Source organism: Marilutibacter chinensis (genome assembly GCF_021725675.1).
Classification (GTDB): Bacteria; Pseudomonadota; Gammaproteobacteria; order Xanthomonadales; family Xanthomonadaceae; genus Marilutibacter; species Marilutibacter chinensis.
Genome location: NZ_JAKJPO010000004.1, coordinates 108605 through 164528, shown reverse-complemented (window position 1 = coordinate 164528; position 55924 = coordinate 108605). Strand labels below are relative to the sequence as shown.

Annotated in this window: 53 protein-coding genes and 2 pseudogenes (1 of these 55 only partly in view); 37 read left to right on the top strand and 18 right to left on the bottom strand. The window is 69.8% G+C overall.

Annotation, left to right across the window (positions count from 1 at the left end; genetic code table 11):
- The 5 genes in view from mrcB to tsaB are tightly spaced (at most 16 nt apart) and all read left to right on the top strand, a layout consistent with a single transcriptional unit that may run on beyond the window.
- Positions 1–838, top strand: the final stretch of a protein-coding gene (gene mrcB, locus L3V18_RS09255; RefSeq protein WP_255783895.1) for a penicillin-binding protein 1B. 1589 nt of this gene lie to the left of the window's left edge; the window shows 838 of its 2427 coding nt (coding positions 1590–2427); its start codon lies beyond the left edge, outside the window; the stop codon is at positions 836–838.
- The gene (locus L3V18_RS09250) at positions 835–1392 is read left to right on the top strand and encodes a tetratricopeptide repeat protein (RefSeq protein ID WP_237054394.1); all 558 of its coding nucleotides are present in this window, start codon (positions 835–837) and stop codon (positions 1390–1392) included. The genes mrcB and L3V18_RS09250 overlap by 4 nt, the downstream gene beginning before the upstream one ends.
- 16 nt (positions 1393–1408) lie before the next feature.
- Positions 1409–3454: a DNA repair helicase YoaA gene (gene yoaA, locus L3V18_RS09245; protein ID WP_237054393.1), complete on the top strand. Its 2046-nt coding sequence runs from the start codon at positions 1409–1411 to the stop codon at positions 3452–3454.
- Positions 3455–3464: 10 nt separating this feature from the next.
- Positions 3465–3899, top strand: coding sequence for a VOC family protein (locus tag L3V18_RS09240; RefSeq protein ID WP_237054392.1), 435 nt, complete (start codon positions 3465–3467; stop codon positions 3897–3899).
- Complete coding sequence (tsaB, locus tag L3V18_RS09235) at positions 3896–4624, top strand: tRNA (adenosine(37)-N6)-threonylcarbamoyltransferase complex dimerization subunit type 1 TsaB (RefSeq protein WP_237054391.1); 729 nt, start codon at positions 3896–3898, stop codon at positions 4622–4624. Before L3V18_RS09240 ends, tsaB begins: the two co-directional genes overlap by 4 nt.
- Positions 4625–4873: 249 nt before the next feature.
- Here tsaB and L3V18_RS09230 read toward each other — a convergent pair whose 3' ends face one another.
- The gene (locus L3V18_RS09230; protein WP_237054390.1) at positions 4874–5743 is read right to left on the bottom strand and encodes an energy transducer TonB; all 870 of its coding nucleotides are present in this window, start codon (positions 5741–5743) and stop codon (positions 4874–4876) included.
- Between the two features lie 67 nt (positions 5744–5810).
- The gene (gene gshB / locus L3V18_RS09225; protein WP_237054389.1) at positions 5811–6782 is read right to left on the bottom strand and encodes a glutathione synthase; all 972 of its coding nucleotides are present in this window, start codon (positions 6780–6782) and stop codon (positions 5811–5813) included.
- A 268-nt stretch (positions 6783–7050) separates the two neighbouring features.
- On the opposite strand from gshB, the gene L3V18_RS09220 reads away from it, so the two are divergent.
- From L3V18_RS09220 to L3V18_RS19430, 5 genes and pseudogenes are all read left to right on the top strand, one after another.
- Positions 7051–7464 (top strand): response regulator, encoded by a 414-nt coding sequence (locus tag L3V18_RS09220; RefSeq protein ID WP_111267216.1) that lies wholly within the window; start codon positions 7051–7053, stop codon positions 7462–7464.
- 18 nt (positions 7465–7482) lie between these two features.
- Positions 7483–7848 (top strand): response regulator, encoded by a 366-nt coding sequence (locus tag L3V18_RS09215; RefSeq protein WP_237054388.1) that lies wholly within the window; start codon positions 7483–7485, stop codon positions 7846–7848.
- A gap of 19 nt (positions 7849–7867) precedes the next feature.
- Positions 7868–8419 (top strand): annotated as a pseudogene (locus L3V18_RS09210) (chemotaxis protein CheW); the annotation flags it as partial.
- A 74-nt stretch (positions 8420–8493) separates the two neighbouring features.
- On the top strand, positions 8494–10503 hold the full coding sequence (locus L3V18_RS09205; RefSeq protein ID WP_237054387.1) for a methyl-accepting chemotaxis protein: 2010 nt from the start codon (positions 8494–8496) through the stop codon (positions 10501–10503).
- A 100-nt stretch (positions 10504–10603) separates the two neighbouring features.
- Positions 10604–12823: pseudogene (locus L3V18_RS19430) on the top strand (Hpt domain-containing protein); the annotation flags it as partial.
- A 958-nt stretch (positions 12824–13781) separates the two neighbouring features.
- Here L3V18_RS19430 and L3V18_RS19425 read toward each other — a convergent pair.
- Positions 13782–14156, bottom strand: coding sequence for a pentapeptide repeat-containing protein (locus L3V18_RS19425; protein ID WP_425493507.1), 375 nt, complete (start codon positions 14154–14156; stop codon positions 13782–13784).
- Positions 14157–14275: 119 nt separating this feature from the next.
- Between L3V18_RS19425 and L3V18_RS19420 the strand changes: the two genes are divergently transcribed.
- Genes L3V18_RS19420 through L3V18_RS09185 form a run of 4 tightly spaced genes read left to right on the top strand, consistent with a single transcriptional unit; the run spans position 14276 to position 19981 of the window.
- Positions 14276–16675 (top strand): response regulator, encoded by a 2400-nt coding sequence (locus L3V18_RS19420; protein ID WP_425493506.1) that lies wholly within the window; start codon positions 14276–14278, stop codon positions 16673–16675.
- Complete coding sequence (locus L3V18_RS09195; RefSeq protein WP_237054385.1) at positions 16668–18299, top strand: chemotaxis protein CheB; 1632 nt, start codon at positions 16668–16670, stop codon at positions 18297–18299. Before L3V18_RS19420 ends, L3V18_RS09195 begins: the two co-directional genes overlap by 8 nt.
- Positions 18300–18349: 50 nt before the next feature.
- Complete coding sequence (locus L3V18_RS09190; RefSeq protein WP_237054384.1) at positions 18350–18850, top strand: chemotaxis protein CheW; 501 nt, start codon at positions 18350–18352, stop codon at positions 18848–18850.
- 27 nt (positions 18851–18877) lie between these two features.
- The gene (locus L3V18_RS09185; RefSeq protein WP_255783894.1) at positions 18878–19981 is read left to right on the top strand and encodes an acyltransferase family protein; all 1104 of its coding nucleotides are present in this window, start codon (positions 18878–18880) and stop codon (positions 19979–19981) included.
- A gap of 78 nt (positions 19982–20059) precedes the next feature.
- Here the strand turns inward: L3V18_RS09185 and L3V18_RS09180 are convergent, their stop codons facing one another.
- Positions 20060–20677: a LysE/ArgO family amino acid transporter gene (locus L3V18_RS09180; RefSeq protein ID WP_237054383.1), complete on the bottom strand. Its 618-nt coding sequence runs from the start codon at positions 20675–20677 to the stop codon at positions 20060–20062.
- Positions 20678–20779: 102 nt separating this feature from the next.
- On the opposite strand from L3V18_RS09180, the gene L3V18_RS09175 reads away from it, so the two are divergent.
- Positions 20780–21676, top strand: a complete 897-nt coding sequence (locus L3V18_RS09175) for a LysR family transcriptional regulator ArgP (RefSeq protein ID WP_237054382.1) — start codon at positions 20780–20782, stop codon at positions 21674–21676.
- Between the two features lie 66 nt (positions 21677–21742).
- Here the strand turns inward: L3V18_RS09175 and L3V18_RS09170 are convergent, their stop codons facing one another.
- Together L3V18_RS09170 and bioA are read right to left on the bottom strand one after the other, a co-directional pair.
- Positions 21743–22480, bottom strand: a complete 738-nt coding sequence (locus tag L3V18_RS09170) for a 16S rRNA (uracil(1498)-N(3))-methyltransferase (protein ID WP_237054381.1) — start codon at positions 22478–22480, stop codon at positions 21743–21745.
- Entirely contained in the window at positions 22477–23988 is a 1512-nt protein-coding gene (gene bioA / locus L3V18_RS09165; protein WP_237054380.1) for an adenosylmethionine--8-amino-7-oxononanoate transaminase, read from the bottom strand. Before bioA ends, L3V18_RS09170 begins: the two co-directional genes overlap by 4 nt.
- 77 nt (positions 23989–24065) lie before the next feature.
- Here bioA and nudE point away from each other — a divergent pair, with 77 nt between their 5' ends.
- From nudE to L3V18_RS09065, 20 genes are all read left to right on the top strand, one after another.
- Positions 24066–24617 (top strand): ADP compounds hydrolase NudE, encoded by a 552-nt coding sequence (nudE, locus tag L3V18_RS09160; RefSeq protein ID WP_237054379.1) that lies wholly within the window; start codon positions 24066–24068, stop codon positions 24615–24617.
- 149 nt (positions 24618–24766) lie between these two features.
- Entirely contained in the window at positions 24767–25588 is an 822-nt protein-coding gene (cysQ, locus tag L3V18_RS09155) for a 3'(2'),5'-bisphosphate nucleotidase CysQ (protein WP_237054378.1), read from the top strand.
- Positions 25589–25776: 188 nt separating this feature from the next.
- Positions 25777–26595 (top strand): nucleoside triphosphate pyrophosphohydrolase, encoded by an 819-nt coding sequence (mazG, locus tag L3V18_RS09150; protein ID WP_237054377.1) that lies wholly within the window; start codon positions 25777–25779, stop codon positions 26593–26595.
- Positions 26596–26651: 56 nt separating this feature from the next.
- Complete coding sequence (locus tag L3V18_RS09145; RefSeq protein ID WP_237054376.1) at positions 26652–26999, top strand: hypothetical protein; 348 nt, start codon at positions 26652–26654, stop codon at positions 26997–26999.
- Positions 26999–27304: an Mpo1-like protein gene (locus tag L3V18_RS09140; RefSeq protein WP_237054375.1), complete on the top strand. Its 306-nt coding sequence runs from the start codon at positions 26999–27001 to the stop codon at positions 27302–27304. Before L3V18_RS09145 ends, L3V18_RS09140 begins: the two co-directional genes overlap by 1 nt.
- Positions 27305–27463: 159 nt before the next feature.
- Positions 27464–28174 (top strand): response regulator transcription factor, encoded by a 711-nt coding sequence (locus L3V18_RS09135; protein WP_237054374.1) that lies wholly within the window; start codon positions 27464–27466, stop codon positions 28172–28174.
- A gap of 23 nt (positions 28175–28197) precedes the next feature.
- Positions 28198–29478: a sensor histidine kinase gene (locus tag L3V18_RS09130; protein ID WP_237054373.1), complete on the top strand. Its 1281-nt coding sequence runs from the start codon at positions 28198–28200 to the stop codon at positions 29476–29478.
- A 503-nt stretch (positions 29479–29981) separates the two neighbouring features.
- Complete coding sequence (locus L3V18_RS09125) at positions 29982–31499, top strand: efflux RND transporter periplasmic adaptor subunit (protein ID WP_237054372.1); 1518 nt, start codon at positions 29982–29984, stop codon at positions 31497–31499.
- Complete coding sequence (locus L3V18_RS09120) at positions 31496–32230, top strand: ABC transporter ATP-binding protein (RefSeq protein ID WP_237054371.1); 735 nt, start codon at positions 31496–31498, stop codon at positions 32228–32230. Before L3V18_RS09125 ends, L3V18_RS09120 begins: the two co-directional genes overlap by 4 nt.
- Entirely contained in the window at positions 32227–33462 is a 1236-nt protein-coding gene (locus L3V18_RS09115; RefSeq protein WP_237054370.1) for an ABC transporter permease, read from the top strand. Before L3V18_RS09120 ends, L3V18_RS09115 begins: the two co-directional genes overlap by 4 nt.
- 650 nt (positions 33463–34112) lie before the next feature.
- The gene (locus tag L3V18_RS09110; RefSeq protein ID WP_237054369.1) at positions 34113–35165 is read left to right on the top strand and encodes an isoaspartyl peptidase/L-asparaginase family protein; all 1053 of its coding nucleotides are present in this window, start codon (positions 34113–34115) and stop codon (positions 35163–35165) included.
- 306 nt (positions 35166–35471) lie between these two features.
- Positions 35472–35852 carry a diacylglycerol kinase gene (locus L3V18_RS09105; protein WP_237054368.1) on the top strand — a complete coding sequence of 127 codons (381 nt, stop codon included), beginning with the start codon at positions 35472–35474 and terminating at the stop codon, positions 35850–35852.
- Positions 35853–35933: 81 nt separating this feature from the next.
- On the top strand, positions 35934–36668 hold the full coding sequence (locus L3V18_RS09100; RefSeq protein WP_237054367.1) for a TerC family protein: 735 nt from the start codon (positions 35934–35936) through the stop codon (positions 36666–36668).
- Between the two features lie 116 nt (positions 36669–36784).
- Positions 36785–37432: a LemA family protein gene (locus tag L3V18_RS09095; protein ID WP_425493497.1), complete on the top strand. Its 648-nt coding sequence runs from the start codon at positions 36785–36787 to the stop codon at positions 37430–37432.
- A 9-nt stretch (positions 37433–37441) separates the two neighbouring features.
- Entirely contained in the window at positions 37442–38389 is a 948-nt protein-coding gene (locus L3V18_RS09090) for a TPM domain-containing protein (protein ID WP_237054366.1), read from the top strand.
- Positions 38390–38392: 3 nt separating this feature from the next.
- Entirely contained in the window at positions 38393–38893 is a 501-nt protein-coding gene (locus tag L3V18_RS09085) for a TPM domain-containing protein (protein WP_237054365.1), read from the top strand.
- Between the two features lie 157 nt (positions 38894–39050).
- Complete coding sequence (gene lgt / locus L3V18_RS09080; RefSeq protein ID WP_237054364.1) at positions 39051–39932, top strand: prolipoprotein diacylglyceryl transferase; 882 nt, start codon at positions 39051–39053, stop codon at positions 39930–39932.
- Between the two features lie 6 nt (positions 39933–39938).
- Positions 39939–40733, top strand: a complete 795-nt coding sequence (locus L3V18_RS09075) for a thymidylate synthase (RefSeq protein WP_237054363.1) — start codon at positions 39939–39941, stop codon at positions 40731–40733.
- A 68-nt stretch (positions 40734–40801) separates the two neighbouring features.
- Entirely contained in the window at positions 40802–41122 is a 321-nt protein-coding gene (locus tag L3V18_RS09070; protein WP_237054362.1) for a hypothetical protein, read from the top strand.
- On the top strand, positions 41094–41645 hold the full coding sequence (locus L3V18_RS09065) for a dihydrofolate reductase (RefSeq protein WP_237054361.1): 552 nt from the start codon (positions 41094–41096) through the stop codon (positions 41643–41645). Before L3V18_RS09070 ends, L3V18_RS09065 begins: the two co-directional genes overlap by 29 nt.
- Here L3V18_RS09065 and L3V18_RS09060 read toward each other — a convergent pair.
- From L3V18_RS09060 to L3V18_RS09010, 11 genes are all read right to left on the bottom strand, one after another.
- Positions 41624–42190, bottom strand: coding sequence for a DUF1287 domain-containing protein (locus L3V18_RS09060; protein WP_425493505.1), 567 nt, complete (start codon positions 42188–42190; stop codon positions 41624–41626). The genes L3V18_RS09065 and L3V18_RS09060 overlap by 22 nt on opposite strands.
- A 184-nt stretch (positions 42191–42374) precedes the next feature.
- Positions 42375–43253 (bottom strand): symmetrical bis(5'-nucleosyl)-tetraphosphatase, encoded by an 879-nt coding sequence (locus L3V18_RS09055; protein ID WP_237054360.1) that lies wholly within the window; start codon positions 43251–43253, stop codon positions 42375–42377.
- A 16-nt stretch (positions 43254–43269) separates the two neighbouring features.
- Positions 43270–43653, bottom strand: coding sequence for a Co2+/Mg2+ efflux protein ApaG (apaG, locus tag L3V18_RS09050; RefSeq protein ID WP_237054359.1), 384 nt, complete (start codon positions 43651–43653; stop codon positions 43270–43272).
- A gap of 56 nt (positions 43654–43709) precedes the next feature.
- Positions 43710–44504 (bottom strand): 16S rRNA (adenine(1518)-N(6)/adenine(1519)-N(6))-dimethyltransferase RsmA, encoded by a 795-nt coding sequence (gene rsmA, locus L3V18_RS09045; protein ID WP_237054358.1) that lies wholly within the window; start codon positions 44502–44504, stop codon positions 43710–43712.
- Positions 44505–44573: 69 nt separating this feature from the next.
- The gene (pdxA, locus tag L3V18_RS09040) at positions 44574–45566 is read right to left on the bottom strand and encodes a 4-hydroxythreonine-4-phosphate dehydrogenase PdxA (protein WP_237054528.1); all 993 of its coding nucleotides are present in this window, start codon (positions 45564–45566) and stop codon (positions 44574–44576) included.
- 173 nt (positions 45567–45739) lie between these two features.
- Complete coding sequence (locus L3V18_RS09035) at positions 45740–47080, bottom strand: peptidylprolyl isomerase (RefSeq protein WP_237054357.1); 1341 nt, start codon at positions 47078–47080, stop codon at positions 45740–45742.
- Positions 47077–49470: an LPS assembly protein LptD gene (gene lptD / locus L3V18_RS09030; RefSeq protein ID WP_425493496.1), complete on the bottom strand. Its 2394-nt coding sequence runs from the start codon at positions 49468–49470 to the stop codon at positions 47077–47079. Before lptD ends, L3V18_RS09035 begins: the two co-directional genes overlap by 4 nt.
- A 134-nt stretch (positions 49471–49604) precedes the next feature.
- Positions 49605–50525: a histone deacetylase family protein gene (locus L3V18_RS09025; protein ID WP_237054356.1), complete on the bottom strand. Its 921-nt coding sequence runs from the start codon at positions 50523–50525 to the stop codon at positions 49605–49607.
- 4 nt (positions 50526–50529) lie between these two features.
- A complete protein-coding gene (locus tag L3V18_RS09020) occupies positions 50530–50781 on the bottom strand; it encodes a YdeI/OmpD-associated family protein (RefSeq protein ID WP_237054355.1) in 252 nt (83 codons plus the stop codon).
- 10 nt (positions 50782–50791) lie between these two features.
- Positions 50792–51376 (bottom strand): cob(I)yrinic acid a,c-diamide adenosyltransferase, encoded by a 585-nt coding sequence (locus L3V18_RS09015; RefSeq protein WP_237054354.1) that lies wholly within the window; start codon positions 51374–51376, stop codon positions 50792–50794.
- A gap of 53 nt (positions 51377–51429) precedes the next feature.
- Positions 51430–52074 (bottom strand): DUF6580 family putative transport protein, encoded by a 645-nt coding sequence (locus L3V18_RS09010; protein ID WP_237054353.1) that lies wholly within the window; start codon positions 52072–52074, stop codon positions 51430–51432.
- A 90-nt stretch (positions 52075–52164) separates the two neighbouring features.
- Here L3V18_RS09010 and ubiH point away from each other — a divergent pair, with 90 nt between their 5' ends.
- A complete protein-coding gene (gene ubiH / locus L3V18_RS09005; protein WP_237054352.1) occupies positions 52165–53463 on the top strand; it encodes a 2-octaprenyl-6-methoxyphenyl hydroxylase in 1299 nt (432 codons plus the stop codon).
- Entirely contained in the window at positions 53460–54656 is a 1197-nt protein-coding gene (locus tag L3V18_RS09000) for an FAD-dependent oxidoreductase (protein ID WP_237054351.1), read from the top strand. Before ubiH ends, L3V18_RS09000 begins: the two co-directional genes overlap by 4 nt.
- A gap of 144 nt (positions 54657–54800) precedes the next feature.
- Here the strand turns inward: L3V18_RS09000 and rlmM are convergent, their stop codons facing one another.
- On the bottom strand, positions 54801–55883 hold the full coding sequence (gene rlmM, locus L3V18_RS08995; RefSeq protein ID WP_237054350.1) for a 23S rRNA (cytidine(2498)-2'-O)-methyltransferase RlmM: 1083 nt from the start codon (positions 55881–55883) through the stop codon (positions 54801–54803).
- Between the last annotated feature and the right edge of the window lie 41 nt (positions 55884–55924).

Genomic DNA, 55924 nt, shown 5'->3' with positions numbered 1-55924 from the left:
CAGCCACGGCATGGTGCGGCTGATCGACGCGCTGGCCCGCTCCTACAACCAGGCTACGGTGCGGATCGGTATGGAGATCGCGCCCGAGCGCCTCGCCGGCCTGCTCAAGACCCTGGCCGGAATCGAGGCCGAGCCGAACCCGGCGCTGATCCTCGGCTCGACCGACCAGAGCCCGTACGCAATGGCGCAGCTGTACCAGTTCCTGGCCTCCGGCGGCGAGATCCAGCCGCTGCACGCGGTGCGCGGCGTGCTCGATGCCGGCGGCAAGGCGCTCAACCGCTACGACAAGGTGCCGGCGCCGGCGCAGGAAGGCGATGCGGTCGCCGCGCGGCTGATCACCCTCGCGCTGCAACAGGCGGTCAGCAGCGGCACCGGGCGGCAGTTGATCTCCGACGGCCTCGGCCATCTGTCCCCGGCCGGCAAGACCGGCACCAGCAACGACGACCGCGACAGCTGGTTCGCCGGCTGGACCGGCGACCACCTGGCGGTGGTCTGGGTCGGCAACGACCAGAACAAGGCGACCGGTCTGCAGGGCGCGACCGGCGCGATGCGGGTCTGGTCGAACATCTTCCGCCACCTGCCCAGCGCCACGCTGACGGTCGGCGATGACGGCCTGGACTGGCAGTGGGTGGTCGGCTCCAACAGCACCGATGCCGGCTGTCCGGAGGCCCGCCGCTTCGCCTTCGTCGCCGGTTTCGCGCCCGAGTACGCGCCATGCACATTGCCCGAGCCGGAACCGGAGGTCGACGAAGGACGCCGCAGCTGGCGCGACTGGTTCGGCTTCGGCCGCGACCGTGACGAGCCGGAACAGACGCCGCGGGAGGCGCCCGCGCCATGAGCCGCTTCCGCAGATACGGCGCGCGCGCCCTGCCGTCGACGGCATCGTTGCTGTTGCTGGCCGCCTGCGCGAGCGCGCCGCCCGAGCTCCCGCCGTCGCCGGACTTCGACGCCGCGGCCGCCGTCGCCGGGATCCGGGCGGCCGGCACCGCCAGCGGCGGCGAACTCGACGTGCAGCCGTTGCGCGACCCGCAGGTCAGCGATCTGAGCGAAGAGGCCACCCGGCTGGAGGCTGGCCGGCTTTACCAGGCCGCCGCCGAGCGCCTCGACCAGGCCCTGGAGATATCGCCGCAGGATCCGAACCTGCTGCAGCAACGCGCCGAGATCGCCCTGCTGCTCGGCGAGCCCGACCAGGCCGAGCGGTTGGCGCTGCGCGCGCGCGCAGCGGGTACCGAGGTCGGTCCGCTGTGCCGCCGCAACTGGGAAACCGTCGTGCGTGCCCGCGAGGGCGGTTCGCGTCCACCCGATGACGCGACGGCCCTGCCGCGGGTGTCGGTGGAGGAGGCCGCGCGTCGCCGCGACGCCTGCACGGTCGCGCCGCCGCCGCGCTACTGAACGGGCGGTACGGTCGATGGCAGGACAGGATTCCCGGCTCGTCCGGGCTGTGCGGGAAGCGCTGGAGGAGGGCGGCGCGCTCGCCCGCAACCTCGATGCATTCGCCCCGCGCCCGGCCCAGCAGGCGCTGTCGGCCGCGGTCGCCGCCGCGTTCGAGTCCCGTGGGACGCTGATCGCCGAGGCCGGCACCGGCACCGGCAAGACCTTCGCCTACCTGGTGCCGGCGCTGCTGTCGGGGGTCAAGACCATCGTCTCAACCGGCACCCGTGCGCTGCAGGACCAGCTCTACCACCGCGACCTGCCACGCGTGCGCGACGCGCTCGGGGTCGGTCTGAAGACCGCGCTGTTGAAAGGGCGCGCCAACTACCTGTGCCATTACCGGTTGAACCAGGCGAAGGGTGAGCCGCGCTTCGCCAGCCGCGAGATGGTCGCGCAGTTCCAGCGTATCGTCGCCTGGGCCGGGCGCACGAAGATGGGCGACCTGGCCGAAGTCGAAGGGCTCGGCGAGGACTCGCCGCTGATTCCGGTGGTCACCTCGACCGTCGACAACTGCCTGGGCAGCGAATGCCCGTTCTTTTCCGACTGTTTCGTCGTCCAGGCCCGGCAGCGGGCGCAATCGGCCGATCTGGTCGTGGTCAACCACCATCTGCTGCTGGCCGACCTCGCGCTCAAGCAGGAAGGCTTCGGCGAGATACTCCCCGGCGCCCAGGCCTTCGTCGTCGACGAAGCCCATCAGCTGCCCGACCTGGCGTCGCAGTTCTTCGGCGAGGCGCTGAGTGCTCGGCCGCTGGTCGAGCTGGCGCGCGACACGGTCGCCGAGTGCAAGGAGGTGCCGGGCGCGCTGGCGGCGGTCCAGGATCCGGCGCGCGCGCTGGAACAGGCGGCCCGGGCGCTGCGCGCGGCGATGGACGACCTGCCGGTGCGCGGTACCCGCGCGCGCGCGCGGGAACTGGCCGTCGCCGAAGACGCGCTCGAGTCGCTGGCGCAGGCGCTGGCGGGGTTGTCGGCGGTGCTGGAGCCGCTGCGTGGTGCATCGCCGGGCTTCGAGGCCTGCACGTTCCGCGCCGGTGACTACCTGGCACGGCTGCAACGCTGGCGGGATATCGAGGGCGACGACCGGACGGCCCCGCCACCGCCCGATCCCGACGACCGGATGCCGCCCGGGGTTCCGGACGACGCCGACAGCGTGCGCTGGTACGAGCTGACCGCGCGCGGCTTCCGTCTCAGCCGTACCCCGCTCGACGTCGCCGGTCCGCTGGCCGAGCATCGCGAGCGTTCGAAGGCGGCATGGGTGTTCACATCGGCAACGCTCGCGATCGGCGGCGGGTTCGGGCACTACGCCGACAAGCTCGGCCTGGTCGAACCGCAGACCCTGCTCGCGCCCAGTCCGTTCGACTGGGAAACCCAGGCGCTGTGCTACCTGCCGCGCCGGATGCCGGACCCTGCATCGCGCGATTACGGCGAAGCGCTCATCGCCGCGGTGCGTCCGGTGCTGGAGGCCTCGAACGGGCGGGCATTCCTGCTGTTCGCATCGCATCGCGCGCTGCGCGAAGTCGCCGCTCTGCTGCGTGGCGGCGACTGTCCCTGGCCGCTGTTCGTCCAGGGCGAGGCGCCACGCGGCCTGCTGCTGGAGCGTTTCCGCGCGTCCGGCAACGGCGTGCTGCTCGGCGCGGCGAGCTTCCGCGAAGGCGTCGATGTCGCCGGGGACGCGTTGAGCGTGGTGGTGATCGACAAATTGCCGTTCGCCGCGCCCGACGACCCGGTGTTCGAGGCGCGGCTGGACGCGATCCGTCGCGGCGGCGGCAATCCGTTCCGCGACGAGCAGTTGCCGCAGGCGGTGATCGCGCTCAAGCAGGGCGCTGGCCGGCTGATCCGCAGCGAGCGCGACCGCGGGGTGCTGGTGCTGTGCGACCCGCGCCTGCTCGGGCGCAGCTACGGCAAGGTGTTCCTCGATTCGCTGCCGCCGTTGCCGCGCAGCCGCGATGCCGACGACGTCCGTGCGTTCTTTGGGCGAGAATGCGGAACCGACGCGCCCGCGCCGCGTGGTGCCGACCTGTTCTGAGGAGTCCGTGATGGCCGACGACAACGCCCGCGACAAGCCCCGCGTCCATGGCCTGGGAGGCGTGTTCTTCAAGGTCGGCGACCCCGCGGCGCTCGCCGCCTGGTATGCCGAGCACCTCGGCATCGGCATGCAGGACTGGGGCGGTGCGGTGTTCCCGTGGCGCCGTGACGACACCGGCGAGCGCGCGTACACGGTGTGGTCGCCGTTCAAGGCCGGCACCACGTATTTCCAGCCCAGCGACAAGCCATTCATGTTCAACTTCCGCGTCGACGACCTCGACGCGACCCTGGCCGCGCTGCGGGCGGAGGGCTGCAACGTGCTCGATCGCCGTGAGGACGGCGAGCAGGGCAGCTTCGGCTACGTGATGGATCCGGAAGGGCATCTGGTCGAGTTGTGGCAATCCGCAGCGGAGCCGGCCCCGGACCAGGATGGGGGCGGCGAATGAAGCTGCTGGCGCTGGAGACCGCCACCGAGGCCTGCTCGGTCGCGTTGTGGCTCGATGGCGAAGTGGTCGAGCGGTTCCAGATCGCGCCGCGCCGGCATGCCGAGCTGACCCTGCCATGGGCCGGCCAGTTGCTGGCCGAGGCCGGGATCGCGCGCACCCAGCTCGACGCGATCGCGCTCGGCCGCGGCCCGGGTGCATTCACCGGAGTGCGCCTGGCGATCGCCCTGGCGCAGGGGATGGCGCTGGCGCTGGACCGGCCGTTGCTCCCGGTGTCGACGCTGGCGGCACTGGCGATGCGTTCGGCCGGCAGGCACGTGCTTGCCGCGATCGACGCGCGGATGGGCGAGGTCTATGTCGCCGCGTACGAGCGGCATGACGGCGGCGCATCCGCGCCGCTGCCGTTCCGCTACGGCGAGGAGCGGGTCTTGTCTCCGGACGGGTTCGTGCTGCCGGCGGGCGCGCCCGCCGACGTGACCGACTGGCATGGCGTCGGCACCGGCTTCGCCGCGGTCGACGGTGCGCTGCGCCGGGTGCTGGATGGGCGTCTGGCCACGGTCGCCGAGCGGGAGCTGCCGCATGCCGCCGATGTCGTGCGTCTTGGCGCCGCCGCGTTCGAGCGCGGCGAGGCGCTGGCGCCCGAGCGTGTCGAGCCGGCCTACCTGCGCGACAACGTCGCCCTGACGCTGGCCGAGCAGCGGGCCCTGCGGGAGTCGCGGAGCGGGTAGTGCCCGTCCCGCCAGGCTCCGCGCAGGAGCGGCGCACGCCGCGATTCCCTGGCCGCGTCCGGGATCCCCCAGGGGTGCTGCGCAGACCCTGGGCCCCGACCTTGCGCTTCCACATCCCCTTTCGCGCCTGTGGCCAGAATTCCGTCCTGGCTCGGGGGCTGGGCTCCACGATCCAGGAGCGGCGTAAGCCGCGATCAGGCTTCCGTGAAGGCGACGATCGCAGCTGCGTCGTTGTCGGGGTGGGCTGCCCTAATCGTCGATCAGCTGCCCGCCCGGCATGAAGTTCCAGGTCCGGGTCACGTGGAGGACGTCCGGGTTTTCCTCGGTCTTCGGCAGCGGCGGGTAAGGCTCGGCGAGGCGGGCGATGCGCAGCGCGGAGGAGTCCAGCAGCGGGGTGCCGCTGCTCCTGACGATGTCGGCGCGCTCGACCGAACCGTCGCGCCGGATCGCCACGCTGATCACGACCTGGCCGCCGAGCCGGCGCCGGCGCGCCTCGTCCGGATAGTTCAGGTTGCCGATCCGCTCGACCCGGTCCACCCATTCGCGCAGGTAGGTCGCCCACGCGTATTCCTGGGTGCTGGCGGAGACGAACTTGCGCTTCGGCCGCTTGGCGTAGCGTTCCGAGCGCAGGTGTATCTCGGCTGCAAGCCGGGCCATCGCCATGTCGCGCTCGATCTTCTCTTCGCCATGCGGCAGCGGCAGGACGTCAGGATCGGGAGTGTCGCGTTCGCGCTCCACCGTCGATTCGCCGCGCGCGCTGCTGACCACCCGGGCGACGGGCTCGGGCTGCGCCTGCGGCGACTGCGCCCGCAACGGGCGCGGGGCCACGCCGGGCTGGTCCTGCGGCGCCGGGCCGGTCTGGTTGTCGCGCGGTCGGGTGCTCTTGTCGTGCTCGCCGCCGCCCTGGTTGCTGGCCTGGGCCAGGAAGTCGGCCTGTGCCTGGGTCAACGGGCTGCGGGTCTGGGTCAGGATCACGTCCAGCGTCGGTACCACCGGTGCGGCGCTCTCCAGCGCGAACCCCACACCGAGCAGCAGCATGCCGTGGACCAGCAGCGACAGCACCAGGGTGGCGGTCAGGCGGCCGTCTTCGGAAGCGGGCGGGGCGGCGAGGGTGGACACTGGCTTTGAAGATGGACGGGGTTGCTGGGGTATGGGCTGCTGGGTTGCGGGCAGGGGCGGTACAGCCTCAGCCCTCGGCTCTCGGCCCTTGCTCGCCGGCCCTTGCCTCGATGGCATCGAACAGCATGCCGGCGATGTTGATGCCGTAGGCGGCGTCGATCTCGCGGATGCAGGTCGGGCTGGTCACGTTGACCTCGGTCAGGTAATCGCCGATCACGTCCAGGCCGACGAACAGCATCCCGCGCCGCTTCATTTCCGGGCCGACCTGGGCGGCGATCCAGCGGTCGCGCTCGCTCAGTGGCCGCGCCTCGCCGCGGCCGCCGGCGGCGAGGTTGCCGCGGAACTCGTCGCCCTGCGGGATACGCGCCAGGCAGTAGTCGACCGGTTCTCCGTCGACCAGCAGGATGCGCTTGTCGCCGTCGGCGATCTCCGGCAGGTAGCGCTGCGCCATCGCCAGGCGGCGGCCGCCCTCGGTCAGGGTCTCCAGGATCACGTTGAGGTTGGGCTCGCCGGCGCGGGCCCGGAAGATCGAGCGCCCGCCCATGCCGTCGAGCGGTTTGAGCACCGCCTCGCCGTGTCCGGTGACGAAGGCCTTCAGCGAGGCCGCGTCGCGGGTGACCAGGGTCGGCGGGCAGCATTCGGGGAAAAGCAGCGCGGCCAGTTTCTCGTTGTAGTCGCGCAGACCCTGCGGGTCGTTCACCACCATCGCCCCGGCGAGCTGGGCGATGCCGAGGATCTGGGTGTCGTGGATGTACTCGGCGTCGACCGGCGGGTCCTTGCGCATCAGCACGATCTGTCCGCGCCCCAGCTCGAAATGTGACGGTTCTCCCATTTCGAACCATCCAGCCGGGTCCTCTCGCACCGTCAGCGGGGCCGCGAGCGCGGTCGGGCGGCCGTCGCGCAGCGACAGCCCGCCGGGCAGCACGTAGTGCAGGCGATGCCCGCGGCGCTGCGCTTCCAGCAACATGGCGAAGGTAGAGTCCTTGGCGATCTTGATGGATCCGATCGGGTCCATCACGACGACGATGTCGAGCGGCATGGCGGGCGCTGTGGCGGAGAGACGGCGATGGTAGCAGGGGTGCGGGCCGGGATTGACGACCGCGACCGTCGCCGGACGATACCGCGGCGCATGCATGGCGGTCGGCCGCGTTGCGGTTTCCGTGAAACCGGCCTGTTTAGCATGTTTGCCGTGAACTTTGTGCTTGACAGTGGCTGTCAGGCTTGGAATAAAGGCGGGTATCGCGAGGCGTCGCGATGTTCGACATAACTATGGCGCCCGCATTTGGGGAAATCCCGGGGAAGCAGGAATGTTTGACGAGGGCCGTACAGGCAGTCTCGATGGGTTGCGGGTCATGGTGATCGATGACTCCAAGACCATCAGACGCACCGCAGAGACGTTGCTGAAACGTGAGGGCTGTGACGTGGTCACCGCCATCGATGGATTCGAAGCACTGGCGAAGATCGCCGACCAGCAGCCGCACATCATCTTCGTGGACATCATGATGCCGCGCCTGGATGGGTATCAGACCTGCGCGCTGATCAAGAGCAACCAGCTGTTCAAGGGCACCCCCGTGATCATGCTGTCGTCCAAGGACGGGTTGTTCGACAAGGCACGTGGCAGGATCGTCGGTTCCGAGCAGTACCTGACCAAGCCTTTCACGCGCGAGGAACTGCTCGGCGCGATCCGCACGCACGTCCACACCGAAGCACACAACGCCTGACCGGGGGGTAGGGCAACGATGGCACGCATTCTTCTGATCGAGGATTCGCCGACCGATACGGCGGTCCTGACCCAGTTGCTCGAACGCAACGGCCACCAGGTACTGGCGTCCGGGAACGCCGAGGACGGCATCGACGTCTGTCGCCGCGAGCTTCCGGACCTGGTGCTGATGGACGTGGTGCTGCCCGGCATGAACGGGTTCCAGGCGACGCGCGCCCTGTCCCGCGACGCCGATACCAAGCACATTCCGGTGCTGATCGTCAGCACCAAGGGCATGGACACCGACAAGGCCTGGGGTCTGCGCCAGGGGGCGAAGGACTACATCGTCAAGCCGCCCCGCGAGGACGAGCTGGTCGCGCGCATCAACGACCTGCTGGGCGATTGAGGCAGGCGTGGCCACGCAGATGACTCCGTTCGAGGTATTGGCCGACTACGAGCGGCGCAGCCTTTCGCATGTGGTGGGCCTGCCTGAGCAGATCGACGCGCCGGGCATGTGGCGCGGCGTCGGCTACCGCATCGGCGGCCACCGGCTCGCCTCGGGCTTCGACGAGGTGATCGAGATCCTCACGCTGCCCCAGGTCACCCCGGTGCCGGGTGCGCAGCCGTGGCTGTTAGGGCTGGCCAACGTGCGCGGCAACCTGCTGCCGGTCGTCGACCTGAAGCAGTTCCTCGAAGGCGAGCGCACCGTCCTGCACGAGGGGCAGCGGATCCTGCTGGTGCGCCAGTCCGGCGGCAACGTCGCGGTGCTGATCGACGAACTGTACGGCCAGCGCAGCTTCATCGAGGAGCACATGATCGATGCGCAGCCGCCCTCCGACGGGGCGGGCGAGAACCCGACGATCGCCGGCCGCTATCAGCACTTCATCGATCGCGCCTACCGGCTCGACGACGCCACCTGGGGCATATTCAGCCTCGACAGACTCACCCGTACACCCGAATTCAGGCAGGCTGCCTCGGACATGCCGCGTGCCGAACACCTTGCCGGACCAGGCAATCGCAACGCACTTGAGGTCGAATCATGAGCAGTGACATGAATAACGCTGTGGGCAAGGTCCGCCAGTACGGCGTCAATACCTGGCTGACGGTGCTGGGCATCGCCCTGCTGGTGTTCGGCCTCAATACCGGCTACTCGATCTACAAGGCGTCCCGCCTCGGCGGCGCCAGCTCCGCGGCCTCGGACTTGCGCGTGCTGTCGCAGCAGCTCGCGGTGCAGGGCCGAGCGGCGGTCGGTGGTGACCAGGCGGCGTTCACCGCGTTCAAGACGACCAAGGCCGAGATCGACGAGCACGTCTCCAGCCTGAACGCGAACTTCGGCAGCACCGCCGGCGTCGCGGGACCGATCAAGAGCGTGTCCGACACCTGGGCGCCCCTGGGCAAGGGCGCCGACCAGCTGATCGCGAGCGAGCAGGCGGTGCTGGGCTTCGCCGGCAACGCCAACAACTTCAGCGCCAAGGTGCCGCAGCTGCAGGCCAACCTCGACGAGCTGGTCCGCGCGATGTCGTCCAGCGGCTCGTCGTCATCGCAGGTCTACTACGCACTGCGCCAGGTCGTGCTGTCCGGTACGATCGCCCGCCGCATCACCGAGATCCAGGCCGGCGGCAGCGGCGCGACGATGGCTAGCGACGCGCTCGCCCGCGACGTGCTGGTGTTCGACAACGTCCTTACGGGCCTGCGCAACGGCGCCGAGAACCCGAGCATCACCGCGCTGACCAACTCCGGGGCGGTCGCCGCGCTCGGCCAGGTCGAGGCGCTGTGGGCGGAGATGAAGAAGGACGCCGACGCGATCCTCGCCGCTTCGCCCGATCTGTCGCAGGCGCAGACTTCGGTCGCCACGATCACCGAGGGCGCCGACACCCTGCTGAGCGAAAGCGACGCGCTGTTCAACGCGTTCACCGCCTTCGGCTCGCTGAAGGACACCAGCCTGCTCGGCAACATCTGGATCAGCATCGTGTCCGGTGCGATCGCGCTGCTCGCCATCGTGCTGCTGGTGGTGTCGCTGAACACCGCGCAGAGGCAGCGCTACCTGACCACCAAGGAACTCAACGACCGCAACCAGGAGGCGATCATGCGCCTGCTGGACGAGATGGGCTCGCTCGCGGAAGGCGACCTGACCGTGAAGGCGACCGTGACCGAGGACATGACCGGCGCGATCGCGGACTCGATCAACTTCGCCGTCGAACAGCTGCGAAGCCTGGTGCAGACGATCACCGACACGTCGGTGCAGGTCGCCTCCAGCGCCCAGGAGACGCAGGCGACCGCGATGCACCTGGCCGAGGCCGCCGAGCACCAGGCGCAGGAGATCAACTCCGCCTCCAGCCGCATCAGCGAAATCGCGCAGAGCATCAACCAGGTTTCGCGCAACTCCGCCGAGTCCGCGGACGTGGCGCAGCGCTCCGTGCAGATCGCGACCAAGGGCGCGGGCGTCGTGCGCCAGACGATCGCCGGCATGGACAACATCCGCGACCAGATCCAGGAGACGTCCAAGCGAATCAAGCGCCTGGGCGAAAGCTCGCAGGAAATCGGCTCGATCGTCGAACTGATCAACGACATCTCCGAGCAGACGAACATCCTCGCGCTGAACGCCGCGATCCAGGCGGCGTCGGCGGGCGAGGCGGGCCGCGGCTTCGCGGTGGTGGCGGACGAAGTGCAGCGACTCGCGGAGCGCGCGTCCAACGCGACCAAGCGAATCGAGACGCTGGTCCAGACAATTCAGTCCGATACCAACGAAGCTGTGAGCTCGATGGAACAGACGACATCCGAGGTGGTCGCCGGTGCGCGCCTGGCCGAGGACGCGGGTACCGCGCTGGGTGAGATCGAAAAGGTGTCGTCCGATCTGTCCGGGTTGATCCAGGGCATCTCCAACGCCGCGCAGCAGCAGACCAGCGCTGCGTCGAACATCACCGAGACCATGAACACCATCCAGTCGATCACCGCACAGACCTCGCAGGGCGCCAGCCAGACGGCGCAGTCGATCGGAAACCTGGCCCAGCTCGCCGCCGACCTGCGCCGTTCGGTCGCCGACTTCAAGCTCCCGGCCTGACGCGCGGGGCCGGCAGTACGATGAGCGAGCCGAGCATGTTCGATTCCCGGACGCACACATTGCACAGGTCGCGCCGCCGCGCAGGAGCGGAGGGGCGCGCATGACCGTGATGAGCGACGCGATCGACACCACCACGCTTGGCTGGATCAAGCCCGAGCTGGACCAGACTCTGCGACAGGCGCGCGAGGAGATCGAGGCGTTCGCCGAGAACCAGGGCGACACCTCGCGGATGCGCAGCTGCGCCGCCCACCTGCACCAGGTGCACGGCACGCTGAGGATGGTCGAGCTGTACGCCCCGGCGATGGTCGCCGAGGAAATGGAGCGGCTGTCGCTGGCGTTGCTGCATGGCGAGATCGACAACCGCGAAGAGGCCTGCGCGGTGCTGATGCGCGGCGCGGTGCAGCTGCCGGACTATCTGGAACGCCTGCAGGGCGGTCACCGCGACATCCCGATCGTGCTGCTGCCGCTGCTCAACGAACTGCGTGCCACACGAGGCGAGGTCGGCCTCAACGAGAGCGTGCTGTTCGCGCCGAATCTCGACCGGCCGCTGCCGGACACTTTGCCGATGCCATCGTCCGGCGCCGTCAGCGAAGCGGCCTCGGCATCGCATCTGGGTGCATTCCGCCAGGCCCTCGCCGACTGGCCCGAGAACGGCGGTCCGGCCGATCCGGCGGGACTGGTCGCGGCGATCGAAGGCCTGCTCTCCGACGTCACCATCGAACGCCTGCGCCGCATGCTGTGGGTCGCGCATTCGGTGGCCTGTGCGATCCGCGACCAGGCGCAGCAGCCGACCCGCGCGCTGCGCCAGGCCTTCGGCGGCGTCGAACGCGAGGCGCGGCAGATGCTGGAGGGCGACGATTTCAGCGGTCCGCGCAGCACGCCTGCGGCAGAGCCGACCCGCCAACTGCTCTACCACGTCGCCCACAGCTCGGCCAGCCACCCGGGCCTGGACGGCCTGCGCAAGACTTTCGACCTCGACGCCCAGGTGCCGAGCGAATCCGAACTGGAGCACGCGCGCGGCAGTCTCAGTGGACGCAACCGCGAGCTGCTGGACACCGTCTCCGCGGCGATCAAGGAAGACCTGTTGCGGGTCAAGGACGCGCTCGACCTGTATCTGCGCACGAACCAGAGCGATGTCGACGCGCTGAGCCCGCAGGTGGACGTGCTGACCAGCGTTGCCGACACCCTGGGCATGATGGGGCTGGGCATGGCGCGCAATGTCGTCGTCCAGCACCGCGACACGCTGCGCCAGGTCGTCACCGGCCAGCGGCCGGCCGACGAGAACGTGCTGCTCGATGTCGCCGGCGCGCTGCTGTACGTCGATGCGACCCTCGACGACCAGGTCTCGCGGCTCGGCCATGTCGACGAGAAGACCGAGGACAGCCTGCTTGCCAGCGAATCGCGACGGGTGCTCGACGTGGTCGTGCGCGAGGCGATCGCGAACTTCAGCGATGCGCGGCAGTCGTTCGTCGCCTTCGTCGAGACCAACTGGAGCCACGACGAGCTGGCCGAGGTGCCGCGCCTGCTGGAGGAGGTCAGCGGTGCGATGCGCATGCTCGAGCTGCCGTTGCCGGGCGAGTACCTGACCGGGCTGCGACGCTATACCGAGGCCGAGCTGCTGGAGAAGCGGCGGGTCCCCAGCGGTCCGCAACTCGACACGATGGCCGACACCCTGGCCAGCCTGGAGTACTACCTCGAAGCGGTGCGCGAACAGCGGCCGAACCGCGACCGCATCCTCGACATCGCCCGGCAGAGCCTGGAGGCCCTCGGCTACTGGCCGATCCCGGACAGCGCCGCGCACGTCGCCGCCGGCGAGGTGCCCGGAGCGGTCGGCATCGACGAGGAAACCCGGCAGGCGGTTTCCCAGGCCCTGGCCGGCGTCATGTCGCAGGATGCGCCTGCGACGGCGCCCATCGGCGTGCCTGTCGCGCCGGCAGCCGGGGCCGGCGTGCCCGCGGCCCCGGCCGAGGCGGCCGCTCCGGCGGCGTCCGCACCGGCAGCGATCAGCGGCGCCGAGGGCGGCTTCGAGCAGAACGAGGACATCGACGACGACATCCGCGAGGTCTTCCTCGAAGAACTGACCGAAGAGATGGCGCACCTCGGTGCGCTGCTGCCGGTGTGGCAGGAGGAACCCGACAACCCCGAGCGCCTGCGCCCGATCCGTCGCGTGTTCCATACCCTCAAGGGCAGCGGCCGCCTGGTCGGCGCGCGCGCGCTGGGCGAGTTCAGCTGGAAGGTCGAGAACATGCTCAACCGCGTGCTGGAAGGCACGCGCCCGGCCAGTCCGGCGGTCATCGCGATCGTCGGGCAGGCCTTCGACGTACTGCCGCAACTGCACGCGGCGCTGGCGGGCACCGCGCCGGTCAGCGCCGACCTGGCCGGCATCGAGGCCGTTGCTGATCGCGTCGCCGCCGGCGAGGAGGTGTTCTACACCGCGCCGGCGCCTGTATCCGAAGACGCGGCTGCGGAAGCGCCGGTCGAGGCTGCTCCGGCGGTGGAAGAACCGGAGACCACCGCGCAGGCAGGCGGGGAGCCGGCGGCGGACGAACCGGTGGCGGCCGGGGTCGCCGCCGACTTCGCGGTGGAGGATGCCCGGGCCGATGGCGTGCCGGCCTCGGTCGATGCGGTGCTGCTCGAAATCCTCGATGCCGAGGTCACCGGGCACCTGTCGACGATCGAGACCTGGATCGACCGCGCGCAGGCCGCGCCGCAGCCGGTCAACGATGGCCTGCAGCGCGCGATCCACACGCTCAACGGTGCATTCGCGATGACCGAGGTGCCGGTGATCACCGAGATCACCGGTCCGACCGAGGGCTATGTCAAACGCCTGCTCGTGCAGGGAGAAGCGGTCGGCGCTGAGGGCGTGGCCGCCCTGGCCCTGGTCGCGGATGCGATCCGCCGGACGCTGGCCGCGCTGAAGACACCGGAGCCGCGGGTACCGGTATTCGAAGGCCTGGCCACGCGTGTCGCGGCGCTGCGCGATGCATTGCCGAACGTGCAGCCGGCACCGCCCGAGCTGGTGGAGCCGGCCGAAGCGGCCGATTCCATGGACGCGATCGAGCTGGACTCGCTGGATCTCAGCGGCTTCGCCGACCGCGCCGACGAGGCGGTGCCGGAGAATCTGCTGCGTCCTACCGCGGCTGTCGAGGAGGAGCTGGCCGAGGCCGCACGGATCGAGGCGGAGCGCCTGGAAACCGAGCGGTTGGCGGCCGAGCGCCTGGAAACCGAACGGCTGCAGGCCGAACGCGCCACGATCGAGCAGGCCGAGGCCGAGCGCATCAGGGCCGAGCGTGCGGAAGCCGAGCGTCTCGAAGCCGAGCGTCTCGAAGCCGAGCGTCTCGAAGCCGAACGTCTCGAAGCCGAACGTCTCGAAGCCGAGCGCCTCGAAGCCGAGCGCCTCGAAGCCGAACGTCTCGAAGCCGAACGTGCCGAAGCCGAACGTCTCGAAGCCGAGCGCCTCGAAGCCGAACGTCTCGAAGCCGAACGTGCCGAAGCCGAACGTCTCGAAGCCGAACGTCTCGAAGCCGAACGTCTCGAAGCCGAACGTCTCGAAGCCGAACGTCTCGAAGCCGAACGTCTCGAAGCCGAACGTCTCGAAGCCGAACGTCTCGAAGCCGAACGTGCGAAGGCCGAGGAAGAGGCGGAGTACGCACGCCTGGAAGCCGAGTACGCCGAGCAGGCGCGGCAGGCGGCGGTCGACGCCGAAGCCGCGGCAGAGCCGGGATCCGGTGGCGAAGCCGCCACGGCGATCGAGCCCACTGCCGCCCATGCGATGCTGGCGGCGCTGGCGGTCGAGGCCGATCCGGAGCAGCCGCTCGACGTCGGCGGACTCGACATGGAACTGGTCGACATCTTCGTCGAGGAAGGTGGCGACCTGCTCGACCACTCCGATGGCCTGCTCGCGCGCCTGCGCGAGGTACCGGAAGACCGCGATGCGCTGACCGGCCTGCAACGCGACCTGCATACGCTGAAGGGCGGTGCGCGCATGGCCGGGATCATGGCCGTGGGCGAGCTCGGCCACGTGATGGAGTCGCTGCTGGAGGCCGTGGCCGAGCAGCGGCAGGTGCTTGGCCGCGACGGCGTGCCGCTGCTGGAGCAGGGATTCGACCGTCTGCACGCGATGATCACCCGGGTCGGCGAACACCAGGCGATCGCGATGCCGGACGCCCTGATCGCCGAGTTCGAGGCCCGCGCCCGTGGCGTCACCACGCTGGGCGCGACGGATTCGACGGATGCGCAGCAGCCTGCGGCGGTCGAGCCGCAGCGGCAGGCCGAGCCGGCGCCGGCGTTGCGTCCGCTATCGGAGCCGATCGGCGACGAAGTGCTCGGCGACGACGACGAGATCACCGTCCGCGTGCCGCAGGAGCAGGTCCGCATCCGCGCCGACCTGCTCGATCGCCTGGTCAACTACGCCGGCGAGGTCGCGATCTATCGCGCACGCCTGGAGCAGCAGCTGGGTGCGTTCCGCGCCGCCATCAGCGAGATGGCGCAGACCAATACCCGCATGCGCGACCAGCTGCGCCGCCTGGAGATCGAGACCGAGGCCCAGATCGTCGCGCGCTATCAGCGCGAGACCGACAGTGGTGAGCAGGCGTTCGATCCGCTCGAGCTGGACCGCTTCTCCACGCTGCAGCAGCTGTCGCGTGCGCTTTCGGAGTCGGCGGCCGACCAGGGCAGCCTGCAGCAGACGCTCGACGACCTGACCCGCCAGTACGAAACCCTGCTGTTGCAACAGTCGCGGGTGAGCTCCGAGCTGCAGGAAGGTCTCATGCGCACGCGCATGGTGCCGATCGACGGCATGCTGCCGCGCCTGCGCCGGGTGGTTCGCCAGGCGGCGGGCGAACTCGGCAAGCACGTCCAGCTCAGGCTGGAAGGCTCGCAGGGCGAGCTCGATCGCAACGTGCTCGAACGCATGACCGCGCCGCTGGAGCACATGCTCCGCAACGCGGTCGCGCACGGCCTGGAGACTCCGGCCGAGCGCAGGAAGGCCGGCAAGTCCGAGGAAGGCAGCATCCGCATCGCGGTGCGGCGCGAGGGCTCCGAGGTCGTGCTGGTCGTCGGCGACGACGGCCGCGGCCTGGATCGCGACGCGATCCGCCGGCGCGGCATCGAGCGCGGCCTGATCGGCGAGAGTGCGGCGCTCGCCGATGGCGAGCTCGACATGCTGATCCTCGAGCCGGGCTTCTCGACCGCCAGCGAGGTCAGCCGGCTCGCCGGCCGCGGCGTCGGCATGGACGTGGTCGCCAGCGAGGTCCATCAGCTCGGCGGCAGCCTCGACATCCATTCGGTGCCGGGCAGGGGCGTCACCTTCACCCTGCGCCTGCCGCAGACGCTGGCCGTCACCCAGGCGGTGTTCGTCAAGATCGGCGAGACCTCCTTTGCCGTGCCGATCGCGTCCGTGCAGGGCGTCGGACGCGTCGCGCGCGACGTGCTCGAAAGCGCGTCGCCGACCTACGAGTACGGCGGCGAGGAATACGCGGTGCACGACCTCGGCGAGTTGATCGGCCATGCGCCGGCCAAGGCCGAGGGCCACCTGCAGATGCCGGTGCTGTTGATCCGATCCGGCGAGCTGCGCGCCGCGGTCTGCGTCGACCAGGTGGTCGGCAACCGCGAGATCGTGGTGAAGACGATCGGCCCGCAGGTCGCTTCGGTGCCCGGCATCTTCGGCGCGACCATCATGGGCGATGGTCGCGTGGTCGTGATCCTCGACGTCGCTCCGCTGGTGCGTCGCCGCAACGCGCTGCCGCGCGATGTCGTCATCGAGCCGCCGCAGGTCGTGGAGAGCCGGCGGGTGCCGCTGGTCATGGTGGTCGACGACTCGGTCACGATGCGCAAGGTCACCGGCCGCGTGCTCGAACGCCAGGGCTTCGAGGTCGCCACCGCGAAGGACGGCGTCGACGCACTCGAGCGGATGGCCGAGCTGGTGCCGGACCTGATGCTGCTCGACATCGAGATGCCGCGCATGGACGGTTACGAACTGGCGACGCAGATGAAGGGCGATGCACGCCTGCGCGAGGTGCCGATCGTGATGATCACCTCGCGTACCGGCGAGAAGCACCGCCAGCGCGCGCTGGAGATCGGCGTCAACCGTTACCTCGGCAAGCCATACCAGGAGCCGGAGCTGTTGCGCAACGTCTACGAACTGCTGGGGATCGAGCAGAAGCATGACTGAACCGGTGCGCCGCGTAGCCCTGCTTGTGCGCCACGCCGCCGCCGGAGAGCGGCTGCGGACGCTGCTGGCCGAAGCCGGTATCGAGAGCGTGTTGCAGGGCGACCCGACCGAGATCGCGGTCGAGTCGTTGACCGAGGCCAGCCCCGAGGTGGTCCTGGTCGCGCTGGATCCCGACATCGAGGACGCGCTGGAGCGGTTCGACTCGGTGCTCGGCAATCCGGGCATCGACGTGATCTACGAGGAGGCGGAACTCGCCGCGGCCCGCGAGGGCTGGGAGGCGGCGCGCTGGAAGCGCCACCTGCTGGCCAAATTGCAGGGACACGACCGCGTGCTGCCACCCAGGCCCGACGGTAGCCATGACGAACCGGGACTGCGGTTGCAGAGCGCGCCGGATGTCAGCGACGAGGACTACGCCGCGTTCGACCCGATCGCGGATGCCGCTGGCCCGTTGGACGAGTGGTCCAATGCCACCGAAGCGGCTGCGAACGTCACGCCAGCGGCAATGACATTGGCCGAGCCGGAGGCGTCGTCCGCGGCTTCGGTTTCCGGCGAGGTCGCCGAAGACGCAGCCGCGCTGGAGAGCTTCGAGGTCAGCTACGCATTCGACCCGGTGAACGCGGAAGGCGCCGATGCTGGCGGCGGTGCGGGCGACGGCTTCTCGCCGGGACTGGAGATCAGTTTCGAATCCGACGGCATCGAACTGGACGCGGGCGAGGAAACCGAGTTCGGCGACGGCGGTACCGGCGGCTTCGAGATCGTGTTCGATGAAGGCGGTGATACCGCCAGCACGGCGCGTGGCAGCGACCAGGAGCCGATCCTCGGCCTCGACGAACACCTGCGCAGTCTCTCGCTCGACGAGCCGCAGAACGAGGACGCAGGCGATGATGCACCGGTGGCTTCCGTGATATCGGAACGCGACGCCCCGGCGGCCGACGGGATCTCGATGACGACCACGGGTTTCGGCGAGTTGACGCTCGACGACGGCACCGGGAGCTACGCCACCGCCGAAACCCGGGCTGCCGACGAGCGCTTTGGCCGCGACCTGGCCGACCTGGACCAGCGCATCGCTTCGCTTGAGCTGGTCGAGGACCACGCCGCCGGAGGCGGGCTGCCTGGTGCGGTGCTGGTGCTGGCCGGGATCGGCGGACCGGATGCGGTGCGCCAGCTCCTCGGCGCGCTGCCGGTGGATTTCCCACGTCCGGTGCTGGTGCAGCAGCGTCTCGACGGCGGGCGCTACGACCGCCTCGTCGCGCAGATGCAACGGGCGACCACGTTGCCGGTCCATCTGGCCGAACCGGGTCGCATGGCGATGGCTGGCTTCGTCTATGTGCTGCCGGCCGGGCTCGGTCTCGAATCGGTCGCGGAGGGCCTGCGTTTCCTGGCCGAGGGCGAGGTGCTGTCCGCGCTGCCGTCCGCGGACAGTGCGGTGCTGATGCTCAGCGGCAGCGATCCGGCCGACGTCGATGCCGTGCTCAAGCACCGCATCGGTGGTGCGCTGGTCGCCGGCCAGTCGCCCGAGGGCTGCTACGACCCGGCCGCGCCCGACCAGCTGGCGGTACGCGGAGGTGAACTCGCGCCGCCGGCGGAGCTCGCGCTGCGGTTGGCCGGGCGCTGGCCCGGTTGAGGCCGGGCCACGTGAGTTCAGGCCAAGAAAGTATCGCCGAGGAAGCATCGATGTCCGACTCCCGTTCCAATCCGTCCACGGCTCCGGCCAACGACATCCGTGGCGTGCTGATCCAGGTGGCGCGGGCGCGCGTGCTGCTGCCGAATGCGACCATTGCCGAGGTGCTGTCCTACGCGCCGCCGGAGCCGCTCGCCGAGGGCGGCCCGGGCTGGCTGCTCGGGCGCATCCGCTGGCATGGCTGGCGGGTGCCCCTGGTCGCGTTCTCGGCGCTGGCCGGCATCGCCGACGAACAGCCGGGACTGGGCAGCAAGGTCGTGGTGCTGAAGGCGTTGGGCGGAAATCCGAGGGCGCCGTATTTCGCGATCGTCGCGCAGGGCTTCCCGCGGCTGGTGACCGTCAATCGCGCCGGTCTCGGCGTCGATACCGATCAGGGCGACCTGCCGGATGGCGTGCTGGCGCGGGTGCTGCACAACGACGAGCCGGCGCTGCTGCCGGACCTCGCCTTCGTCGAGGCGCGGATCGCCGAAGCGGTCGCCGGCCAGGCGGCCTGAGTCCGCAAGGGCCGCGGTCCCGCATCGTTGGCGAGCGCCTCGCCCGTCCAGACGCCATCCTCCGCTCCGCCGTCGCGCTTCGCATCGGTCGACGCGCTGCGCGGGATCACCGTGGCAGCGATGCTGCTGGTCAACAATCCGGGTGACTGGGGCCACGTGTACGCGCCGCTGCTGCACGCCGACTGGCATGGATTCACCCCGACCGACCTGATATTTCCGCTGTTCCTGTTCATCGTCGGGGTCTCGCTGAGCCTGGCGCTGGGACGACAGCTCGAAAAGGGTGTCGCTGCCGGAGTCCTGTTGCCGGCGGTGCTCGGGCGAGCCGCGCGGATCGTGGGGCTGGGCCTGTTCCTGCACCTGTGCGCATGGTGGGCATTCGATCTGGAGCACTACCGGGTGATGGGCGTGCTGCAGCGGATCGGTCTGTGCTATCTCGCGGCGGCGGTCGTTGCGCTGTGGTTGCCGGCACGGTTGCAGTGGGTGCTGCTGGCGACGCTGCTGGCCGGCTACGCCACGCTGCTCGCGGCCGGCGGCTCGCTGGAACCGTTCGCCAACATCGCCAGCCGTGTCGACACCCGGGTGCTGGGAGAGCATCTCTATCGATACGACGCCGGCAGCGGGCAGGGGCACGATCCGGAAGGGATCGTCAGCACGCTGGGCGCGCTGGCCTCGACGGTACTCGGCCTGCGTGCCGGCGACTGGCTGCGCCGTGGTCGAGGTCTCAGGGTCGGCTGGGCCGCACCGGTGCTGCTGGTACTGGGCGCGGTCTGGGCGCCGTGGCTGCCGTGGAACAAGAACCTGTGGACACCGTCGTACGTGCTGTGGTGCGGCGGCCTGGCCTGCGCCCTGCTCGCGCTGTGTCACTGGCTGGTCGACCTGCGCGGCTGGCCTCCGCTTGGCCGGGCGTTCGGAGTGAACGCGATCGCGGCCTACGCCGGTTCGGCCTTCATGCTCTATGGCCTGGCCGCGGCCGGTTGGCTGGAACCGGTGTACCGGCATGTTTTCGCCGGCTGGATGACGCCGCGCTTCGGGCCGTACCTGCCTTCGCTGGCCCATGCGCTCGCCTTCGTCGCGGTCTGGTGGGCGGTGGTGCGCTGGCTCGATGCGCGCCGGATCCATTTCAAGGTCTGATGAGCGACTCGTACGCGTCCGTGTCACACGGGCATGGCGCGATCGGAGAAATCGCGAGCGCAGGCGCTGCGGTCGTCGTCATTCGAGCGGACGCAACAGCAAGAGCAGGCACAGGACCAGCATGAACACCGCGATCGATGCATCCAGGACACGCCACGCGGCCGGGTTGCGGAATACCGGCCGCAGCAGGCGTGCGCCGTAGCCGAGGCCCGAGAACCACAACACGCTGGCGGCGCAGGCGCCGGCCGCGAACGCCCAGCGCGCCGCTTCCGGATAGCGCGTCGAGAGGCTTCCCAGCAGCACCATGGTGTCGAGATAGACGTGCGGATTGAGGAAGGTGAACGCAAGGCAGGCCAGCATTACGCGGCGCCAGTCCGTCTCGCCATCGGAGGCCGGCAAGAGCGTCCCCGTGCCACGAAGCGCCCGTTGCGCCGCCATCAGTCCATAGGCGCACAGGAAGACGGCACCGCCGAAGCGCAATGCCTGCAGGAGCCACGGCCAGTGCCGGATCAGCGAACCGATCCCGGCGACGCCCGACAGGATCAGGCCGGCATCGCCCAGCATGCAGATGGCGACCACGAGACCGACGTGGCGGCGTTGCAGACCCTGGCGCAGGACGAAGGCATTCTGCGCACCGATGGCAACGATCAGGCCGGCACTGGCGGCGAAGCCGGCGGCCGCGGCGGCGAGAAACATGGGCATGTCCCGGTGGTGGAGCGGGCAGCCTGTCGCCTGGCGCAGGATCAGGCCAGCTGATTTTTCTGTAGGCTGTTAAGCAGAACTTATCAGGGGCCCGGCATGGATCTGATCCACCCCCAACTCGCCGCCTTCGCCGCCGTGCTGGAGGAGGGCAGTTTCGAGGCCGCCGCACGGCGCCTTTCGGTCACGCCCTCGGCGGTGTCCCAACGGATCAGATCGCTGGAGGACCGGCTGGGACAGGTGCTGGTGGTGCGCCAGGCACCCTGCCGGCCGACGCCGGCCGGCGAACGGCTGCTGAGCCGGGTGCGACCGATGCAGGTCCTGGAAGCCGAGGCACTGGCCGACTTCCTGCCGGAACAGGGCACGGCCGCGTCCATGCGCACGATCGCGATTGCGGTCAACGACGATTCGCTCGAAACCTGGTTCCTGTCCGCGTTGTCGCGGCTGCACCGGCAGCACGGCTATCTGTTCGACGTCCTTGTGGACGACCAGGACCATACGCTCGACCTGCTGCGCAGCGGTTCCGTGCTGGGCGCGGTCACCGCCGAATCGAAGCCGCTGCAGGGATGCAACGTCCATGCGCTCGGGGCGATGCGCTATCGGGCGATCGCCTCGCCGGAGTTCGCGACGCGGTACTTCTCCGCCGGCGTGCACGCGGCGGCGTTGGCTCGTGCGCCGATGATCGTGTTCAACCGCAAGGATGCGCTGCAATGGCGATTCGTTCGCCGAGTCACGCGCGCACGGCTGGCGCCGCCGGTCCACTACCTGCCGACGGCCACCGGTTTCGTCGACGCCGCCGCGCGCGGCCTGGGCTGGTGCATGGCGCCCGAATCGCTGATCGAGCCGGCATTGCAGGCACGGAAGGTCGTGGTCCTGGAGGCGGAGAAATGGCTGGACGTGCCGCTGTTCTGGCAGCATGCGGCGGTCCGGTCGGTGACGCTGCAGCGGATCAGCCAGGCGATGCGCGAAGCCGCCGCCGGCGCATTGCGTGCCTGAAGGCGGCCACGGAGCGATTCAGCGCCGGGACGCCTGCGTGGGCCATCGGACCACGCCGCGCTCCGATCAGCCAAGGTCGCCGAAACGCGCCTGCAGGGCGGCGATCGCGGCAAGACCGGCGGTTTCGGTGCGCAGTATCCGCGGCCCGAGCCGCAGGCCGCCGAAGCCGGCCGCCCGCAGCTGCTCGCGATCGCGTGGCGACCAGCCGCCCTCCGGGCCCACCGCCAGCACCACCGTCGAAGCCGGCCGCACCGCAAGCGTGGACAACGCGGCATCGCCGTCCGGGTCGAGCGTCAGACGCAGCGCACCGTCGGGCAGCGAGGCAGTGGCACGGTCGAGCGCGACCGGCGCGGCGACATCCGGCACCTGAGCTCGTCCGCTCTGCTCGCAGGCCGCAGCCACCACGCTGCGCCAGTGGGCCAGGCGCTTCTCGGCGCGGGCGCCGTCGAGCCGGACCTCGCTGCGCTGCGACCACAGCGGCACGATCGTGGCGACGCCGAGTTCGGTCGCCTTCTGCAGGATCAGGTCCATCTTCTCGCCGCGGGCGACGCCCTGCAGCAACACGACCGACAATGGCGACTCGCGATCGACGGCGGTCGCCGCCCCGACCGCGACCCGCAGCTGGCGCTTGCCGGCCGCGACGATACGCGCGGCATAGTCGTGGCCGTCGCCGTTGAACAGCACGCAGGCGTCGCCGACCCCGAGCCGCAGCACCCGCGCCAGATGCGCGGCCGCTCCCTCCGGCAGATCGATTTCCCGTCCCGGGACAAGTGCGGCGTCGATGTGGATGCGGGTCAGCCTCATGCGCCGGCCCCGGCCGTGGCGGCATCGATCGCGGCGACCGTGGTGGTGGCGAGCAGGTCCAGCGCCTCCTCGTCGATGCAGTACGGAGGCATCCAGTACAGCACGTCGCCGAGAGGGCGCAGCAGGACGCCGTCGCCGCGACCGCCGTTCGCCATCGCGGCGCGGTAGGCGTGCAGTCCGACCCGCATCGACGGGTCGAACGGCGTGGCCTTGTTGCCGTCGCGGGTCAGTTCGAAGGCGATCACCATGCCGGCCTGGCGGACATCGGCGACGTGCCGGTGTTCACGCAGCGGCTCCGCCAGCGCGGCCATGCGCGCTGCGGTGACGCGGTTGCGGGCGATCACGTCGTCCTGCTCGAAGATGCGGAGCGTCGCCAGCGCGGCGGCACAGGCCAGCGGGTTGCCGGTGTAGCTGTGCGAATGCAGGAAGGCCTTCTCGCGCGACTCGTCGAGGAAGCCCTCGTAGACGGTATCGGTGGTCAGCACCGCCGCCAGCGGCAGTGAACCTCCGGTCAAGCCCTTGGACAGGCACAGGAAGTCGGGGACCACCCCGGCCTGTTCGCAGGCGAACATCGTGCCGGTGCGGCCGAAGCCGACCGCGATCTCGTCGGCGACCAGGAACACGCCGTGCCGGTCGCACAGCTCGCGTGCCAGCTTCAGGTACAGCGGGTCGTGCATGCGCATGCCGCCCGCGCACTGAAGGCGTGGCTCCAGGATCAGCGCACAGACCTCGCCGGCATGGCGCTCGAGCAGCCCGCGCAGCGCGTCGGCCGCGCGTCGGGCACGGTCGGCGGCGGATTCCCCGGGCTCGCACAGGTAGGCGTCGGGGGAGGGGGCGAACAGCGCCTCGGCCAGCAACGGCGCATATACGCGGCGGTACAGCGGGATGTCGCCGACCGCCAGCGCACCCAGGGTCTCGCCGTGGTAGCCCCCCTCCAGCGCGATGAACTTGTGACGCCCCTCGATGCCGCGGTTGCGGAACCAGTGGAACGCCATCTTCAGCGCGACCTCTACGCCGGCCGAGCCGTTGTCGGCGTAGAACACCTTGCCGAGGGCTGTCTTGCCGGGAGCCACCCCGGTCGGCGACGCGCGCTCCCCGCTTGCGGGAGAATCTCCGCACGGAGCGATCGCCAGCAGCCGCTCGGCCAGTTCGACCGCCGGCGCGTGCGAGCAGCCGGCCAGGATCACGTGTTCCAGGGTCAGCGCCTGTTCGGCGATCGCCGCGGCGATGCGCGGCTCGGCATGCCCGAACAGGTTGGTCCACCAGCTGCTGACCGCATCCAGGTAGCGGCGGCCGTCGCGGCCGACCAGCCAGGGGCCGTCGCCGCGCGCGACCGGCAGCAGCGGCAGCAGGCCGTCTCCGTCCTGCGCGCCGGTGCCGCCGTGCAGGTGTTCGCGCATCTGCGTGCATGGATGCCAGAGCACCGCGAGGTCGCGCTGGCGCCAGTGCCGGGCTTCGTCGACACCGGCCTCTGCTAGCATCGCGGGATCGTGATTCGTCTTCTGCATGCCGCCATTATCGTGTCTGTCGCGCCGTTTTCCCGAATCGGGGCCGGCCGGTGCCGTCGCGCGCCGGGCGGGCCGCCATGAGCCGTCGTCTGCCGACCATCCACGGCATCACCGAGCACGATGCCGGTCCTTATCGCCTCGAACGGCTGGACCTGGAGTTCGGCAACGGCGAGCGTCGCCGCTACGAGCGCCTGCACGGCCGCGGCCATGGCGCGGTGGTGGTGGTGCCGCTGATCGACGACGACACCGTGCTGCTGGTGCGCGAGTATGCGGCCGGAGTGCATCGCTACGAGCTGGGCCTGGTCAAGGGCCGCATCGACGCCGGCGAGACGCCGCTGCAGGCGGCCGATCGCGAGCTCAAGGAAGAGGCGGGCTACGGCGCCCGCTCGATCACCGTGCTGCGTGCGCTGACCCTGGCGCCGACCTACATGAGCCACGAGGCGCACCTGGTGGTCGCCCGCGACCTGTATCCCGAACGCCTGCCCGGCGACGAGCCGGAGGAGCTGGAGGTGGTGCCATGGAAGCTCGATGCGCTGCACGAACTGATCCTGCGCGAGGATTTTTCCGAGGGGCGCTCGATCGCCGCGCTGTTCATCGCCCGCGAGTGGCTGCGGATGCAGGCGCGATGAGGCCGCGCGTGGCAGCGCGACGCACGCGGCCTGCCGCAACCCCGCAGGAGCGGCGTGAGCCGCGATCGGGCCTTCCGATGAAAGGCGCATCGCGGCTTGCGCCGCTCCTGCGCGAACAAACCAGAAGTCCGAGAGGAGACAACAGCCCGATGATTGCCGATGAACTGCGCGAGCAGGTGATCCAACTGGCCTACCGTGCCGCCGACGCGATCCTGGAGGTCTACGACAGCGAGTTCGCGGTGCAGCACAAGGACGATCGTTCGCCGCTGACGGCGGCCGACCTGGCCTCGCACCGCTGCATCGTCGACGGCCTGGGCGCGCTCACTCCGCAGATCCCGGTGTTGTCGGAGGAGTCCGCCGACGAGGTACCGCTGGCCGAGCGGCGCAGCTGGTCGCGGCTGTGGGTGGTCGATCCGCTCGACGGCACCCGCGAGTTCATCAAGCGCAATGGCGAGTTCACCGTCAACATCGCCCTGGTCGAGGACGGCGAGCCGGTGTTCGGGGTCGTGCAGGCGCCGGTGACCGGACGCGCCTGGCATGGTGGTCGCGGCCTGGGTGCGTTCCGCCGCGAGAAGGGCGGCGCCGATGCCGCAATGCGGGTCCGCAGCCCCGCGCTGGCGCCGCTGAAGGTGGCCGCCAGCCGCTCGCATCGCGACGAGCGCACCGAGGCCTTCATCGGACGGATGGCGGAAAGCGTCGCGGGTGCGATCGAACCGGTCGGGCTGGGGTCGTCGCTGAAGTTCTGCTGCCTTGCGGAGGGCGGCATGGACGTCTACCCGCGCTTCGGGCCGACCAGCGAATGGGACACCGCCGCCGGGCAGTGCGTGCTGGAGGGTGCCGGCGGCGCGGTGCTCGATCCGCAGGGCCGGCCGTTCCGCTACAACCAGCGCGATACCCTGCTCAACGGCAATTTCATCGCCCTCGGCGACCCGGCGTTGCCGTGGAGGGACTGGGTAGGCGAGCGCGTCTAGCAGATGCCCTGTCGGCTCCGCTGCGCTCGCGCACGTCCGGCCAGGGCTGGTCGGCCGGGCGTTCCGGTGTCGGCGCGGTTCCGCCATGGAGGGCAGCGGCAGTCCCGGAGAGGCAATGGATGCCATGCCGGTATCCGTCGGTCCCGCACGCGCCGCCACTGACGGCAGGCGTACTCCCGGAGTGAGAGATGACTGAGGGAACGAACGACATTCAACGCCTGCTCGAGATCATGGCGCGCCTGCGCGACCCGCAGCGTGGCTGTCCGTGGGACGTCGAGCAGGACTTCGCCAGCATCGCGCCGTACACGATCGAGGAGGCCTACGAGGTCGCCGATGCGATCGACCGCGGCGACATGGCCGACCTGAAGGACGAGCTCGGCGACCTGTTGCTGCAGGTCGTGTTCCATGCGCGCATGGCCGAGGAGCAGGGCGCGTTCGCGTTCGCCGACGTGGTCGCGGCGATCAGCGACAAGATGGTGCGGCGGCATCCGCACGTGTTCGGGGATGCCAGTGTTGCGGACGCCCGCGCGCAGACCGTGGCCTGGGAAGCTCAGAAGCGGCGCGAGCGCGAACAGGGTGGCGAGACCGACACGTCGGCGCTGGCCGGTGTCGCCCGCGGATTGCCGGAATGGCAGCGGGCGGTGAAGTTGCAGAAGCGGGCGGCACGGGTGGGTTTCGACTGGCCCGGCATCGACCCGGTGCTGGCCAAGCTGACCGAGGAGATCGGCGAGGTCCGCGCCGAATTCGACGCGGACGGGCGCGCGCCCGTCGATTCCGCGGCAATGAACCGGCTGGAGGAGGAGGTCGGCGATCTGTTGTTCGTCGCCGCGAACGTTGCCCGCCACGCCGGCGTCGACGTCGGCAACGCGTTGCGCCGCGCCAATCTCAAGTTCGAGCGGCGGTTCCGCGCGATGGAGGCGATGGCCGTCGCCAACGGCACCCCCCTTGAGAACCTGCCGCTGGACGCGCAGGATGCCTACTGGGAGCGGGCCAAGGCAGGCGAATGACGCCGACGTCCCGCTGCCGGGACAATCAAGTCACTGGACATCATGCCGGGGGGCTTATGAGCTGGTGGTCGAAACTGTTCGGCAGGCGCAGGCAGGCCGTGGGCGAACATGCGGTGATCGTGTCCTTCGAATACGGGTCCACCGACCTGGAGCCGCTGCTGGCGTTGGGCGAGCGCCTGCGCGAGGTCGTCGAGAAGGCCGGGACCGGCGAGTACGACGGTCACGAGATCGCCGAGGACGGCAGCGATGGCGCCTTCTTCCTGTACGGCCCGGATGCCGACCGGTTGTTCGAGAGCGTCCGCCAGACCCTGCTGGCCAGCGGCCTGCTCAGGCGGCCCAGCGTGCGCCTGCGCTACGGCGAGGCCGGCCGCAATGCCCCGGAAACCGTGCTCGGGATCGGCTGATGACGACGCGATTCGACAGCTTCCGTGAGTTCTATCCGTTCTATCTGAGCGAACACCGCAACCGCACCAGCCGCCGCCTGCACTTCATCGGCAGCTGCGGGGTGCTGGCGCTGGTCGCGGTCGCGATCCTGCAGTCCAACGCCTGGTGGCTGTTGGCGGCGCTGGTCTGCGGTTACGGTTTCGCCTGGGTCGGGCATTTCTTCTTCGAGAAGAACCGCCCGGCGACCTTCCGCCATCCGCTGTATTCGTTCGTCGGCGACTGGGCAATGTTCAAGGACATTCTGAGCGGCAAGATCCCGTTCTGAGACTGTCGTCACGTCCTTGCCGGAGAGCGCGCCGCGAAGGCCACTCCGGGGCCGGCGTGGCGTGTGCCCCCGGGATCTGGCCGATTCTGGCGGCCGCTTTCACGGGCCATCGACCCGGTGGAAGGCAGTCTTCACGAAACTGAAGATGCAGGAGCTGGTATGCAAGGTGCACGCGAAGGCGGATTGGTCCTCATCGTCGAGGACAATCGCAATATCTCCGAGATGGTCGGCGAGTACCTCGAGGGCCGGGGGTTCGAGGTGGATTACGCGGCCGATGGCGTGGATGCCTACCGCCTGGCGACCGACAACAACTACGACGTCATCGTGCTCGACCTGATGCTGCCGCGGATGGACGGCATCGAGGTCTGCAAGCGGCTGCGCGAGGAGGCCCGCAAGTCGACCCCGGTGCTGATGCTGACCGCGCGCGACACCCTCGACGAGAAGCTCAGCGGGCTTTCGGTGGGCGCCGACGACTACCTGACCAAGCCGTTCGCGATCCAGGAACTGGAAGCGCGGCTGCGCGCGCTGATCCGTCGCGAGCGCCGCCAGGTCGGTGGCGAGGTGCTGAAGGTCGCCGACCTGGTGCTCGACCCGGCCAGCCTGCGGGTGACCCGCGGCGGCAACGAGCTCCAGCTGTCGCCGATCGGACTGCGCCTGCTGACCATCCTGATGCGCGAGTCGCCGCGCGTGGTCAGCCGGCAGGAGATCGAGCGCGAGATATGGGGCAATGGGCTGCCGGATTCCGACACCCTGCGCAGCCATCTCTACAATCTGCGCAAGACCATCGACAAGCCGTTCGACAAGCAACTGCTGCACACCGTGCAGAGCGCGGGCTATCGGATCGCGGACATCTCGCAGTCGCCCGACTGACGGTACGCCGGTCAACCGCCCCCATGTCGCACGGCCTGCCGCGCCAGATCAAGCTGGTGTTCGTTCTCCAGGCGTTGATCAGCACCATGCTGATCGCGATGGGCATCGTGCTGCTGGGCATGGCGGTTCGCCACGGCATCCTGCACCAGCGGATGCAGGCGGAGGCCGAGGCCTACTGGTCGCAGCGCGCCCGCGACCCCGCGCATCCGCTGCCGAAGACCTCCAACATGGAGAGTTACCTCGACCTCGGCGATCCGCCGGGAGCGGATGCGGCGGTGCCGGAGAGCTACCGCCAGCTGTCGGAAGGGCTGCACTGGCTGCCGTCGAGGCGCCTGAGCGTGTATGTCGATCATCGGCCCGAGGGTACGCTCTACCTGCAGCTGGCCTCCGGCGACATCGAACTGGCGATCCTGCTGACCGGCCTGTCGAGCCTGCTGCTGGCGATGCTGACCATCGCGGTGATCTCCTGGCTCAGCTATCGCACCTCCAAACGGCTGGTATCGCCGGTCAGCTGGCTGGCCAACATCGTCTCGCGCTGGGACCCGCGCGCGCCGGACATCGACGCGATCGCCAGTTCGGAGCTGCCGGTGGATGCCGGGCGCGAGGTGCGCTCGCTGGCCCACGCGCTGCGCGGCCTGGCGGCCCGGGTCGAGGAGTTCGTGACCCGCGAGCGCGACTTCACCCGCGATGCCAGCCACGAGCTGCGTACGCCGCTGACGGTGATTCGGGTCGCCGCCGACCTGATGCTCGCCGATCCTGACGCCAGCCCGCAGACGCGGCGATCGCTGAGCCGGATCCAGCGCGCCGGCCGCGACATGGAGTCGGTGATCGAAGCCTTCCTGATCCTGGCCCGCGAAGCGGAGATCGCCCCGCAGAGCGAGGAGTTCGAGGTGATCGACGTCGTCCGCCATGAGGTCGAGCGCGTGCACCCGTTGCTCGATGGACGTTCGGTCGAGCTGACGATCAGCGACCACGGCGCGCCTCGCCTGTACGCGCCGCCCAATGTCCTCAACGTGATGCTCGGAAACCTGCTCAGCAATGCGGTCCGTTTCACCGAGAGGGGGCACATCGACGTGCGGGTGCATCCCGACCGGATCGAAGTGCGCGACACCGGCATCGGCATGAGCCGCGAGGCGCTGGCGCGGGTGTTCGACCCGTTCTACCGCGTCGATCCCGAGCGCGACGACGGCCGCGGCATGGGGTTGTCGATCGTGCGCCGGCTCGGCGATCGCTTCGGCTGGCCGGTCGCACTCGCCAGCGCGCCCGGAGAGGGCACGGTGGCGACGATCCATTTCGAATCGTGATCCATTCGAACCTCGGGCGCGGCCCGTTCCGGAGGCCGGAAATTCCGGACGATGCGCGGTTTCGCCGGTCGCGTGCCATCGATGGTCTGCCGGAGTTTCCAGGTGCGGGGTTCGCCACGGTTGATCCAGGGCTGCGACGGTTCCGTCGCCGGTGGCATCCCGTCCGTGTGGGTGCGACCTGCCGCCAGCAGCCGTCGACGCGACGACCGTCTGCACCGGCGCTGTCGAAAGAGGGGCGGCAGTCGGTGCCGGCGGTTGAAAAGCGGACGCGATGCGTGCTTTAACACGGCTCGCCTCGAAACAGTCCTCTGCAAAATGGCTTGTCGTCAGCCCGGTCATTCCAGTCCGGCCGTGATCGCGCGGGCACCGGCTGAACTTTCCAGCTCCCGGGCCTGTCTGCGGACTGAACTCATTCCCTGGTCGCGCGGCGATGTGTCAACGCCATCGCGGCGGGGACGTTGATCCTCCGTCCTTACCGTGTATCCACCGAACCTGGTCGCCTGATGAATGCCCGCCCCCGTACATCCGCTCCGCCCCGCCGCCGCTCCTGGACGCATCTCGTCGTCGGCGGGCTCGCCGTAATCGCGTTGCTGACGGCCGGCGGTTACTACCTGCGACAACAGCGGGCCGAGGCGTCGGCCGGGGCGTACCGGACCGCTCAGATCGAGCGCGGCAGCATCCGCGTCGGCATCTCGGCGACCGGCAGTCTGGCAGCGATCTCCACGGTCGACGTCGGCAGCCAGATCTCGGGTCAGGTCACCGACGTGCTGGTCGACTACAACGACCGCGTCGACAAGGGGCAGGTCATCGCCCGCATCGACCCGAGCACCTACGAGGCGCAGATCGCGCAGGGCGATGCGTCGGTCGCCAGCGCACGCGCCAGTCTGGCGACGGCGGAGGCCGCGCTGGCCAACGCCGAGGCCGACTACCGGCGCAAAAGCGAGCTGGTCGGCCGCCAGCTGGTCGCGCGCAGCGACGCCGACCTCGCCCTGGCCGCACGGGACCAGGCCCGCGCCCAGGTGGCCGCCGCCCGCGCGCAGATCGATCAGCAGATCGCCTCGACCCGGACATCGCGGCTGAATCTCGAGCGCACCGTGATCCGTTCGCCGGTCGACGGCGTGGTGCTGACCCGCTCGATCGAGCCCGGCCAGACCGTCGCCGCCAGCCTGCAGGCACCGGTGCTGTTCCAGATCGCCGAGGACCTGTCGAAGATGGAGATCGTACTGGCGATCGACGAGGCCGACATCGGCCAGGTCAAGCCCGGGCAGGCGGTCGGTTTCACCGTCGACGCGTTCCCCGACCGCCGCTTCCGTGGTGAGGTGCAGCAGGTCCGGCTGTCGGCGACCAACACCAGCAATGTCATCACCTATCCGGTCGTGGTCGCGGTCGACAACCGCGAACAGCTGCTGTTGCCGGGGATGACGGCCAATGCCGAGATCGAGGTCGAAAACCGCGACGATGTCCTGCGGGTGCCGAACGCGGCGCTGCGCTATCGTCCGGACGAAGACGTGGCGGTCGGCCCGGCCGCGCCTTCCGGCCGCTCGGGCCTGCAGGACGAACTGCCGCGGATCGCCGCCGGACTCGATCTCGACGCCGCTCAGCAGGCCGCGTTCGATGCCGGACTCGCCGCACTGCGCGAGCGGACCGCCGCGCGCCGGGCGGCGACCGGCGCCGGTGGCGGCCGCAGCGTGCTGCTGGGCGGCGGCCGTGGACCGGGCGGCGGCGGTGCGAACGGCATGCCGGGCATGGACGGCGCGCAGCGGCAACGCGCGCTGGAACGGTTCAACGAGCAGTTCGCGGCGTTCCGCGAGTCGCTCGATCCGAAGCAGCGGGCACAGTGGGACTCCGACGTGGCGACGCTGATCGGCGCGCGTCGTGCGTCGCTGTATCTGCTGCGCGACGGCGAGGTGGCGGCGACGATGGTGCGCGTCGGTTCCAGCGACGGCAGCTGGACCGAAGTCGCCGGCGACATCGCCGACGGCGAGACCGTCGTCACCGGCCGCGAGCGCGGTTCGAAATGAGCGCGGCAGCGGTCGATGTCGCGGGCGCGGCGGTACCGGTGATCCAGACCCGCGGGCTGGGCAAGGTCTATGCCGAGGGCACGCCGGCCGAGGTGGTCGCGCTGCGCGACGTCGACATGCGGATCGGCGCCGGCGAGCTGGTATCGATCATGGGGCCGTCCGGATCGGGCAAATCGACCCTGATGAACCTGATCGGCTGCCTGGATACACCCAGCAGCGGACAGTACCTGTGCGACGGCGTCGACATCGCCACCCTGGACGCCGAGCAGCGCGCGCAGCTGCGCCTGGAACGGATCGGCTTCGTGTTCCAGGGCTTCAACCTGCTCGGCCGGATGAGTGCGCTGGAGAACGTCGCGATGCCGATGGGCTACGCGGGCATACCGCGCCCGCAGCGCCTGCAGCGCGCACGCGAGGCGCTGGCCGCCGTCGGGCTGGTCGAGCGCGCGGACCACAGGCCCAGCGAGCTGTCCGGCGGGCAGCAGCAGCGGGTCGCGATCGCGCGGGCGCTGGTCAACCGGCCCTCGATCCTGCTCGCGGACGAGCCGACCGGCGCGCTCGACAGCCGTACCGGCGAGGAGATCCTGGCGTTGTTCAAGCGGCTGCAGGACGAGGGGCAGACGGTCGTGCTGATCACCCACGATCCTGGCGTCGCCGCGCACTGCGACCGGGTGCTGGAGATGCATGACGGGCGCCTGCACGAACAGCCGCGTCGCCCGGAAGGTTCCGCATGAACTTCCTCGAGGTCCTGCGCACCGCCGCTTTCGCGCTGCGCGGCAACTGGCTGCGCAGCGCGCTGACGTCGTTGGGCGTGATCATCGGCATCGCGGCGGTGATCGTGATGGTGTCGGTCGGCCAGGGCACCCAGGCCGAGATCGACAAGCTGGTGTCCGGGCTGGGCTCGAACCGGCTCGACATCAGCCCCGGCGCGGGCCGGCCGATGGGCGGCGTGCGGATGAGCGCGAGCAGCTTCTTCACGATCAACGAGGGCGATGCGGAGGCGATCAGGCGCGACATTCCCGAGGTGCAGTACGTCGCCTCCTCGCTGCGCGGCGGTACCCAGGTGGTCTATGCCGAGAACAACTGGTCGACCCAGTGGCAGGGCGTGCAGGCGGACTTCTTCGCGATCGAGAACTGGGAGATCGCCAGCGGCGCCGAGTTCGAACCGCGCGACTATTCCAGCGCTGCCAAGTCGGTGATCATCGGCGAGACCCTGCGTCGCGAGTTGTTCGGCGACGAGGATGCGATCGGGCAGACGATCCGGATCGGGCGGGTGCCGTTCATCGTGGTCGGCACGCTCGAACCCAAGGGGCAGGGCGGCTGGGGCCAGGACCAGGACGACATCCTGCTGGTGCCGCTGGAGACCGCGCGGCGGCGGCTGATGGGGGCGATGGCGCTGCCGCCCGGGGCGGTGCAGCAGATCACCCTGGGTGTCGCCGATGCGGACGACCTGTCCTACGTGCAGGGCGAAGTCGAGGCATTGCTGCGCCAACGTCATCGCATCCAGCCTGGCGCCGAGGACGACTTCAGGGTCCGCAACATCGCCGAAATCATCGAGACCCGCACTTCCACCACCCGCTTGATGTCGTTGCTGCTTGGTGCGGTGGCGACGATCTCGCTGGTGGTCGGCGGCATCGGCATCATGAACATCATGCTGGTGTCGGTGACGGAGCGGATCCGCGAGATCGGATTGCGGATGGCGGTCGGTGCCGGGCCTTCCGACGTGCGTCGGCAGTTCCTGGCCGAGGCGATGCTGATCTCGTTGATCGGCGGCGTGCTGGGTATCGCGATCGGCGTGGTCGGCGCTCTGGCGGTGGGCCAGGTCAGCGATCTGCCGGTGGCGCTGAACGGGCGGGTGATAGCGCTCGCGGCGGGCTTTTCGATCTGCACGGGTCTGTTCTTCGGTTACTACCCTGCGCGCAAGGCATCGCAGCTGGATCCGATCGAGGCGTTGCGGCAGCAGTAGCCCATTGCCGTTGCCGTGGATTTTGACCTGGCCCTTGATCTTCAGCGACTTAAAGCCCGCCGCGCACCGCAGGCCGGAGCGGCCGCAGAGGTGCCCATGTTTGAGCGCCGCGAGTTTGGGCACCGTGCCGCTTCGGGCGAGGAGCACAGGGGACCGGGACGGCGCAGCCGGCCCGGCGGGCGTCAGGAGCGGGCGGTTTTGGTTACTTTTGCCAAGACAAAAGTAACCCGCCGAAGGCGGAAGCCTTTGACCTTGATTCGACAGAGAAGGGAACTTCAGATGCAGAGTTCAGAAGCGGAAGTCGCTTGTTCCGACGCTGGATGAACGCCTGGATCGGCCTAACCAAAGTCAACAGCTTCCGCCGCTGAAGCGGCGGGTAACTTTTCTTTGCTGGCCCAAAGAAAAGTCACCAAAAGAAAGGGCCTCCCCGACACACCTCCACCGCGAACGGATGGCGTCTCGGGATTTTTCGACTCGCCATCCATGGCTCGGTCGAAAAACGGCGCACATCCATGTGCGCCGCCCTCCGGGTCTGCAATCAACACAGGCTTTCGGGCATCCGAAAATCAAAATCCACGGCAACGGCAACGGCAACGGCAACGGCAACGGCAACGGAGGTATCCTCGTGCCTCCACCCCGGGGAAACGACGATGCGCTCACTGCTGCTGTCACTTGTCCTGGTCGCGATGACCGCCAATGCCGAAGAACCCATGTCGAAGACGCAAGCCGATGGCTCCGGAAATGCCGCGCCAGCCGGAAAGACCGCGCTGGTCATCCACGGCGGTGCCGGCTTCGTACCGAAGGATGCGCTCAGCGCCGAAGATCGTCGCGACGTGCACGCGACCCTCGACCGTGCACTCGACGCCGGCAATGCCGTGCTCGCCCGCGGCGGCGCGGCGCTGGACGCGGTGGAGGCCGCGATCCTCGTACTGGAGGAGTCGCCGCGCTTCAACGCCGGCAAGGGCGCGGTGTTCAATGCCGTCGGCGGGCACGAACTCGACGCATCGGTGATGGAGGGGCATACCCGGCGCGCGGGCGCGGTGGCGGGGGTGACCACGGTACGCAATCCGATCCGGCTCGCCCGCGCGGTAATGGAGCACAGCCCGCACGTGATGATGGCGGGCGCGGGTGCCGAGGCCTTCGCCGATTCGCGGCCGGAGATCGAGCGGGTCGAGAACCACTGGTTCGATACCGGGCACCGTCGCCGCGCGCTGGAGCAGGCGAAGCAGAAGGAGGCGCGCGATCCCGATGCGGCGCTTGGCGACGATGCGCCGGCGTATTTCGGCACCGTCGGCGCGGTCGCGCTGGACGTGCACGGCCACATCGCCGCCGGCACCAGCACCGGCGGCATGACCAACAAACGCTTCGGCCGGATCGGCGATTCCCCGGTGATCGGCGCCGGTACCTGGGCCGACGAGCGCTGCGGCGTCTCCGGCACCGGCTGGGGCGAGTTCTACATCCGCAACGCGGTCGCCCATGACATCTGCGCGCGGGTTGCGTACCGCGGCGACAGCCTCGCCGAGGCGGCCGAGGAGGTGGTCAACCGGATCGTTCCGGCCGCGGGTGGCGACGGCGGCGCGATCGCGCTCGACTCCGACGGCAACATCGCGATGCCGTTCAACAGCGGTAGCATGTTCCGCGGCTGGATCCGTCCCGATGGCAGTCGCGGCACCGCGATCCACGAGTCTGGCGAGTCCGGCTGACCCTGACCGGCCGCCCGGTCCGGAGCTCCCTCGGGCCGGCGCCGAACGGCGGATCGGAACGGTTCGGTGGCCGTACTGCCGGGGTGTGGCAAAATCGTCCGCCGTGCCGGGTCCAGGCAGCGGGCCGGTCCGGGTCCGACATCGGTTTCCCACGGTCGTGAGCTGGCTGGCAGCCGATCCGGGCGCTTCCAGCCGTCGTCGTTTGTCGTGGCCGGGCTGATGTCGCGAGATGCCCGCGCGACGGCCCGGCGGCGCCCCAGGACCATGCCGGTCCGTGTTCCACCCCTCCAGCGAGACGCATGATCCATGGCCGACGAATTCGGACACCTGCCACGGCGCCCCAGCCGCATCTTCAAGGCCACGATCTGGTCGATGCAGGGGTTGAAGGCGGCCTGGCTGTACGAATCCTCGTTCAGGCTCGAGGTCTACCTGTTCGTGATCCTCGCACCGCTGGGCTGGTGGCTCGGCGACAGCCCGGTCGAGCGGGTGTTGCTGATTGGCTCGATGATGCTGGTGCTCAGCGTCGAACTGCTCAATTCGGCGGTCGAGGCGGTGATCGAGCGCTTCGGCGACGAGCATCACGAGCTGGCGGGGCGTGCCAAGGACATGGGTTCTGCCGCGGTGTTCGTGGTGATGATGAACGTGCTGCTGGTGTGGAGCGCGATCCTGGTGCCACGACTGCTTTGACGCGGTCCCGACAGCTTCCGACGACATGACGGCAGCCGTGTCCACGGCCGCCGCGACCCGAAACAAGCAGGAACACAGCCAGTGATTGAACTACTGACCGATCCGAACGCCTGGATCACCCTCCTGACCCTCAGCGCGATCGAGATCGTGCTCGGCATCGACAACCTGGTGTTCATCTCGATCGCGGTGAGCAAGCTGCCGCAGCACCGGCGCGAGGTCGCGCGCAAGTTCGGCATCGCGGTCGCCTGCATCAGCCGCATCTGCCTGCTGCTGACCCTGGCCTGGCTGGCCGGGCTGACCCACGACCTGTTCAGCGTGTTCGGGCAGGGTATCTCGGTGCGCGACCTGGTACTGGTCCTCGGCGGCGCATTCCTGCTGGTGAAGGGCGCGATGGAGATCCGCGACCTCGTCGCCGGCGAACCGGAGTCGGAGGACATCCATACCCGTCCGGCAGCGTCGTTCTGGATGGTGATCGCCCAGATCGCCGTGATCGACATCGTGTTCTCGCTCGACTCGGTGATCGCCGCGGTCGGCCTGGCCGACCAGCGCGTGATCATGGTGTTCGCGATCCTGCTGGCGGTCGCGGTGATGCTGATGGCCGCGCGCCCGCTGGGCCAGTTCATCGACAACAACCCGACCATCAAGATGCTGGCGCTGGCGTTCATCGTCCTGGTCGGCGTGTACCTGATCGCCGACGGCCTGGAGATGCACATCCCGCGCGGCTACATCTACGGCGCGATGGGTTTCTCGGCCCTGGTCGAGTGCCTGAACCTGTGGGCAAGGCGCAACGCCGAGCGCCGCATCCTGCGCGAATGACCCGGAACGGCTGCCCGTCTTGGCCGGGTGCGGCCGTGTTCCTGGCGGCGGCGAACGTTGCGCGCCGCGCGCCGGGGTGCTGCAATCGGCGCACCACCGTGCTTCGAGGAACCGCCATGGAACCGTCGCGCCCGCGTCCGCCGTTCGAAGGCCCGTCGTTCAGGGGGCTGCCGTTAAGGGGCCTGCTTCTGGTCCTGCTCGCCAGCATGCTGAGCGGCTGCGGCTACAACACCATCCAGCAGAAGGACGAGGCGGTGGCCGCGGCCTGGTCGCAGGTGCTCAACGTCTACAAGCGGCGCGCGGATCTGGTCCCGAACCTGGTCGCAACGGTCAAGGGCTATGCGGCCCATGAGGAAGAAGTGTTCACCCGCGTCACCGAGGCGCGTGCCAGGGTCGGCAGCATCAATGTCGATGCCGGGGATCCGGCCTCGATCGAGCAGTTCCAGCAGGCCCAGGGGCAGTTGCAGAGCGCGATAGGCCGGCTGCTCCTGGTCAGCGAAAACTACCCGCAGCTCAAGGCCGACCAGAACTTCCTGCAGCTGCAGGCGCAGCTCGAGGGTACCGAGAACCGGATCAGCGTCGAGCGCCAGCGCTACATCCAGGCCGTGCAGGACTACAACACCTACATCCGCCAGTTTCCGGTCAATCTGACCGCGATGGTGTTCGGCTACGAACCCAAGCCGAACTTCAGCGTCGAGAACGAGGCGCAGATCCAGCAGGCGCCGGCGGTGGACTTCGGCGACGACGCACCGGTCGGCGGCTGACCGCAGGTGATGCGGATCCGCGCCCGCTTCCTCGGCGGCTGGCTGCTGGCCGCCATCCTGCTGCTGGTTCCGGGCCCGGCGCCGGCACGGGCGCAGTCCCTGGCGCCGATACCGCCGCTGGATTCGCCGGTGGTCGACACCACCGGCACCCTCGACATGGCGACCCGGCAGTCGCTGGAGGCGCAGGCGCTGGCGCTGCAGGAACGCAAGGGCAGCCAGTTGCAGGTGCTGATGGTGCCGACCACGCAGCCGGAGGACGTGGCCCAGTATGCGGTGCGCGTGTTCGAAACCTGGAAGCTCGGGCGCGAGGGCGTGGACGACGGCGTGCTGCTGGTGGTCGCCAAGGACGACCGTCGCGTGCACATCGAGGTCGGTTACGGGCTCGAGGGTGCGATCCCGGACGCCACCGCGCACCGGGTGATCCAGGAATATCTGGTGCCGCGCTTCCGCGCCGGCGACTTCGCCGGCGGTGTCGGCGAGGCGACGGCGGCATTGGCCGGACTGATCGACGGCGAGCCGCTGCCGGCGCCGATGGCGGAAGCGCGCCGGCGCGACGGTCCCGGTGGTGGTAACGGGGGCGGCGGCAACTGGCTGATGGCACTGTTCGTCGCGCTGTTCGTCGCCCAGTTCGCCCGTGCGATCTTCAATCGGCTGCCCGGCCTCGCGCGCGGCCTGGTCGGCGGCGGGCTCGCGGGCGGCGCGGCGTGGCTGATCTCCTCGGCGCTGATCGTCGGCGGCTTCGGCGGCCTGATCGGCTTTTTCATCGGCCTGATCAGCTCGGGCGGCGGCCGTGGCGGCCGTTATGCCCGCGACAGCGGCTGGGGTGGTTTCGGTGGAGGCGGCTTCGGCGGCGGTGGTGGCAGTTGGGGCGGCGGTTCCTCCGGCGGCTTCGGCGGCGGCGGCTGGTCCGGTGGCGGTGGCATGAGTGGGGGCGGCGGTGCCTCCGGGAGCTGGTGAACGATGGGACGTCTGCAACGCCTGATCCGCCATCTGTTCGCGCCATCCTCGCGCCGCCGGTTCCCGGCCGACAGCCTGCAGCGGATCACCCGCGCGATCGCCGATGGGGAACGCAGGCACCGCGGAGAGATCTGCTTCGCGGTCGAGTCTGCGCTGGCTCCGGGACTCGTCTGGCGCGGCGTCGACGCCCGTGCCGAGGCGCTGGACGTGTTCGCGCGTCTGCGGGTATGGGACACGGCCGCCAACAACGGCGTGCTGCTGTATCTGCTGCTGGCCGACCATCGCATCGAGATCGTCGCCGACCGGGGCTTCGATGGCCGGGTCAGCGAGGAACAGTGGCGCGGCGTCTGCCAGTTGATCGAGAACCGGTTGAGGGCCGGGGAGCCGGAGGCGGCGGTGGTCGCCGGCATCGAGGCGCTGTCGGATATGGTCGCCCGGCACTTTCCGCGCGAGGACGGCGACATCGATGCCAACGAGCTGCCGGACGACCCGCATCTGCTCTGAACATGCGTCCGTTGCAGCCCGCACGGGGCGTCTGCCGCAGGGCTTCTGACGCATGCGGCGATGCGGTTCGGGGCGGCTCCGGGCCGGGGCGCTGCCGATCCGTCTTCCCGCTCGGGCACAATAGGGGCCCAGCCGTCGACCGGAGCCCGCCGTCCGCATGATCGTCCTGCACCAGATCGACCCGATCGCCTTCGGGCTGGGTCCGCTGAAGGTCCACTGGTACGGCATCATGTACCTGCTGGGATTCGTGACCGCATGGTGGCTCGGGCGCCGGAGGATCCGTGCGGGTCGCCTGCCCGGCGTCGACGAGCAGGGGTTCGGAGATCTGCTGTTCTACGCGATGATCGGTGTGGTGCTGGGCGGTCGCCTGGGCTATGTGTTCTTCTACGGGTTCTCCGAACTGGTCCGCGACCCGCTGATGCTGTTCCGCATCTGGGAAGGCGGGATGAGCTTCCATGGCGGCCTGGCTGGCGTGATGGTCGCGGCATTGTGGTGGGCCCGGCGCAACGGCCTGCATTTCTTCGACGTGACGGATTTCGTCGCCCCGCTGGTGCCGCCGGGGCTGGGTTTCGGCCGGCTGGGCAACTACATCGGCGGCGAGTTGTGGGGCAAGCCGACCGGCGCGGACTGGGGCGTGGTGTTTCCCGGCGCGCTGCCCGGCCAGTACGCGAACCTGCCGCTGGAGCAACTGCGCAGCCTGCATGCGAACGGCGCCCTCGACGCGTTCGCCCGCCATCCGTCGCAGCTGTACCAGGCGTGCCTGGAGGGGCTGGTGATGTTCGTGGTGCTGTGGTGGTTCTCCAGCCGCCCGCGGCCGCGTTACGCGGTGGCCGGCATGTTCGCGCTGCTTTACGGCTGCTTCCGCTTCCTGGTCGAGTTCGTGCGCGTGCCCGATGCGCAGCTCGGCTATCTTGCGTTCGACTGGCTGACGATGGGCCAGGTGCTGAGCCTGCCGCTGATCGCGCTCGGTCTGTTCTGGCTGTGGCTGTCGCGGCGCTCGCCGACCCTGCAGCCGGCCGCGGCCGCGGCTACGGAGTAGGAACCGATGCGCGCATATCTCGACCTGCTTCGCCACGTCCTCGAGCACGGCACCGACAAGGCCGACCGGACCGGTACCGGCACCCGCAGCGTGTTCGGCTGGCAGATGCGCTTCGACCTCAGCCAGGGCTTTCCGCTGGTCACCACCAAGAAGCTGCACCTGCGCTCGATCATCCACGAGCTGCTGTGGTTCCTGCAGGGCGACACCAACATCGGCTACCTGAAGGACAACAAGGTCTCGATCTGGGACGAATGGGCCGATGCCAACGGCGAGCTGGGCCCGGTCTACGGCCACCAGTGGCGGCACTGGGGCAATGGCAGGGACGGCGGCATCGACCAGATCAGCTGGGTGGTCGAGGAGATCAAGCGCAATCCCGATTCGCGCCGGCTGATCGTCAGTGCGTGGAACGTCACCGATCTGCCGCGGATGGCGCTGATGCCCTGCCACACGATGTTCCAGTTCTACGTGGTGGACGGAAAGCTGAGCTGTCAGCTGTACCAGCGCAGCGGCGACATCTTCCTCGGCGTGCCGTTCAACATCGCCAGCTATGCGCTGCTGACCCACATGGTCGCGCAGGTGTGCGGACTGGGCGTCGGCGACTTCGTGCATACGCTCGGCGATGCGCACCTGTACTCGAACCACTTCGAGCAGGCGCGCGAACAGCTTTCGCGCGAGCCGCGCGACCTGCCGCGGCTGGTGCTGAACCCGGAGGTGGGCGACATCTTCGGTTTTCGCTACGACGACATCGCGATCGAGGATTACGACCCGCACCCGGCGATCAAGGCGCCGGTCGCGGTGTGAGCGCGTCTCGTGGCATGAGAACGCGATGATCGACCATTCCACGCACTCTTGATCCGGATCGATGCGCCATGGCTCGTCGGAAACATTCGTCGAAATCGCGCGAGAAATTTGCCGATTCGCTCTTCACCTTGTCGAATGGGCTGGTCATCGGCCTGACCGCCACCCTCCTGCTGGCACCTCTGGGCGCCGTGTTCCGCGCCCTGGCGACTCCCGGCGACGAGACATCTTCCCTGCTCGAAGCGATGAACGGCATTCCGCCCCGCGAGGCGCTGGCGTTCGTGGCGCTCTATCTGCTGGTCGTGTGGCTGGCGGTCTCGTCGCGCGAGCATGCGATGTCGATCTATACGGAATTGCATCCAGATGCAGATGATCCTGATCGCCGCGCTTGACCGCCGCCATGCGATCGGCAGGGGCAATGCGTTGCCGTGGCGGCTGCCGGACGACCTGAAGCGGTTCAAGGCGCTGACGCTCGGACGGCCGCTGCTGATGGGGCGCAGGACCGCGGAGTCGCTCGGACGTGCGCTGCCGGGACGACGCAACCTGGTGCTGACCCGAAGCGGACGGGTACCGTTCGCGGGGATGGAGGCGGTCGTCAGCGTCGATGAGGCGCGGTCGCTGGCGGAGGTGGACGGTGCCGACTCGTTGTGCGTGATCGGCGGCGGCGAGGTCTATGCGTTGTGCCTGCCTGCAGCGACGCGGATGCACCTGACCCATGTCGATACCGAGGTCGAGGGTGCCGATGCGTTCTTCCCGCGCTTCGACACGGGCCGGTGGCAGGTGCTGTCGCGCGAACCGCATCCGGCCGATGCGCGCCATGCCTTCGCATTCGAGTTCGTCGATTACGCCCGTACCGCCTGCGCGCCCTTGGAGCCGGGCCGGTCGAGGGGCACTCAGTCGATGTCGGGACGGTAGTGCCCGGCTATCGGATAGGCGAACAGCACGTTTTCCTCGCGGGTACCGCGTCCGATGTTGTGGATGACCAGCGGAACGCCGTCGGCGCCGCTCCGGTCGGAGACGATCCCGATGTGCGGCAGGCCGCCGGGCAGCGTCCAGGTCACCAGATCGCCGGGCAGGTAGGCGTCCGCCTGCGCCTGCGGCGGCAGCGACCAGCCCTGGCGTTCGAACCATCGCTGCAGGTTGGGTACGCGACGATGATCGATGTTGCGATCGGGGCCACGCAGGCCCCAGTGCTGGGGATAGGCTTCGAAATGCAGGCGCATGTCCTCGTGGACCGCCTGCTGAAGGTCCAGGCCTTCCGCGCGCAGCGCACGTATCACCACGTCGCTGCAGACGCCGCGGTCCCCGGCGACGTCGCCACCGGGGTAGTCCAGCGCGACATAGGCCGGATCGTAGAAGCGGGTCCGGCCGATGCGGGAGCGCGCTTCATGCACCCGCCGGGGAACGTCGCCGGCCGGCAACGACGGGGTGGTGGGCATGGCCGGCGATGCGGAGCCCATCGTGGCCGGAGTCGGAGCCGCTACCGGTGTCGGAGCGGAAGAGGGAGCGGAGGCGGGAGCAGGCGCGGGCGGATACAGGCCGATCGCCGCCAGCGATGCGGCCGCGGCGACCAGTGCGCCTGCCATCAGCGGCCATCGATGCCCTGCAGCGGCCCGCCGGCGGGAGTCGTCCGCGGGCACGGCTTCAGCGCCGATATCCGTTGCGCGAACGGGGCTTGTGCCTTGGCTTCGGCGGCGAGGCCGGTTGATCGCGTCCGGGCACCTGCACCACGCGCAGGTCCTCGCAATCGAGCTGCAACGCGGTGAGCCTGCCGCCCCAGACCGCACCGGTGTCGATCGCATGCACGCCGTAGCCGATGAACAGCCCCAGCGTGGACCAATGGCCGCAGACGATCTTCAGGTCGCGCTCGGCGCGCCCGGGCACCTCGTACCACGGGTACAGGCCGGCCGGCTGGGTGCCCGGCACACCCTTTTCCTCGAACGAGATGCGGCCGCGAGGCGTGCAGTAGCGCAGCCGGGTCATCACGTTGATGATCGCGCGCAGCCGGTCGGTGCCGGCCAGGCGCGGATTCCACGCCGGGCCGTCGCCGTACATCGCCTTCAGCAGACGGCCGTACTGGTCGCCGTGCAGCTTCTGTTCGACCTCGCGGGCATGCCGTTCGGCCATCGACACCGTCCACTTCGGCGCCAGTCCGGCGTGCACCATCATCCAGCCCAACTGGCGGTCGACATGGCACAGCTTCTGCATCCGCAGCCATTCGAGGAGGGTGTCGCGGTCGTCGGCCAGCACGATCCGCTGCAGGTCGGGATTGACCTTGCGGCGCTCCTCCTCGCTGCGCTGGCCGATCGCCAGCAGCGACAGGTCGTGGTTGCCGAGCACGACGACGCTGTGCTCGCGCAGCGAATGGACCAGCCGCAGCGTCTCCAGCGACTGGCCGCCACGGTTGACCAGGTCGCCGCAGAACCACAGGCGGTCGCGGGCAGGGTCGAAGGCGATCTTCTCCAGCAGGCGTTGGGTCGCGTCGTAGCAACCCTGCAGATCGCCGATGGCCCAGATACTCATCCCGATGCCGTCCCGATCAGTGCAGCGTGCGCGGCACGGTCAGGGTGAAGGCGGGAATCGGCGCGTCGAACTGGGTGCCGTCGTCGGCGAGCATGCGGTAGTGGCCCTGCATCGTGCCCAGGTCGGTCTCCAGCATCGCCCCGGAGGTGTATTCGAAACCCTCGCCCGGCCGCAGCCATGGCTGCTCGCCGACCACGCCCTCGCCTTCGACTTCCTGCACCTTGCCGTTGGCGTCGGTGATGATCCAGTGGCGGGCGAGCAGGCGGGCAGGCACCGTGCCGCGGTTGCGGATGTGGATGGTGTAGGCGAAGACGTAGCGATCCTGCTCGGGTTCGGACTGGTCGTCCAGGTAACGGGTCGCGACTTCGATGTCGAGGGCGTATTCGGTGGGGCGTTCCATGCCGACAGTGTACCCGGCGCGGGGCGGCGAGGGCCCGTCGCGAAGCGGTGCACGGGTCAACTGCCCAGCGCGTTGGCCAGGCGCACGAAGTCGGCGACCCCGAGCTGCTCGGCTCGCAGGTCCGGACGGATCCCGGCAGCCTCGATCTCGGCGGCCGTGCACAGCTGCGACAGCGCGTTGCGCAGTGTCTTGCGGCGCTGGCCGAAGGCGTCGCGCACCACCGCGGCGAACCGCGCCGGGTCGTCGATGCCGATGGTCGCCGGCGGACGCGGCACCAGCCGCACCACTGCCGAATCGACCTTCGGCGGCGGGCGGAACGCGCCAGGCGGCACGTTGAACAACGGCGTCACCTCGCAGTGGGCCTGCAGCATCACGCTCAGGCGGCCGTAGGTCTTGCTGCCCGGGCCGGCGGCCATGCGGTCGACGACCTCCTTCTGCAGCATGAAGGTCATGTCGCGGATCACCGCGGCGTGCTCCAGCGCGTGGAACAGGATCGGCGAGGACAGGTTGTAGGGCAGGTTGCCGACCAGGCGCAACGGCCCTTCCTCGCCGGCGAGCGCGGTGAAGTCGACTTCGAGCACGTTGCGATGGATCACCCTCAGCGTGCCGTGGGCGCGGGCGGCCTCGGTCAGCGGAAAGATGAGGTCGCGGTCGAACTCGATCACGGTCAGCCGGCCGTGCACGTCGAGCAGCGGGAAGGTGATCGCACCCTGGCCGGGGCCGATCTCGACCAGCCGGTCCCCGGGCTGCGGGTTCACCGCCTGCACGATGCGGTCGATGATCCCGCGTTCGTGCAGGAAGTGCTGGCCTAACGACTTCTTCGGCGGCTCGGTGAAGGAATGGCGGGTCATGGCGAGAGGGTCGGTCGACGTTTGCGGGCGCGGGTCATGCGAATGGGCCGGGTCGAGGTCTGCCCGTGCTCATCCGTGCGGGTCCGTGGCCGATGCCGCCTTCCGTGCGATCGCCATCCGCGCACAGGTGTCGGCGGCGGCGAACAGGCTGGAAGGATCGGCGATGCCGCGGCCGGCGAGGTCGAGCGCGGTGCCGTGGTCGACCGCGACCCGCGGATAGGGCAGTCCGAGGGTGATGTTGACCGCCTGCTCGAAGCCGCTGTACTTCAGCACCGGCAGGCCCTGGTCGTGGTACATCGCCAGCACCGCATCGTATCCGCGCAGCTTCCCGGGCAGGAACGCGGTATCGGCCGGCAGCGGGCCCTGCAGCTGCAGGCCTTCGTGGCGCAGCGCGGCCAGGGTCGGCTCGATCACGGCGATCTCCTCGCCGCCGAGATGTCCGGCTTCGCCTGCGTGCGGATTGAGCCCGAGCACGGCGATGACCGGATCGGGCAGCCTGAAGTCGTCGTGGAGGGCCCGGTGCAGGATGCGCAGGGTTCGCTCCAGCGCGGCAGGCGTGATCGCGTCGGCGACCTCGCGCAGTGGCAGATGGGTGGTTGCCAGGGCGACACGGACGATGTCGTTGGCCAGCATCATCACCACGTCGCAGCCGGCCTGGGCGGCCAGCAGCTCGGTGGTGCCGGTGTAGGCGATGCCGCCCTCGTTGATCACGGCCTTGTGTACGGGACCGGTGACCAGACCGTCGTAGTCGCCGGCCAGGCAGCCGTGGGCGGCGCGCTCGAGTGCGCCGATCACCGCCACGGCATTGCGGGCGTCCGGGGCGCCGGGCACGGCATCCGCTTCGTTCGGAATCTCGACGATGGCGAGCTCGCCCGGTGTGGCCGAGCCCCCGCGCGCATCTACCAGTGTCAGCGGCAGGCCGAGGCGCGCGGCCGCGGCATGCAGGACCCCGGCGTCGCCGAAGACGGTCAGGCGGTAGTCGCGCGTGCGTTGGGCGAGGCGGACGCACAGCTCTGGTCCGACGCCGGCCGGCTCGCCGGGCACCAGCGCGAGCCGGGGCAGGGAGGCGGAGACGGTTGCGGTCGGTGCGGCCAAGGAGTGTCCCGCTGGGTGCCTGTCAGTCGCGGCTTCGCGAACGTGTTCCGCCGGTAACGGTCAGCCTCGCGGCTTCCAGGCCGGCGCCCGATAATCTGCGTCCTGCACGCAGCCGGACGTGCGGCCGGCCAGCGACGGGTTCAGCCGCCGCTGGAGGCGTCGGTCGCGGCCGGCTGGCCGACCCGCAGGTCGACGTAGGCCTCGCCGCGCAGCTCGCGCAGGAAGCGGTTCCATTCGTCCTCCAGCTTGCGCCGGCCGATCGTCTCCGCGATCTGGTTGCGGCGGTTCTGGTCGGTGACGTTGGTCTGGCGGCTGCCGGTGCGCTCGACGATGTGCCAACCGGTCGAGGAGCGGAACGGGGCCGAGACCTGGCCGTCGGCGAGGCGGGTGACCTGGCCGCCGAACTCGAGCCCGAACGCATCGGCGTTGAACCAGCCCAGATCGCCGCCCCGACTCTTGCTGTTGAGGTCCTGCGACTCTTCGCGGGCCAGCGTCTCGAAGTCGGCGCCGCCAGCCAGCCGTGCGGCGAGGGTGTCGATCCTGGCCTTCGCCTCGGCGTCGCTGGTGTTCTCGTCGACCCGGATCAGGATGTGGCGCGCCTTGTACTGGGTGACCATCTGGTCGCCGGCCGCGTCGGCGTCGCGGGTCTCGACCATCTGCAGCAACTGGAATCCGCTGGGACCGCGCAGCGGCTGGCTGACCGCACCGGGCGCCATGTTGCGGACCATCTGCACGAAGGCGCTGGGAATCTCGTCCAGGCTGCGCCAGCCCAGGTCGCCGCCCTCGAGGGCGTTCGGACTGTCCGAATAGCGGACCGCGGCGGCGGCGAAATCCATCTCGCCACGGTCGAGCAGGCCCTTGATGCCCTCGATCTTGCGTTGCGCGGTGTCGATCTGCTCGGGGGTGGCGCCGTCCGGCAGCGCGACCAGGATGTGGGCGAGGTGGTACTGCGCGCCGCCGGCCTGCTGGGCTTCCATCGCGGCGTCGATCTCGGCATCGCTGACCGAGATCCGGGACTGCGCGTAGCGCTGGCGCAGCTTCTGCACCATCAGCTCGTCGCGGACCGACTGGCGGAATTCCTCGTAGGAAGTGCCATCGCGGGCGAGCTGGCGGCTCAGCTGGTCGACGCTGATGCCGTTCTGGCCGGCGATGTTGGCGATCGCGCCATCGATTTCCTGGTTGTTGACCCGGACCCCGGTGCCTTCGGCGCGCGCGACCTGCAGCTTGACCAGGACCAGCCGCTCGAGCACCTGGCGTTCCAGCACGTCGCGCGGCGGCAGCTGGCCTTCGCGGCCCGCGTACTGGGCGAGGATGTTGGCGGCCGCGCGATCGAGCTCGCTGCGCAGGATCACGTCCTCGTCGACGATGGCGACGATCCCGTCGATCGTCTGTCCCTGCACCGGCTGCGGCGGCGCCTGCTGGGCCTGGACGGACGACGCGAAGAGGGCCGCGGCAAGGGCACAGGCGAAGTATTTCTTCATAGGATCGGATCGGGCGAGGAGTCGACGTAGTCGTCGGTGATGAGGGACGGCGGTACCAGATAGAGGTCGTCGCGGTCGTAGCCGAGGATAGCACGGCGCAGTTCGCTCTCCGTCTTCTGGCCGGCCGAGCCGAGCCCCTTGAGCTCGAACTCCAGCCGCAGCGAATCGTCGAGGTCGCCGTCGCGGTTGCGGACGTAGCGGCGGGCGACCAGGCGCACCGCCAGACAGCAGCTTTCCCACTGCACGCCGGCGATCGACTCCAGCAACTTGTCGTCGAGCAGCGAGTAGTAGTAGCGGCCGACCACGCTCCAGTTCTGGTCGATCGGATACAGGAACGAGAAGTCGACCTGCTCGAGCAGATCCTCGCGGGTGGTCGGATTGCGGCGGTAGCGGTAGCCGAGATTGACCACGCCGCTCTCGCCCATCAGGTAGCGCAGGCGCAGGCTCGCCAGGTCCTCGCCGCGGAACTTCGGATCCCACTGGTAGCCGACGTTGATGTTCCAGCGGTCGTTCGGGGACACGCTGACGTCGGCGATCCAGGCCGATTTGCCCTGCTCGATCGGTTGTTCGTTGCCCAGCGTGGTGCGGACGTCCTCGAAGTACTGTATCTGGCCGATGCTGGCCGACAGTCGCTCGCGGCCGTCGTCCTCGCTGATCAGGCGGGTCGTCAGCGCGGTGGTCAGCTGGTTGGCGTCGCTCTGGCGATCGGGGCCGGTGTAGCGGTTGTCGCGGAACAGCTGGCCCCAGCTGTAGGTCATCGGAGTGGTGTCGAAGCGGGGCAGCCCGGACTGGTCGCGGTACGGGACGTTGAGGTAGTAGATCCGCGGCTCCAGCGTGTGCAGGTAGCGCTCGCCGCCGATCGTCGTGCTGCGATCGAAATAGACGCCCGCATCCAGCGAGGCGATCGGCAGGCTGCGGCTGGGGGAGCGTTCGCCGGCGACGGTGGCGAGCGCGTCGTCGAGCTCGTAGGCGGTGTAGCGCCACGCCAGGGTCGGGCGCAGGAACCAGCTGGCCCCCTCCAGCGGCATGCTGATGTAGGGCTTGAAGTCCAGGCGGCTGCCTTCGTCGCGGACTTCGTGGCGGAAGCGCACCGCCTCGGCGGTGACGCCGGCCTCGAACCAGGTGGCGAACGGCTGCGACCAGTTCAGGTAGGCGCGCGGCAGGCGGTCGTAGCGCAGGTTGAGCTCGGGGACGGTGTAGTCGGTCAGCTGCTGGTGGTCGGCCATCAGGCCGGCGTCCCAGTAGCGGCCGCGGCCGTAGAGGCCGACGGTGCTGGTCATCTGGTACGAGGAGCGTCCGAACAGGCTGTTGCTGAAGTCGTCCAGGTAGTGGGTGTCGCTGACCCAGCCCAGATTGGCGCGGGCATGCCATTTGCCTCCGAACCAGCTGTTGCCGAGGTTGTGCAGCGCGTCCAGGCGGAACAGGCCGCGGTCGTCCTCCGGCAGCCGCGCGCCGGGGATCGGGTTGCCGTTGTCGTCGAGCAGATACTTGTCGGGCTCGCTGCCCGGCAGCTTGTCGTGCGGCATCCACTCGCCGTACACCGTGCCCTTGCCCTCCGGGTACAGCCAGCGGAACTCGGTGCCGATCATCGCGCCGCGGTCGGTCATGATCCGCGGGGTGAGGGTGGCGTCGTAGTTCGGCGCCAGATTCAGGTAGATCGGCTGCTTCCAGTCCAGCCCGTTGCGTCCGGACATCGAGATCGACGGGTACAGCAGGCCGGTGCGGCGGCGGTCGTCGATCGGGAACATGAACCAGGGTACGTACAGCACCGGTACGTCGCGGATCCGTACCACCGCGTTGCGCGCGACCGCCATACCTTCTTCGGTGTCGATGTCGATCTGTTCGGCCTTCAGCTGCCACTGCTGGTCGCTGGGATCGCAGGTGGTATAGGTCGAGCCGACCAGCGAGCCCTGCGCGCCGTGCAGGTCGATCCGCTCCGCGCCGCCGTTGCCGCGGCGTTCGGTGAGCTGGTAGCGCAGGTCCTGGATGCTGTGGCGGTCGGCGTTCTGGTCGCCCTCGGCGCGCTCGGCGACGATGCGCATCCCCGAGTCCTGGTAACGCACGCCCCCCTCGGCGACGTACTGCCCGCTTTCTTCGTTGTAGCTCAGCAGGTCGGTGTGCAGGAACTGATCGCCGCGGCTGAGCCGGACGTTGTCCTGGACGACGATGTTCTCGCCGGTACCGGCGCGGCTCAGGCTGCCGCCCTCGATGTCGGTCGGCGCCGTCTGGCGGTCGGCGGCGGTCGCGTCGGTCTCAGGCGCGTCGGAGAAGGCCGGAACCGGGTCGCCCACCGGGCACAGGCTCCAGTCTTCCTCGTCCTCGGCGGCGACCGCCGGCAGGGCCAGGGCGATGCAGAGCGAAAGCGGGAGCAGGCGGAGGGTCTTGCGCACGCGGCCTTCCATGTTCAAGGACGAAAGCGGTCGCTAGCTTGCCGCATCGGCGATGCCGGCGGCAACGCAGGGGTGGTCCGGGGGCGGTTCGTGTTCATCTTGGTGGTGCGGGCGTCGACGGCCATGGCCGCGACTCAGCCGGCGGCGGCGCGCAGCGCGCCGACGTGGGCGACGCTGCACTCGCGCAAGGCGTCCAGGTCGTAGCCACCTTCGAGCATCGACACCAGCCGGCCGTCGGCGTGGCGGGCGGCGACGGCGACCAGCTCGGCGGTCAGCCAGGCGAAATCGTCGGCTTCGAGCTGGAGCTGGGCCAGCGGATCGCGGCGATGGGCGTCGAAGCCGGCCGAAACCAGCAGCAGCTGCGGACGGAAGCCCTCCAGCGTCGGCAGCAGCTTCTCGCGCCAGGCAGTACGGAAGGCCTCGCTGCCGGTGCCGGGTTGCAGCGGCGCGTTGAGCACGTTGCCGACCCCGCGCTCGTGAACGCGGCCGGTATCCGGGTACAGCGGCATCTGATGCGAGCTCAGGTACATCACCCGCGGGTCGGTCTCGAAGATCGCCTGGGTTCCGTTGCCGTGGTGGACGTCGAAATCGACCACCGCGACCCGGCTCAGGCCATGACGCTCGCAGGCATGGGCAGCGGCCACTGCGATGTTGTTGAACAGGCAGAACCCCATCGCGACCGTCCCGGTGGCGTGGTGGCCCGGGGGGCGGACCGCGCAGAAGGCGGTGCGGGCTGCGCCGAGCATCACCGCATCGACGGCGGCGATGCCGGCGCCGGCCGCGTGCAGGGCCGCCTCGGCCGAGCCGGGGCCGAGCAGGGTATCGGGATCGAGATGGGTCGGCTCGTCCACCGGGGTATCGAGTACCAGCGCAAGCAGCGCATCGTCGTGCACGCGCAGCAACTGGCCGCGGCTGGCGCGCGGCGCCTCCTCCCATTCCTGTTCCGGAAAGGCCCCGCGCAGCGCCTCGACGACCGCGGCCAGCCGGGCCGGTCGCTCGGCATGGCTGGCACCGGGATCGTGACGCAGGCAGGCGGGGTGGGTATAGAGATGCATCGGATCAGCGTCCGGCACGTGGGTGCCGGGCCATGTTCATGTAGACGCCGCCGTCGCGCAGCTCTTCGGGCATTTGCCGAAGCCGCCTGTCGCGCGTGTCCTCGCGTTTCGCGCGGACGATCCAGCCCAGACAGCCGTTGCGCCGGCAGGCGCGGCGGGCGCGACAGGCACCGAGCCGCCCGGCCTCCCGCAGGGCGGCGAGTACCCCGTCCGGCATGGGGTTGAGTTCGCACTGCAGGCGGGAGGTGGCGGACATCGGCGGACGGTCAGGCCTTGCGCCGTTCGTGGTTCCAGAGCACCTCGCCATGGCCGTCGGCGCGGGCCAGTACCCGCGCCAGCACGAACAGCAGGTCGGAGAGCCGGTTGAGGTAGCGGATCGCCTCGGGACGGACCTCCTCGACCCGCGCCAGGGCGACCGTCTCGCGCTCGGCGCGGCGGACGACGGTGCGGGCGACATGGCAGCGCGCGGCCGCCTCGCCGCCGCCGGGAAGGATGAAATCCTTCAGCGGCGGCAGGGTTTCGTTGAAGCGGTCCAGGTGGGCTTCCAGCCGTGCGACGTCCTCGCTGGTGATCGCGGCGTGCCCGGGAATGCACAGCTCGCCGCCGAGGTCGAACATCTGGTGCTGCACCGTGGTCAGCAACGCACGGACGTCGTCGGCGATGACGTTGCCGGTAGCCGTGCCGCCGGGCGCCATGCAGGCCAGCACCAGGCCGATGCAGGAGTTGGCCTCGTCGACCGTGCCGTAGGCGGCGACCCGGGCCGAGTCCTTGCCGGTCCGGCTGCCGTCGCCGAGGCCGGTGCTGCCGTCGTCGCCCGTGCGTGTATAGATCTTCGAAAGTCGGTTGCCCATGATCCAGGCCGAGGGCCGTTACCGCCGGTGTCGTGGTCCGTGTGGCCCGCGGCTCATGCCGTCTGCGCGCGCAGGGCCGGGACCCGGCTGCGCAGCAGTGCGAAGCCTCCGAACAGCAACGCCGCGTAGAACAGGGTGCCGAGCACGGTCCACTGGAAGAACGGGATCGCGGCGGTGTAGGCCATGCCGAGGCCGCCGAAGGTCTTCGGATACTCCGGCAGGGTCAGCCAGGCGCCAAAGTTGCTGATCACGAAGAACAGCACCGAGGCGAGCAGGCCGAAACCGAGCACGCGGCCGCCGCCGACGCGGCCGCGCAGGCCGAAGCCGAGCGCGGTGGTCAGCGCCACGCAGCCGTAGCCCAGCCAGATCGCGAAGCCGCCGAACCAGCTCGCGTAGATGCCACCGTTGATCGCCGCAAGCGCGATGTCCGAAATCAGCATCGCCGCCAGCGGGACGATGAACGCCCACTGCCTGGACATGAAATAGGCGCCGCCGAACAGCGCGATCGCGGCGACCGGCGAGAAGTTCGGCGGATGCGGCAGCAGGCGGGTCAGCGCGGCGATCAGGATCAGGCCGGCGAGCACCAGCGGTCCGGCGGCGAAAGTGCCGGCAGAGGAACGCGTGGAAGTGGACGGTGAGCGGGTGGCGACGGGCTTCATCGGACAGGTGATCCGGTACTTGCGGGAAGCCTCTAGCATAGCGCACCGCCTGTCGGAGGCCGCCCACGCGCCGCGCCGGGCGGGCGGCGGGCTACGTGGTCGTCGGGGATAGGCTCTAGACTGGACGGCATGCCGAACGCTTCCGAAGCCCCCCCGACGTCCTCCCTCCGTACCGATACCGCCGCTCCGGCCTGCCACGACGTGCTGATCGTCGGCGGTGGCCTGGTCGGCGCGAGCCTGGCGATCGCGCTGGACCTGGTTGGAGGGGATGCCGGGCTCGATGTCGGCCTGATCGAGGCGGCTCCCCCGGGGTCGCTGCCGGCGGTGTTCGACGAGCGCAATCTCAGCTTTGCCGAGGCTACCGTCAACGCGCTGGCCGCGCTCGGGGTGATGCAGAAACTGCACGCGCCGACCGGTGCGATCCGCCGGATCCACATCAGCCGTCGCGGCGACTTCGGGCGCGCGGTGCTGGAGGCCCGCGACCACGGCCGCGATGCGTTCGGCCAGGTCGTGATCGCGCGTGATTTCGGCGATGCGCTGGAAGCGCGGCTGGCCGAGCTGCCGAGGGTGACGCGCTATCGCCCGGTGCGTTTCGTCGGGCTGGAGCCCGGCGAGGCCGGGGCTTTCCGCGCGGTACGCGTGGCGGACGGCGGCGGCGAGCGGGTGCTGCATGCGCGCCTGCTGGTCGCCGCCGACGGTACCCGCAGCCAGGTTCGCGAGGCGCTGGGGATCGCCAGCGACAGTCACGACTACGGCCAGACCCTGTTCGTGACCCGCCTGCGCAGCGAACGTGCGCCCGACGGCACTGCCTACGAGCGCCTCGGCGAGGAGGGTCCGACCGCGCTGCTTCCGCGCGGCGACCGTCACTTCGGTCTGGTCCACGGTGTCGCCGGCGCCGATGCCGACGCGGTCGCCGCGCTCGACGAATCCGCATTCCTGGAACGGGTGCAGCAGGCGTTCGGCTGGCGGGTCGGCCGCTTCCTGTCCTGTGGACGCCCCAGCACCTATCCGGCGATCCGTACCGTCGCCCGCCACCTGACCGCGCCGCGCGCGGTGCTGGTCGGCAACGCTGCGCAGACCGTACATCCGATCGGTGCGCAGGGCTTCAACCTGGGATTGCGCGATGCGCTGACCCTGGCCGAACTGATCGGGTCCGCGCGTGCCGCCGACCCCGGCGCCGACTGCGGCGATGCAGGGCTGCTGGCCGCGCACGTGCGTCGCCGCGAGGCCGATCGCGAACAGACGCTGGCCTTCTCCGATGGTCTCGCCCGGCTGACCGCGAACGACGCCGCGCTGCTGCGGCCGTTGCGCAGCGCCGGCCTGTTCGCGCTGGACCGCCTGCCGTCGCTGCAGGCGGCGATCGTCGGCGGTGCGCTCGGCTATCGCGGGCAGGTGCCGGCGCTGTGCCGCGCGGGGAGCGGCGCATGAGCCGTCGCGATCTCCACGATATCGTCGTGGTCGGCGCCGGCGTGGTCGGCGCGGCGGCGGCGCTTGCGTTCGCCCGCGACGGACTGCGCGTGGCCCTGGTCGAGGCGCGCGCGCCGCTGCCATGGCGCGCCGACGTACCGGATCTGCGCGTGTATGCGTTCGCACCGGACAACGCGGCCCTGCTCGACGACCTCGGCGTATGGGCAGGCGTGGTCTCGGCACGGCTGCAGCCCTACCGGGCGATGCGGGTGTGGGACGCCGGCGGCGGCGATCCGATCGTGTTCGATGCCGATGCGTTCGCGCGGACCGAACTGGGCTGGATCGTCGAACACGGCCTGCTGGTCGACCGGCTGTGGTCGGCGCTGCCGGCGGCCGGCGTCGGCCTGCATTGCCCGGACCGCGTCGAAGGTCTCGAGCACGGCGACGACAGCGCCGCGGTGCGGCTCGAGTCCGGCCTGCGCTTGCGCGCGCGCCTGGTGCTGGCGGCCGACGGCGGCGATTCGCAGCTGCGGGCGATGGCCGGCATCGACACCGTCACCCGCGATCACGGCCAGAGCGGTCTGGTCGCCTTCATCGATCACGCCCGGCCGCACCAGGCGACCTGCTGGCAGCGGTTCCTGCCGACCGGACCGCTGGCGTTCCTGCCGTTCGCGACCGCGGACGGTGCCGAGGGGCGGCGCAGCTCGATCGTCTGGACCCTGCCCGAGGCCGAGGCGCTGCGCCTGCGCGACTGCGAAGAGACGGCGTTCCTGTCCGAGCTGGACCGCGCGTTCGACGGGCCGTTGGGGTCGATGCTGGCGACCTCGAAGCGGATCGCTTTCCCGCTCAAGCGACAACTGGCCGAGTCAGTGGTCGCCGGCCGGGTCGCGCTGGTCGGCGATGCCGCACACGTGGTCCACCCGCTGGCCGGGCAGGGTGTGAACCTCGGCCTGCGCGACGTCGCCGCGCTGCGCGCGACGGTGCGCGATGCGGTGCGGCGCGGCAGCGACATCGCTTCGCCGTCGCGGCTGGCGCGCTGGGCGCGCACCCGCAGGAGCGAGAACGCGGTCGCCGCGCACGCCTTCGACGGCCTCAACCGGCTGTTCTCCAACGACGCGCTGCTGCCGACCCTGCTGCGCGGCCCGCTGCTGGGCCTGGCCGGCAGGCTGCCGCCGTTGACCCATGCGTTCTGGAAGCGTGCGGCGGGGCTTTAGCGCGTGCTGCTCCAGCCACGGATCGAGCGGATGGACATGGATTGAGCTTTCCGACGGTTCCCCCGACGTTTGTCCGCATGCCTCGCGTCCTGAGAGCTTCGCTTCATCCGTGTGGATCCGCGCGATCCGCGGCAGACGGCCCCGTCACCGCGGTCGTGCGAACACGGTGATCTCCTCGCGGTCGTGGTAGAGCTGGCGCGCGCGGATCTGCACCGGCTTGCCGACCTGCGATTCGAACAGTTCCAGGCACAGCCTGGTTTCGTCCCAGCGCTTCTTCATCGGCAGCTTCAGGTTGAAGATCGTCTGCCGGCACCAGCCTTCGCGCAGCCAGGTGGCCATGCGCTCGGCGACCCGTCGCGGCTGCTCGACCATGTCGCAGACCATCCAGTCCAGCGGTTGCGCCGGCTGCCAGCGGAAACCGTCGGCGCGCAGGTGTTCGAGCCGGCCGCTCTCGAACAGCCCGTCTTCGAACGAGGCCGCGCGCAGCGGCCCGTTGTCGATCGCGGTCATGCGCACGCCGTGGCGCAGCATCACCCAGGTCCAGCCACCGGGCGCGGCACCGAGATCGGCGCCGGTCAGGCCATCGCGCAGCAACTCCCCGCGTTGGTCGTCGTCCAGCAGGGTCAGCAGCGCCTCCTCCAGCTTGAGCGCCGAGCGGCTGGGTGCCTGCGGGTGCATGCGCAGGCGTGGAATGCCCTGCGGCCACGGCGCACTGTCGCCGGGATGGCTGCGGCCGAGCACGAGGTGGTCGCCGGCCAGCAGCACCACGTGCAGCCGCGGCAGGCGGGGCTGTTCGCGTGCGCTCAGCCATCCGGCCTTTCGCAGTGCCGGCCGCAGCGCATTGCCGAAGCTGCGGGCGAGGCCCGACAGCGGGCGGGCGGCATCCGAGTCAGGATGCTCGACCCACAGCTCGCCGAACGGCGCGCCATCGCGGTCACGGACGATGCCGGCGTCGAGCGCGGCGTGGATCGGACCGATCCGGTCGCGGGAATCGACACCGCGAAGCTCGGCCAGGCGCAGCAGCTTCTGGCGCGCGAAGATCAGGGAGGCGAACGGCAGCCTTCGGGCCAGCTGTGCGGCGTCCTCGCCGATGAACTCGACGAAGCCGCTGCCGCGCACGGTCCGCGGAAAACCGGCATGCCCCAGCGCCGCGGCGCGTTCGGCCAGTTCGGCCGCCAGTTCGGGCTCGAAACCGGCTCGGCAATGGCAGAACAGCGCGTCAGGCATTGGAAGCGATGCGCCGCGGATCGGCGCGGAGGGAACTGTTG

Excerpts from the sequence above, each read along its gene's own strand:
- L3V18_RS09250 (WP_237054394.1), top strand. The coding sequence starts at position 835 with ATGAGCCGCTTCCGCAGATACGGCGCGCGCGCCCTGCCGTCGACGGCA.
- yoaA (WP_237054393.1), top strand. The coding sequence starts at position 1,409 with ATGGCAGGACAGGATTCCCGGCTCGTCCGGGCTGTGCGGGAAGCGCTG.
- L3V18_RS09240 (WP_237054392.1), top strand. The coding sequence starts at position 3,465 with ATGGCCGACGACAACGCCCGCGACAAGCCCCGCGTCCATGGCCTGGGA.
- tsaB (WP_237054391.1), top strand. The coding sequence starts at position 3,896 with ATGAAGCTGCTGGCGCTGGAGACCGCCACCGAGGCCTGCTCGGTCGCG.
- gshB (WP_237054389.1), bottom strand. The coding sequence starts at position 6,782 with ATGCCGCTCGACATCGTCGTCGTGATGGACCCGATCGGATCCATCAAG.
- L3V18_RS09220 (WP_111267216.1), top strand. The coding sequence starts at position 7,051 with ATGTTTGACGAGGGCCGTACAGGCAGTCTCGATGGGTTGCGGGTCATG.
- L3V18_RS09215 (WP_237054388.1), top strand. The coding sequence starts at position 7,483 with ATGGCACGCATTCTTCTGATCGAGGATTCGCCGACCGATACGGCGGTC.
- L3V18_RS09205 (WP_237054387.1), top strand. The coding sequence starts at position 8,494 with ATGAATAACGCTGTGGGCAAGGTCCGCCAGTACGGCGTCAATACCTGG.
- L3V18_RS19420 (WP_425493506.1), top strand. The coding sequence starts at position 14,276 with ATGCTGGCGGCGCTGGCGGTCGAGGCCGATCCGGAGCAGCCGCTCGAC.
- L3V18_RS09195 (WP_237054385.1), top strand. The coding sequence starts at position 16,668 with ATGACTGAACCGGTGCGCCGCGTAGCCCTGCTTGTGCGCCACGCCGCC.
- L3V18_RS09190 (WP_237054384.1), top strand. The coding sequence starts at position 18,350 with ATGTCCGACTCCCGTTCCAATCCGTCCACGGCTCCGGCCAACGACATC.
- L3V18_RS09180 (WP_237054383.1), bottom strand. The coding sequence starts at position 20,677 with ATGTTTCTCGCCGCCGCGGCCGCCGGCTTCGCCGCCAGTGCCGGCCTG.
- L3V18_RS09175 (WP_237054382.1), top strand. The coding sequence starts at position 20,780 with ATGGATCTGATCCACCCCCAACTCGCCGCCTTCGCCGCCGTGCTGGAG.
- L3V18_RS09170 (WP_237054381.1), bottom strand. The coding sequence starts at position 22,480 with ATGAGGCTGACCCGCATCCACATCGACGCCGCACTTGTCCCGGGACGG.
- bioA (WP_237054380.1), bottom strand. The coding sequence starts at position 23,988 with ATGCAGAAGACGAATCACGATCCCGCGATGCTAGCAGAGGCCGGTGTC.
- nudE (WP_237054379.1), top strand. The coding sequence starts at position 24,066 with ATGAGCCGTCGTCTGCCGACCATCCACGGCATCACCGAGCACGATGCC.
- cysQ (WP_237054378.1), top strand. The coding sequence starts at position 24,767 with ATGATTGCCGATGAACTGCGCGAGCAGGTGATCCAACTGGCCTACCGT.
- mazG (WP_237054377.1), top strand. The coding sequence starts at position 25,777 with ATGACTGAGGGAACGAACGACATTCAACGCCTGCTCGAGATCATGGCG.
- L3V18_RS09145 (WP_237054376.1), top strand. The coding sequence starts at position 26,652 with ATGAGCTGGTGGTCGAAACTGTTCGGCAGGCGCAGGCAGGCCGTGGGC.
- L3V18_RS09140 (WP_237054375.1), top strand. The coding sequence starts at position 26,999 with ATGACGACGCGATTCGACAGCTTCCGTGAGTTCTATCCGTTCTATCTG.
- L3V18_RS09135 (WP_237054374.1), top strand. The coding sequence starts at position 27,464 with ATGCAAGGTGCACGCGAAGGCGGATTGGTCCTCATCGTCGAGGACAAT.
- L3V18_RS09130 (WP_237054373.1), top strand. The coding sequence starts at position 28,198 with ATGTCGCACGGCCTGCCGCGCCAGATCAAGCTGGTGTTCGTTCTCCAG.
- L3V18_RS09125 (WP_237054372.1), top strand. The coding sequence starts at position 29,982 with ATGAATGCCCGCCCCCGTACATCCGCTCCGCCCCGCCGCCGCTCCTGG.
- L3V18_RS09120 (WP_237054371.1), top strand. The coding sequence starts at position 31,496 with ATGAGCGCGGCAGCGGTCGATGTCGCGGGCGCGGCGGTACCGGTGATC.
- L3V18_RS09115 (WP_237054370.1), top strand. The coding sequence starts at position 32,227 with ATGAACTTCCTCGAGGTCCTGCGCACCGCCGCTTTCGCGCTGCGCGGC.
- L3V18_RS09110 (WP_237054369.1), top strand. The coding sequence starts at position 34,113 with ATGCGCTCACTGCTGCTGTCACTTGTCCTGGTCGCGATGACCGCCAAT.
- L3V18_RS09105 (WP_237054368.1), top strand. The coding sequence starts at position 35,472 with ATGGCCGACGAATTCGGACACCTGCCACGGCGCCCCAGCCGCATCTTC.
- L3V18_RS09095 (WP_425493497.1), top strand. The coding sequence starts at position 36,785 with ATGGAACCGTCGCGCCCGCGTCCGCCGTTCGAAGGCCCGTCGTTCAGG.
- L3V18_RS09090 (WP_237054366.1), top strand. The coding sequence starts at position 37,442 with ATGCGGATCCGCGCCCGCTTCCTCGGCGGCTGGCTGCTGGCCGCCATC.
- L3V18_RS09085 (WP_237054365.1), top strand. The coding sequence starts at position 38,393 with ATGGGACGTCTGCAACGCCTGATCCGCCATCTGTTCGCGCCATCCTCG.
- lgt (WP_237054364.1), top strand. The coding sequence starts at position 39,051 with ATGATCGTCCTGCACCAGATCGACCCGATCGCCTTCGGGCTGGGTCCG.
- L3V18_RS09075 (WP_237054363.1), top strand. The coding sequence starts at position 39,939 with ATGCGCGCATATCTCGACCTGCTTCGCCACGTCCTCGAGCACGGCACC.
- L3V18_RS09070 (WP_237054362.1), top strand. The coding sequence starts at position 40,802 with ATGGCTCGTCGGAAACATTCGTCGAAATCGCGCGAGAAATTTGCCGAT.
- L3V18_RS09065 (WP_237054361.1), top strand. The coding sequence starts at position 41,094 with ATGCAGATGATCCTGATCGCCGCGCTTGACCGCCGCCATGCGATCGGC.
- L3V18_RS09060 (WP_425493505.1), bottom strand. The coding sequence starts at position 42,190 with ATGGGCTCCGCATCGCCGGCCATGCCCACCACCCCGTCGTTGCCGGCC.
- L3V18_RS09055 (WP_237054360.1), bottom strand. The coding sequence starts at position 43,253 with ATGAGTATCTGGGCCATCGGCGATCTGCAGGGTTGCTACGACGCGACC.
- apaG (WP_237054359.1), bottom strand. The coding sequence starts at position 43,653 with ATGGAACGCCCCACCGAATACGCCCTCGACATCGAAGTCGCGACCCGT.
- rsmA (WP_237054358.1), bottom strand. The coding sequence starts at position 44,504 with ATGACCCGCCATTCCTTCACCGAGCCGCCGAAGAAGTCGTTAGGCCAG.
- L3V18_RS09035 (WP_237054357.1), bottom strand. The coding sequence starts at position 47,080 with ATGAAGAAATACTTCGCCTGTGCCCTTGCCGCGGCCCTCTTCGCGTCG.
- L3V18_RS09025 (WP_237054356.1), bottom strand. The coding sequence starts at position 50,525 with ATGCATCTCTATACCCACCCCGCCTGCCTGCGTCACGATCCCGGTGCC.
- L3V18_RS09020 (WP_237054355.1), bottom strand. The coding sequence starts at position 50,781 with ATGTCCGCCACCTCCCGCCTGCAGTGCGAACTCAACCCCATGCCGGAC.
- L3V18_RS09015 (WP_237054354.1), bottom strand. The coding sequence starts at position 51,376 with ATGGGCAACCGACTTTCGAAGATCTATACACGCACGGGCGACGACGGC.
- L3V18_RS09010 (WP_237054353.1), bottom strand. The coding sequence starts at position 52,074 with ATGCTAGAGGCTTCCCGCAAGTACCGGATCACCTGTCCGATGAAGCCC.
- ubiH (WP_237054352.1), top strand. The coding sequence starts at position 52,165 with ATGCCGAACGCTTCCGAAGCCCCCCCGACGTCCTCCCTCCGTACCGAT.
- L3V18_RS09000 (WP_237054351.1), top strand. The coding sequence starts at position 53,460 with ATGAGCCGTCGCGATCTCCACGATATCGTCGTGGTCGGCGCCGGCGTG.
- rlmM (WP_237054350.1), bottom strand. The coding sequence starts at position 55,883 with ATGCCTGACGCGCTGTTCTGCCATTGCCGAGCCGGTTTCGAGCCCGAA.